This window comes from Dyella sp. RRB7 (assembly GCF_022761115.1).
In the GTDB taxonomy this organism is placed as follows: domain Bacteria; phylum Pseudomonadota; class Gammaproteobacteria; order Xanthomonadales; family Rhodanobacteraceae; genus Dyella.
Window position 1 is genome coordinate 113653 of the sequence record NZ_JAKWJS010000005.1, and the last position, 57086, is coordinate 170738.

Below are 57086 nucleotides of genomic sequence, written 5' to 3' on the forward strand. Positions count from 1 at the left end.
GCCGGGCGGTGGCAGTCGCGACAGGGCGCTGGAGCTGGGCAGGCGCCTGGCCGCGGCGAACGTCGGCGACTATTTCATCGTGAGCAGTGGCGACCAGCCGAATACCATTTCGCTGGGCTTGTTCAAGGACCCGGCCAACGCGCGCCGGCGCCGCGACCAGGTGGTGGCAGCAGGCTTCCCGGCCCAGATGACCGAGCGCACCGAAAGCGTGCCCGAGTACTGGCTGGACGTGGTGCTGGCCGACAACGGTCGAGCGGACTGGCGCAGCCGCCTGCACGGCGTGGGTTCGCACAGCACCGGTTGTTTCTAGCCCGCCACTTTGGCGCCGGGCTACATTGGCCTGCTAAACTCCGCGTTCCATGCCGGCATAGCTCAGTTGGTAGAGCAACTGATTTGTAATCAGTAGGTCGCGGGTTCGATTCCTGCTGCCGGCACCATTCGAGGAATCCCGCATGCGCAAGGCGCCCCTGGCCGTTCTTCTGATGCTGGCGGGGGCGAGTCCGGCGATGGCAACGGACGCTCCTGTGGCGGCTGCGCAATGGGTGCAATGGCAACAGGCCGGGCATGCGCCGCTGCTGCTCGATGTGCGTCACACCGATGAGTTCCATGACGGGCATATGGCCGGCGCGCTGAACATCCCGGTGGGGCAGCTGGCCAGTCGCGTCGGTGTGCTGGGGGTGCCCCGGGGCCACGAGATCGTGGTGTACTGCGCTTCGGGACGTCGCGCCGCGCGTGCGCAGGACACCTTGCAGTCGCTGGGTTATACCCACGTGCGATTGCTCGACGGCAGCCTCAGCGCGTGGCGGCAGTGGAATCTTCCGCTGGTGCGCGAGCGCGCTTCCTGATTCAAGCTTTACCTACTGAAGAGTCGTCATGAGCAACAAGGCACTATCCCTGATCGGCGTTCCCACCGACATTGGCGCGGGTCATCGCGGCGCCTCGATGGGGCCCGAGGCACTGCGCGTGGCCAATCTGCTGGCGCGCTTGACGCGCCGCGGCCTGGATGTGGTCGACCGTGGCAACCTGCACGGGCCGCTCAACCCCTGGCTGCCGCCGCAGGACGGCTATCGTCATTTGCCTGAAGTGGTTGCATGGAACGAGGCGGTGCATGCCGCCATCTACGCCGAACTCAAGGCCGGCCGCGTGCCGCTTATGCTTGGCGGTGATCATTGCCTGGCGATTGGTTCGATCAGTGCGGTGGCGCGCCATTGCCGCGAACAGGGCAAGAAGCTGCGGGTGCTCTGGCTCGACGCGCATGCCGATTTCAACACGGCCGACGTGACGCCATCGGGCAATATCCACGGCATGCCGGTGGCCTGCCTGTGCGGCAATGGCCCGCAGGCGCTGGTGGAATTGGGTGGGCATGTGCCCGCCACCACGCCCGATGTATTCCGCCAGATCGGCATCCGCTCGGTGGACGAGGGCGAGAAGCGCCTTGTGCGTGAAGCCAAGGTGGGCATTTTTGATATGCGCCACATCGACGAAGTGGGCATGAAGCGCACGATGGAAGACGCGCTGGCCGATATCGACGAGAACACGCATCTGCACGTGAGTTTCGACGTGGACTTCCTCGACCCGACCATCGCGCCGGGCGTGGGCACCACCGTGCGCGGCGGCCCGAACTATCGCGAGGCGCAGCTGTGCATGGAGATGATTGCCGACACCGGTCGCATCGGCTCGCTCGATATCGTCGAACTCAATCCCGCCTTCGACAAGAAGAATCAGACGGCCCGCCTGGCGGTGGATCTGGTTGAATCGCTGTTCGGCAAGTCCACACTGATCCGCTGATTCACCGCGACGAACATCACGAACTGAAGAAGAGCCCATGAAGACCCGCGTACTCACCGGCATCACCACCACCGGCACGCCGCATCTTGGTAACTACGTCGGCGCCATCCGCCCGGCCGTGGCGGCCAGCCGGCGCGATGACGTCGATGCGTTCTACTTCATGGCCGACTATCACGCGCTCATCAAGAGCGACGATCCGGCCCGCATCGAACGCTCGCGCCTGGAGATCGCCGCCACCTGGCTGGCCGCCGGCCTCGATCCGCAGAAGGTCACCTTCTATCGCCAGTCGGACATCCCCGAGATTCCCGAGCTGACCTGGTTCCTCACCTGCGTCACCGCCAAGGGCTTGCTCAACCGCGCGCATGCCTACAAGGCCGCCGTGGACAAGAACACCGAGGCGGGCGAGGACGCCGATGCCGGTGTTACCGCGGGCCTGTACATGTACCCCGTGCTGATGGCCGCCGACATCCTGGCCTTCAACGCCAACAAGGTGCCGGTGGGGCGCGACCAGATCCAGCACATCGAGATGGCGCGCGACATCGCGCAGCGTTTCAACCATATCTACGGCCGCGATTTCTTCGTGTTGCCCGAGGTGGTGATCGAGGAGCAGGTGGCCACGCTGCCGGGCCTCGATGGCCGCAAGATGTCCAAGAGCTACGACAACACCATTCCGTTGTTCGCCGGTGGGCAGAAGCATCTGCGCGAGACCATCATGCGCATCGTTACCGACTCGCGCCTGCCGGGCGAGGCCAAGGATCCGGACAGCTCCTCGCTGTTCACCATCTTCCGCGCCTTCGCCAGCGAAGCCGAGTCGGCCGCCTTCCGTCAGGCGCTGGTGGATGGCATCGGCTGGGGCGAAGCCAAGCAGGTGTTGTTCGAGCGCATCGAGGTGGATGTGGCGCCCATGCGCGAGAGCTACGACGCCTTGATCGCACGTCCGGGCGTGATCGAGGAGATCCTGCACGAGGGCGCCAAGAAGGCCCGCGCCATCGCGGCGCCCAAGATCGCCGAGCTTCGCGATGCGATTGGCCTGCGTTCTGGCGTGTCGATCGCGCCGCAGGCAACTGCCAAGGCGGCGCCGAAGTCGGGCAAATCGCCGCGCTTCGCCAGCTTCCGCGATGGCGATGGTAGTTTCCGTTTCCGCCTGTTCTCCGCCGATGGCGAGGAGTTGCTGCTGTCGCGCTCATTTGCCGATCCCAAGGCGGCCGGCGTGCTGCAGAAGCGCATCAAGGAACTGGGTGCCGCCGCGGCGGTGGTGCAGTCGCAGTCCTCGGCGCTGGTGCTGGAACTCGACGGCGAGCCGGTAGCCAGTACGCCGGTGTTCGACGACGAACAGGCTCGCGATGCGGCGCTCACGCGTTTGCGTGGCGCCCTGGATCAACTCGCCGCGCAGGAATAGCGCGGCCCGCCACGGTGCCCTGGAGGGGGTGATTCATGCGTTATCTGGCCATCCTGTTGCTCGCTCCCTGGCTGCTGATCCTGGGCTGGGCCTATTGGTCGTATCCACGCAACCTATGGCGCAGCCGCGCGCGGCGTAGCTTCGACGTGGCGGCACTGCTGCTTGCCGCACTGGCTGCCGTTCAGTGCGCCACGCTGGGCTTTGATGCGGCAAGCGTGCCCGCGGTGGGCCAGTTTGGTCCCTCCAGTGGTGCGATCTGGCGGCAGGTATTGCCCGCGCTCTATGGCTACGGCGCCTGCGTGCTGGTGCTCGCGCTGGCACTGATCGTGCGTCAACTCCTATGGCGCCGCCCGGCGCCCTGACCTTGCAGGACACTCCCGTGAACGACGATACGCTCCAGCGCTACCTGATCCGCCTTTTCGAGCGCCACGACGTCGAGCTGGAGCCCGACGAGGAGTGGCTGATGACCGATGGCGACTTTCCCGCCATTCGCGCCACCTGGCATGAGGGGGCTGCGGGCGAAGCTGGCCGTCTGGACGTCGATATCGTGATCAGCGAAGAGCGCCATATCGAGGAAAGCTTTGCCGGCATCGGCGGTGGCGAGGTTGGCTGCCGCGACGCGCTGGGTGTGTTCGAGCGCAGCGAATTCCACGTGCTGCTGGCGGCGTGCTGGTATGTCACCGACGAACGTCGCATGCAGCTGGAAAGCTGGGAGATGGGGCCGCGCACCTGGGACGCCTTTATCGGTCCGCTGGTATCGACCCGCGAAGGCATTGCTGCGCCAGACGGGCTGGTGTCCGAGCTGCGCGCCGCCTTGCAGGGCGAATCGCTGACGCCGGAACTGCACTGGGTGCGCTTGTTCTATCGTCGCGGCGATGATGGCCAGGCCAGCACCGAGGCGTTGCTGGACAATGCGCCATGGCCCGCTGGCGACAAGCTGCTGACGTCGCTGGCATGGCCGGCGGCCGAGGGTCCTTACAATGCGCGCAGCTTTATCGCGCTCGACATCCGCGATTATTGAGGCCGCTGCATGACCGGCGCATCGTCCGGCCGGGCGGTTTCCTCCCAGCGGTTTACATGGGGGCCAAACCGCTCGCGCTGCTGGCGGATCACGCAGAAGCGGTGACCGCTGGGCGCCTGCATCACCCACCAGCGCTCGCGCACACAGGCCACGCGTTTCGCGCCGAGTTTCTCCAGCCGCTCCACTTCGGCTTCCAGATCATCCGTTTCGATATCCAGGTGCACACGGCTTTTGTGCTCCACGCGCTGCAGAAGAATGATCGGCTCGTCATCCGCGGTGGCCAGTTCGGCATAACGGCCGTCACCATCCTGGTCCAGCGTGACGATGGACTTGCCCAGCGCGTGGCTCCAGAAGGTGGCCGCCTCGGCGAGGTCGCTGGCCTGGCAATCGATGACAATGCTGCTTAGTCGGCTGTGGTGCATGGGAGATCCACCTCGGGACTAGGTAAGGCGTATAGCGTCAGTAATCCAAATGCCGTTATATCGCAGCTTTCGATGGATGGCTCCGCCATGGAACGGTGGCGACGCTTGATGTTAGACGGCGGCAACTGGCACGACATCAAAAGCCATTGTCAGTCGATGCTCTTCTGTTGCGCTGGTGAATGGAACAGTGCCATGCCACATCCATGATGGAAACAGCACAAGCATGCCAGGGACTGGGCGGACAAAGTAATCTGGACTCAGCGCTGGCTGCGTGATCAAACCTGGTTCGCCGAACTTCAGCCAGCCCTGCTTGTCGCCATTGTTGACCGCCTCCGGAACTTCGATATAGCAGGCGGACGAAATCCAGCCCTTGCCGTGAAAGTGATTCACATGATGGCCATGCGGCTGCAGCCGCACGGACCACAAGCCGTTAAGTCGGTAGTTTCCCGTTGCTCGCCTATGCCAGGGCGTGTCCCCGATCCTCAACCTGTTCATGTAGCGGTCTATCGGACCATGGATGGCCTTTGGTAGGGCCCTTATCGCCGGCATAAGGGTTTCAGTAACGCGATGCTCGACCTGCGTGCCTCGGCGTACGCTTTGGTCCACTGGCTCCGCCAGCAATGCATGTTCATGGCGCAGGTCTTCAGCCAGATCGGACAGGTAGTGGTCCAGGTCCGACCAGCCGTCGGGAACGTCCAGCATGCAGGCCTGGACCAGGGACTCATAGTCGTGGAAAGGACGGTAGCGAGGGTCATCGAGCAAGCGCCACGACGCTGTTTGCAGGGCTATGGCATGGTTGTCATGCGGGTTTGCGGTCAGCAAACGTTCGGCGATATTGGCCGCCACCTCGGGGCGGCCGGTTGCCAGCATCGTATCCGCGTATAGCCCTGCTACCCCGGCATGGCTTGGGGCCAGCCGCATCGCATGTTCCGCGTGAAGGGCAGCTCTGGCGGCGTCCATATCTATGGACGTCTGGGCGGCCATGATGCGTAGAGTTAGATGGTTGGGATTAGAAGAAATAAGACGTTCAAGTTCTTCTTTTGCTTCCACATGGCAGTTGGCGATGCGCATGATCCTGGCCCTTACGACCTGCAGATCAAGTGCGCGAGCGTCACGGAATTGACGAACGGCACGGTCGATCTCGGCCAAGGCGGCGCGGATATCACGAGTGCGCATCCAAATAAGTTCCGCCAGCGCCGAATGTGCCGCGGTATCCCAGGGCTTGTGCATCAAGGTGCGGTGAAATTCCGCTTCAGCCTCATCGTATTGGCGCATTTCGAAAAAGGAGCGCGCCAATACCGAGCGGCTCCCAGCATTGTCCAGGCCTTTGGCAATGGCGGCTTGGGCAGACGCATTGGCAGCGTGGCTTTGGCCATCTTGCCCAAGTGCCACGGCGAGTCCAAGGTGCGCCACGCCGTTGCCGGGCGCTGCCGCAATGGCATGGTGAAACGCCGCAATGGCCTCCTTGAGATGGCCCATTTCCAAAAGAATCTGCGCACGCTGGAGCAGAATGGGGGGCGCTGGGGAATCCGTGGCGGCGCAGTAGTTGTCTATCAGGCCAAGGCCATCCTGAGCCCGTTCCTGTGCCAGAAGTACCCGTACCAGTGCCGAGATAATGGCGGGCTCGGAGCGTTTCCGCGCCAGGCATTGCCGAAGAAGTTGCTCGGCCTCTCGTGGCCTTCCCTGGAGAAGGAGCGCTTCACTCTGAGCGATGACACTGGATAGTTCGCTAGCTAGCGCTGCTTTGTCCAATGCGGCATCGGACAAAGGAAAAGGAATGCCATGAGCAGACCGTTGTTCTTCCATGAACACACCACCAAATTCCAAGGGGGCGGCGACTTTTCCAAACTGCATGTCGCGCGTGGCAGCATGCTAGGCCCGTGGATGGATAGGTTTAAATGTGCCTGATGGCATATCTGCACGAACATCCCGCACCCGTGATGTTCTTGATCGTGACGTCGCGACCATGTGCCTCAACGGAGGTGGCGCTTGTGGGTGTTAGCTTCTTTGCGGCTGGAATGGCGGTATTTGCAACGGAGCAAGCATGAGCGAGACGTTCGACGATTTGCAGACCAGCTATGGACGCTGTCTGCGCCATGGCGGTTTCATCGCCCGCTTCTATGAAATCTTCATGGCCAGTCATCCCGATATCCCGGGCATGTTCAAGGACACGGATTTCAGCCGCCAGTATCTGGCGCTGCGTCGTGGCATCACCGCGGCCATCACGCATGCGGGTGGCAGCACCTTGTCCAGGCGCATGATGACGGAGATGGCACAAGTGCATGGCCGCAAAGGGCGGGCACCGGTGTCTCCCGAGATGTATCAGTATTGGGTGGAGAGCTTGCTGCGTGCGCTGGCCGAGTACGATCCGCAATACAACTTTGCCCTTGAGCAGCGCTGGCGAAAAGCGCTGGCGCAGACCACTCAGTATTTCATCGCCCTTTATTGATTGATGGGCGAAAAAAAGCCCCGGCATGGCCGGGGCTTTTCGTGCAACGGTTCGCCTTAGTTCGGCAGGCCCAGGTCGTCCAGCAGGGCCTTGAGGAAGCGCGCCGCTTCGCCGCCGGTGGCGGCGCGGTGATCGAAGGTCAGCGAGATCGGCAGGCGGCGATGCACTTCGATGCCGCCGATCACCGCCACCACGTCATGGCTCAGCTTGCCCGCGCCGATGATGGCGACGGTGGGCGGCACCACCACCGGGGTGGCGTAGCGGCCGGCGAACATGCCGAAGTTCGACAGGCTGATGGTGTAGCCCGAGAGTTCCGAGGCCGGGATGCTGCGGTCTTCCACCTGCGAGCGCAGGCGCTTGATCGCGGCGCGCACGCCGGCGCCGTCGAGCACGTCGGCGTTGCGCAGCGCGGGCACGAACAGGCCATCCTCGGTGTCCACGGCGATGCCGATGTCCACGTGCGGATGCAGCGTGCGGGTGAGGTTCTTGCCGTCGAACCAGGCATTGAGGGCCGGCACGGTTTTGCAGGCCACCACGATGGCGCGGATCAGGCGTGCGGTGATGTCCTGCTTGCCGATCCAGGCGTGCAGGTCGGCGTCGTCCACCAGGGTGGTCGGCACCACGTTGGCGTGAGCCTCGGCCATCACGCGCGCCATGTTGCGGCGAACGCCCTTGAGCTGTTCCGGCTGGCCGCTGGCGTGCACGCTCGGCGGGGCCGTGCGTACCGGCTTGCCGGCGAGCGAGGTCGGGCCGCGGACCGGTTCCGGCTGCGGCAGCTCGGGCGCCAGGTGGCGACCGGCGGAGGCTGGCACGGCGCGGGCGGGTGCGGCGCCCAGCGCAGCGGTGCCGTTGGCGGCGGCGTTCTTCACGTCCTGCAGGGTGACCACGCCATCGGCGCCGCTGGGCTTTACGCGGGTGAGATCGACCTTGAGCTTCTTGGCCAGCGCGCGCACCGCCGGCACGGCCTTCACGCCGCCGATGCTGGCTGCCTGTTCGACGTGCACGTGGCTGCCGCTGACCATGGCGCCGACTACGGTGCCTTCGTCCTCGCGATCGGCGGAACCGTTGCTGTCGATCTCGCCGCCCTCGTCGGAGGCGACGACCTTGTGCGCGTCGGCGGTGGCGCTGCCGGCGCCTTTCTTCGGACCGTGGTGATGGCCGGTGGATTCGGCTTCGGCGCGCTGCTTGGCGTTCGGGTCGGGCTCGAACTCGGCCAGCGCCGAGCCGGTCTCGATGATGTCGCCGGCAGCACCATGCAGCTTGGTCACCTTGCCGGTGTACGGGGAGGGCACGTCCACCACGGCCTTGGCCGTTTCCATCGACACCAGCGGGGCGTCGAGCTTGATGGTGTCGCCTTCCTTCACGTGCCACTCGACGATGGTGGCGTCGGGCAGGCCCTCGCCGAGGTCCGGCAGGTAGAACGTCTTGATGTCGGCCATGATCGGGGTTCCGAAAGTTTTGGGGTATTCGTTGCTTGGCTCCCTTCCCTGCGCGTAGCAGGGGAGGGCTGGAGAGGGGTGAAGCTTCCCCCTCCCAGCCTCCCCCTGCTTGCAGGGGGGAGGCGCTTAAGGGCTTAGCTGGCCGCCAGCGTACGCTTGGCGGCTTCCACCACGCGCTCGGTGCTCGGCAGGTATTTCATTTCCAGGCGGAACAGCGGGATGTGCGTGTCGTAGCCGGTGACGCGCTCGACCGGCGCCAGCAGGTCGTACAGGCATTCCTCGGCGACGCGCGCGGCAATCTCGGCGCCGAAGCCGGCGGTCTTGGGTGCTTCGTGCACGATCACGCAGCGGCCGGTCTTCTGCACCGACTCGGCGATGGTGTCGAAGTCCAGCGGGGTCAGCGTGGCCACGTCGATCACCTCGGCGCTGATGCCATCGGCAGCCAGCTCATCGGCGGCTTCCAGGGCTTCCTTCACCTGCGCGCCCCAGGTCACGATGGTGACGTCGGTGCCGTCGCGCAGCACGAAGCACACGTCCAGCGGCAGCGCCTCGCCGTCATCGGGCACTTCTTCCTTGTACTGGCGGTAGATGCGCTTGGGCTCGAAGAACATCACCGGATCCGGGTCGCGGATGGCGGCGAGCAGCAGGCCGTAGGCACGCGCCGGCGACGACGGCATCACCACGCGCAGGCCCGGGATGTTGGTGAACAGATGCTCGTTCGCTTCCGAATGATGCTCCGGTGCGCGAATGCCGCCGCCCCACGGTGCACGCCACACGGCCGGCACGGTGATGCGACCGCGCGTGCGGTTGCGCATGCGCGCGGCGTGGCAGGCGATCTGCTCCATCATCGGATAGATGAAGCCTTCGAACTGGGCTTCGGCGACCGGCTTCATGCCCTGGGCGGCCAGGCCCACGGTGACGCCGGCGATGGTGGTTTCGTCCAGCGGCGTGTCGAGCACGCGCAGCTCGCCGAATTTTTCCTGCAGGCCCTGGGTGGCGCGGAACACGCCGCCGTTGACGCCAACGTCTTCGCCCAGCACGACGACGCTTTCGTCGTGGGCCATTTCATAGGCGAGGGCCTGGGTGACGGCTTCGATAAGAGTGATCTGTGCCATGGCTTAGTGGGCCTTCTTGTCGAGCGAAAGCGCGAGGTCGCGCTGTTTTGCGAGGTCTGCGGGAACTTCGGCGAAGGTGTAGTCGAACATCGCGGTGACCGGCTGGGTCTTGGTTTCGAGGTAGGCATTCACCTCGTTGTCCATCCACTCGTCGCACTCGGCCTTCCAGGCCTCTTCCTTGGCGTCGTCCCACACGCCCTTGGCCACCAGCCAGTTGCGCAGGCGCTTCATCGGCTCCTTGGCCCAGGCGTCCTTCACTTCCTGCTCGCCACGGTAGCGGCGGGCATCGTCGGCGGTGGTGTGGTCGGACAGGCGATAGGTCACCAGCTCGAGCACACTGCCGCCTTCGCCGTTGCGTGCGCGGTCCAGCGCATCGCCCATGGCCTTGCGCACGGCGATGATGTCGTTGCCGTCCACCTGGATGCAGTACAGGCCGGCCGCAATGCCCTTCTGGGCCAGCGTGGGCGCGCCCGACTGGATCTTGCGCGGCACCGAGATGGCCCACTGGTTGTTCACGATCACCGCCACCAGCGGCAGGTTTTGCGCACCGGCGATGTTGATGGCGCCGTAGAAGTCGCCCTTGGACGAACCGCCGTCGCCGATGGTGCACACGGCCACGCGCTTCTCGTTGCGGATCTTGAACGCCAGCGCGGAGCCGGCGGCATGCAGGCATTGCGTGGCGATCGGCACCGACCAGGCGAAGTCGTGGCGGGCCGGCTCTTTCTGGTAATCGTTGCCGCGCTCGTCGCCGCCCCAGTACATGTACACCTCGCGCGGCTGCACGCCGCGGTACAGCTGGGCGCCGTATTCGCGGTAGCTGGGTGCGAACACGTCTTCGGGCTTCATGGCGCTGCCGATGCCCACGTGCGCGGCCTCGTGGCCCAGGCAGCTGGCATAGGTGCCGAGCTTGCCGGTACGCTGCAAGGCGACCGACTTGGCGTCGAACACGCGGGTGGACAGCATCAGCTTGTACAGCTCGACCATGTGGTCGAGGTCGCTGGCGAAGGCAGGCAGATCGTCACGGACCTGCTTGCCCTCGGCATCGAGATACTGCAGGTATTCGATTTCAAACTTGGCGGCGATGGACACGACTCGCTCCCGGAGTGAGTAATGGTGGAAATAGGGGTGCAGGGAGGTGGCGGCCCATCCAGTGGGGCCAGGCACGCATAACGTCCTGACAAGACCGCATTTGATAACAGGCGGGGATGTTGCGCTGCAAGGTACAGCGCAGCATGCGGGATCGTACGGAAGCCCCCGTGACAGCGGTTACCATGCGCATTCCCCCGCTAACAGAATGGCCATGACCCAGAACCAGCGCGACCTTGAGGCCGGCATCGAACTCGACCTGAACGGGCGACTGACCTACGGCGGCTACCTGCGACTGGATGCCCTGCTTTCGTCGCAGCGCCCCCTGAGTGCCCCGCCGCATCACGACGAAATGCTGTTCATCGTGCAGCACCAGGTGGCCGAGCTGTGGATGAAGCTGATCATCCATGAGCTGAAGGCGGCCGTGGAGCACTTGCAGCGGGACGACCTGGACACCTGCCTGAAGATCCTGGCCCGGGTGAAGCAGGTGCAGCGCCAGCTGTTCGAGCAATGGGCGGTGCTGGAGACACTTACCCCGTCCGAGTACCTGGAATTCCGCGGCGTGCTGGGGGCCTCGTCGGGCTTCCAGTCGCTGCAGTACCGGCAGATCGAATTCCTGCTGGGCAACAAGAACGCCCAGATGCTGCAGGTGTTTGCGTATGACCCGTCCGCGCAGGCCGCGTTGCGTGCGGTGCTGGAGGCCCCGGGCCTGTACGACGAATTCCTGCGTTATCTCGCGCGCCGCGGGCACGACGTGCCGCACGCGCTGGTGGAGCGGGACTGGACGCAGCCCTATCAGCGGCATGAGGCACTGCTGCCGGTGTTCAAGCGCATCTATGAGAACCGCGCGGCGTTCTGGCCGGAATACCACATGTGCGAGCAACTGGTGGATGTGGAGGGCAGTTTCCAGCTTTGGCGTTTCCGCCATATGAAAACCGTCGAGCGCATCATCGGACACCGGCGCGGCACGGGCGGTTCCTCTGGCGTGGCGTTCCTCAAGCAGGCGCTGGACCTGCAGTTTTTCCCGGAGCTGCTGGACGTGCGCACCGAACTGGGCACGTGACCCGACGCCTCTCGCCGCCCGCCATGGACGCAGCGCGGGCGGCCAATGATATTTCTCAACTTTTCACCATGACGGTCGCTGCGCCATGCATCGACCTGTTTGCAGGGGACTTTGCATGAACGATACCGTGACGGCGCCAGCGTCCGCGCCCGATTTTCCGCAGACCCTTGGGCATCCGAGACCCTTGTGGATGCTGTTCATGACCGAGTTCTGGGAGCGCTTTGCGTTCTACAGCGTCAGCTGGGCGCTGGCCTTGTACATCGTGGCGCACTTCTACCACGGCGATCCCGCCGGCGAGGCCTGGGCCAGCAAGATCTACGGCGCCTACACGGCGCTGATCTATGCCACCAGCATTTTTGGCGGCTACGTCGCCGACAAGGTGATCGGCTACCAGCGCTCGATCCTGCTTGGCGCGCTGGTGATGGCGGCGGGGCTGTTCGTGGTGATGCTGCCCAGCAAGGCGTTGTTCCTGCTCGGCCTGGCGATGGTGGTGGTCGGCAATGGCCTGTTCAAGCCGAACATCTCCTCGATGGTTGGCCAGCTCTACGGACCCACGGACGATCGGCGCGATCGCGGCTTCACCCTGTTCTACATGGGCATCAACGGGGGTGCCTTGCTGGCGCCGTTGCTCACCGGCTGGCTGGCCAGCCATTTCACCGACACGCCGATGCAGGAGAACTACCGCATCGTGTTCGGCGCGGCGGGCGTGGGTATGGTGCTGAGCCTGTTCTGGTTCTGGTTCGGCCGCCGTGGCTTGCGTGGCGTCGGTCGGCCGGCGCCGGAAGCGGCCAGCCGCCTGCGCGTGGTGTGGGTGGCGCTGGGCGTGGCGGCGGCGGTGCCGCTGGTGTATCTGCTGCTGGCCTTTATCGGGGCCAATGGGCTGCAGTGGCTGCTGGGCCTGTTGTTTGTCGGCGTGGCCACGATGCTGATCGTGGAGGCGGTGCGGCACGACCGCGTGCAGTTGCACCGGGTGATCGCCATGCTGGTCATTTTTGTCTTCAACATCCTGTTCTGGATGTTCTATTTCCAGCTGGGCACATCCTTCAATTTCCTCGCGGCGAACATGGTCGACCGTGAGATGTTCGGCGGCTGGGTGTTTCCGGTGGGCTGGTTCCAGTCGGTGAGTCCGCTGGCGATCATCGTGCTGGCGCCGCTGGTGACCCAGGTGTGGTCGTTCCTGGCCCGGCACGGCAAAGAGCCCTCGATCCCGCGCAAGTTCGGCCTGGGACTGGTCTTCAACGGCCTGGGCTTCACCGCGCTGATGTTCGCGTTGTCCCGCCTGGTGGATGCCCACGGGCTGATCCCGTTCTGGCCGCTGACGCTTTGCTACGTGCTGCAGACCGCGGGCGAGCTGTGCCTGTCGCCGATCGGCCTGTCGATGGTGACCAAGCTGGCGCCGCCGCGGCTGGTGGGGGTGGCGATGGGGGGCTGGTTCCTGTCGATGGCAGTGGGGGGCAACCTGTCGGGCTTGCTGGCCGGCCAGATCAGCGGCGAAAGCGGTATGACCGCCGCCTCCGCGCTGAGCGGCTTCACCTTCAGTTTCTGGCTGCTGGCCGGCGCTGGCGTGCTGCTGCTGGTGATCTCGCCGTTGATCAACCGGCTGATGCACGGCGTGCGCTGAGCGGGTTGGAGGGAATTCGTAAAATGTTGCGGTGCATTTGACGGCCCAGGCGGCGGCCGGTTACACCTCCATGCTGCCCATAACCCGGTCTGCCCCCCAGGGCCGGCCCGCACCCGACAGGAACGGCATGAATCATCCCTCCGCCCCGGCATCGCCGGCGCCCGCTTACCCGCAGACCCTGGGCCATCCGCGGCCGTTGTGGATGTTGTTCATGACGGAGTTCTGGGAGCGCTTTGCGTTCTACGGCATCCGCTGGGCGCTGGTGCTGTACATCGTGTCCCAGTTCTTCGGGGGCGACGCCACGGGCGAGGCGACCGCCAATCGCACCTATGGGGCCTATCTGGCGCTGGTGTACGCCGCGGCGATCTTCGGCGGCTATATCGCCGACCGGGTGCTGGGCTATCAGCGCTCGATCCTGGTGGGCGCGCTGGTGATGGCGGCCGGCCTGTTCGCCATTGCGGTGCCCGAGAAGCACATCTTCGAGCTGGGCCTGGCCACGATCATCGTCGGCAACGGGCTGTTCAAGCCGAACATCTCCACCATGGTGGGCAAGCTCTATGGCGTTTCCGACGCGCGCCGGGACAGCGGCTTCACCATCTTCTATATGGGCATCAACCTGGGCGCGATGATCTCGCCGGTGCTTACCGAATGGCTGGCCAAGGCGGTGTTCGGCAGCAACGCCATGCCCAGCTACAAGTACGTGTTCATCGCCTCGGGCGTGGGCATGCTGATCAGCCTGGGCTGGTTCTGGGTGGGGCGCCGCGGGCTCAAGGACGTGGGCCTGCCGCCCAAGGGCGGCGAGAGCCCGCTGCGCGTGGTGGCGGTGCTGGTCGGCATGCTGGTGGCGGTGCCGGTGGTGTTTTCGCTGCTGGCGGCCGGCGCGGGCTTCCTGCAGTGGGTGCTGAGCATCCTGTTCCTGGCGCTGTCCGCGCTGCTGCTGGTGGAGGGCATCCGCGAGGGCAAGGTGCAGCGCGACCGGGTGATCGCCATGCTGATCATCTTCGCGTTCAACGTGCTGTTCTGGATGTTCTTCGAGCAGGCGGGCAGCTCGTTCACCTTCCTGGCCGACAAGATCGTCAATCGCCAGCTGGGCGATTTCAACTTTCCCACGGCATGGTTCCAGTCGGTCAACTCCATCGCCATCATCACGCTGGCGCCGCTGATCGCCTGGATCTGGGTGGCCATGAAGCGCCGCAATCCATCGATCCCGCGCAAGTTCGGCCTGGGGCTGATCTTCAACGGCCTGGCTTTCCTGCTGCTGATGTTCGCGCTGTCGAGCCTGGTGAACGAGCACGGCAAGATTCCGTTCTGGACCCTGTTCATGGTCTACGTGATCCAGTCGGTGGGCGAGCTGTGCCTGTCGCCGATCGGCCTGTCGATGGTGACCAAGCTGGCGCCGCTGCGCCTGGTGGGCTTTGGCATGGGCGGCTGGTTTCTCTCTACCGGCATCGGCAACAACCTGTCCGGCATCTTTGCCGGACACGTCAGCGGCGAGCGCGGCATGACGGTGCCGTCTGCGCTGAGCGGCTATACCTTCGGTTTCTGGTCGCTGCTGGGCGCGGGCGCTCTGCTATTCCTGATCGCGCCGCTGATCAATCGCCTGATGCACGGCGTGAAGTAACGCTCCGACCTCGTCATTTCCGCTTTCGCGGGAATGACGAACAAAAAATCGCGACGTTCGATGCTTACTTCTGCTCGATCGCCTGTAGCTTGTCCAGGATGCGCATCAGCCAGACGCGTTCCTCTTCATCCAGCCTGGCCAACAGCTCGCGCTCGTGCGCGCGGGCCATCGGCGCCACCACTTCGTGCACGGCCCAGCCCGCCTCGCTCAAGCCCAGCACCGAGCGGCGCTTGTCGCCGTCGTGGATGGCGCGGGTTACCCAGCCCGATTCCACCAGCTTGGCCAGCGCGCGGCTCACGGCGACCTTGTCCATCAGCGTGCGCTCGGCCACTTCACGCGCCGACAGCCCGTCGAAGCGGGCCAGCACGGCCATCACGCGCCATTCCGTCATGCTCAGGTCGAAACGCCGCTGGTATTCGTCGGCGATGGACTGGCTCACCGCATTGGAGAGGATGGAAAGCCGGTAGGGCAGGAAGTGCTCCAGCTCCAGCGGGGCGTGGTCGGGGTGACGTTCGTCGGGCACTGTTGCGGCGCTCCTTGCAAATGGTTTCATATGTAACTATAACGTCGGGATTATGAGGATGGTCGCACGCTTGGCATGGGGCCATTGAGCATCGATCCATCAGGAGATTCCCATGAGCGCACAGCCCAATCTTGGCATGCAGGTCACCACCTTCGAAAACCCCATGGGCATCAACGGTTTCGAGTTCGTTGAGTTCGCCGCGCCGGCGGGGCGTGCGCACGAGCTGCACACCTTGTTCAAGAACATGGGCTTCACCGCCGTGCTCAAGCACAAGGCGCGTCCCATCACGGTCTATCGCCAGGGCGATGTGAACGTGCTGGTCAACGAAGACCCTGATTCCTTCGCCGCCGACTTCGCCAAGGCCCATGGTCCGTGCGCGGCGGGTTTTGCCATCCGCTTCCAGAAGCCTGCCGCCGAGGTCTACGACACCGTGCTGGGCAACGGCGGCGAGGCGGTGACCGAGAAGGCCGATACCAAGGCGGTGAACGCGCCGGTGGTGAAGGGTATCGGCGACTGCATGCTGTACCTGGTGGACCGCTACGGCGACAAGGGCAGCATCTACGACGGCGACTACGAGCCGATCCCGGGTGTCGAGCAGCATCCGAAGGGCTTTGGCCTCACCTTCATCGACCACCTCACGCACAACCTCTACTTCGGCAACATGCAGAAGTGGTCGGACTACTACGAGCGCCTGTTCAACTTCCGCGAGATCCGCTACTTCGACATCAAGGGCGCCAAGACCGGCCTGGTGTCCAAGGCCATGACCGCGCCGGACGGCATCGTGCGCATTCCGCTCAACGAATCGAGCGACCCGAAGTCGCAGATCAACGAGTACCTCGATGCGTATCACGGCGAGGGCATCCAGCACATCGCCTGCTTCACCGACAACATCTACGACACGGTGGAAGCGATGCGCGCCCATGGCGTGGAGTTCCTCGATACGCCGGATACCTATTTCGACGTGATCGACCTGCGCATCCCCAACCATGGCGAAGACGTGCCCCGCCTGGCCAGGAACAAGATCCTGATCGACGCCGATCCGGAGACCAAGCAGCGCAAGCTGCTGCAGATCTTCACCCAGAACAACATCGGCCCGATCTTCTTCGAGATCATCCAGCGCAAGGGCAACGAAGGTTTCGGCGAAGGCAACTTCCAGGCGCTGTTCGAGTCGATCGAGCGCGACCAGATGAAGCGCGGTTTCCTGTAAGGCTCGAAGCTTCAAAACCCTTCTTCCCTCGGGAGTGGGATTGGGGGGCGGGTGCAGATAGGCGGCACAACGAGCGCGCGGATGCGACGCGCACCCGGCATCTTGAATCCCTTGGCCTCAAGGTTCTGCGTTACCGGGACAGTGAGGTTTTGAAGCAAACGGAGAGGGTGCTCAAGCCATCTTGAGCACCTGCGAAAACCGAACCCTCGCCTTGATCCTTCTGCCGAAGGGAGCGGGGCTTTAGACGCAGAAGGCGGACTTATGTCTGAGATGGTCAGCAAAGGTTACCAATCCGGTTTCGCCAACGAATTCGCCACCGAGGCGCTGCCAGGCGTGCTTCCCGAAGGGCAGAACTCGCCCCAGCGTGTGGCGCATGGCCTGTATGCCGAGCAGATCTCCGGCACCGCCTTCACGGCGCCGCGCCACAGCAACCGCCGCAGCTGGCTCTACCGCATCCGGCCCGCCGCGATGCATCATCCGTTCGAGGCGATGCCGCAAGGGCGTTTCCACAATCGCTTCGGCGAGGTGCCGGCCAGCCCCAACCAGCTGCGCTGGAACCCGTTCCCGCTGCCCACCGAACCCACCGACTTCATCGACGGCATGATCACCATCGCCGGCAATGGCGGTGCGGGCGAGCAGTCCGGCGTGGGCATCCACATTTATGCGGCCAATCGTTCGATGGAAGGCCGCTTCTTCTACAACGCCGACGGTGAGCTGCTGATCGTGCCGCAGCAGGGCCGTCTGCGCCTGGCCACCGAGCTGGGCGTGATCGAGCTGGAGCCGCTGGAGATCGCGGTGATCCCGCGCGGCGTGCGCTTCCGCGTCGAGCTGCTGGACGAGGCCGCACGCGGTTATGTCGCCGAGAATTTCGGCGCGCTGCTGCGCCTGCCGGACCTCGGCCCCATCGGCAGCAATGGCCTGGCCAACCCGCGCGACTTCCTTACGCCCAACGCAGCCTATGAGGACGTGGAGGGCAAGTTCGAGCTGGTCGCCAAGTTCCAGGGCAACCTGTGGCGCGCGGCGATCGACCACTCGCCGCTCGACGTGGTCGGCTGGCACGGCAACTACGCGCCGTACAAGTATGACCTGCGCCGCTTCAACACCATCGGCTCGATCAGCTACGACCATCCGGACCCGAGCATCTTCCTGGTGCTGCACTCGCCCAGCGATACCGCCGGCGTGAGCAACATGGATTTCGTGATCTTCCCGCCGCGCTGGCTGGTGGCGCAGCACACCTTCCGTCCGCCGTGGTTCCATCGCAATATCGCCAGCGAATTCATGGGCCTGATCACCGGCGCCTATGACGCCAAGGCCGAAGGCTTCGTGCCGGGCGGCGCCTCGTTGCACAATTGCATGAGCGGGCATGGGCCGGACGCGGCCACGTTCGAGAAGGCTTCCGCCGCGGATCTGTCCAAGCCTGACGTGATCACCGGCACCATGGCTTTCATGTTCGAGACGCGCCGCGTGATTCACCCCACGCAACAGGCGCTGGACGCTCCGCAGCTGCAGGGCAATTACTATGAGTGCTGGCAGGGCATCGTCAAGCACTTCACCGGCAAGTAAGCACCGCATCCATCAAGCATGAAAGGGCTGCAGCGAAGGCGCAGCCCACGGAGTAGAGGCATGAAACTGGGTTCCCTGAAGGAGGGCGGCCGCGACGGTACGCTCATCGTCGTCAGCCGCGACCTGAAGCAGGCGGTCAAGGCGACCGGCATCGCGGCCACGCTGCAGGCGGCGCTGGACGACTGGTCGAACGTGGCGCCGCGCCTCAACGCACTGTCCGACGAGCTTCATGCCGGCCATGCGGCAGGCGCATTCGCGCTGGACATGACCGCGCTTGCTGCTCCGCTGCCGCGTGCCTATGAGTTTGTCGACGGCAGTGCCTACCTGCCCCACGTCGAGCGCGTGCGCCGCGCCCGTGGCGCCGACGTGCCCGAGTCGTTCTACACCGATCCGCTGATGTACCAGGCCACCAGCGCCGGCTTCCTGGGCCCGCGCGACCCGGTGGTGGTGCCCAGCGAGGACTATGGCATCGACCTGGAAGCCGAGGTGGTGGTGGTGACCGACGATGTGCCGATGGCGGTGACGCCGGCACAGGCCGCCGAGCACATCCAATTGGTGGGCCTGGTCAATGACGTGTCGTTGCGCGGCCTGATTCCGGCCGAGCTGGCCAAGGGCTTCGGCTTCCTGCAATCCAAGCCGCGCTCGGCGTTGTCGCCGGTGCTGGTGACGCCGGACGAACTCGCCGACGCCTGGCAGGACGAGAAGCTGCACCTGCCCATGCGCACCTGGCTCAACGGCAAATGGTTCGGTGAAGCCGAGTGCGGCGTGGACATGCAGTTCAACTTCGCCCAGTTGGTGGCGCATGCGGCCAAGACGCGTCCGCTCACCGCCGGCACCATCGTCGGTTCCGGCACCATCGCCAACGAGGACACCGGCAAGGGTGCCTCCTGCCTGGCCGAGCAGCGCACGGTGGAAACCCTGCGCGACGGCAAGCCGACCACGCCGTTCCTGGCGTTCGGCGACAGCCTGCGCATCGACGTGACCGACAAGCATGGCGCATCGATCTTTGGTGCCATCGAGCAGGTCATCGCGCCCCTGAAGCGCTGATGGCTCGGCACCGGTAGGGTCGCGGCGAGCTACCACAGCGTGGCCGCCACGGACCTACACGAATTGTCGCAGCACCCTGATGGTTGTCAGGGGCTGGGTCATGGCGAGCAGCGATACTGCCGCGCATGCGCACGACCACGACCGTTCCCGAATTCGATCCGGCACTCATTGCCCGTTACGACGTCGCCGGTCCCCGCTACACCAGTTATCCCACGGCGCCGCAATTCCACGCCGGCTTTGACGAGGCGGCGCTGCGCGAGGCAGCCAGAGTGTCGAACGAGGCAGTCGAAGCGCGGCCGCTGTCGCTGTACCTGCACGTGCCGTTCTGCTTCAGCCCCTGCTTCTATTGCGGCTGCAACCGCATCATCACGCGGGACCTGGGCAAGGCCGATCATTACCTGGGTTACCTGCAGCGCGAGCTGGCGATGGCCGGCCAGCTGTTCGATCGCCGGCGGCCGCTGCGCCAGTTGCACCTGGGCGGCGGCACGCCCAATTTTTTCGATGCGTCGCGCATGGCGACGTTGGTGGAAACGCTGGAACGCCACTTCGCCTATCGTCGCGAAGGGGAGCGCGAATACGGCATCGAGATCGATCCGCGCTACGCCGACGGCCAGTACGTGCGCGCACTGGCCGCGCTGGGCTTCAACCGAGTCTCGGTGGGCATCCAGGATTTCGATCCGGCGGTGCAGGCGGCGGTCAATCGCATTCAGAGCGTGGCGCAGACCCGCGGCGTGATCGATGACGCGCGGGAGGCAGGCTACGGCTCGGTCAGCGTGGACCTGATCTATGGCCTTCCGCGCCAGACCATGGAAGGTTTCTCGCGCACCCTGGATGAGGTGATCGCGCTCATGCCCGATCGCGTGGCGGTCTATGGCTATGCGCACCTGCCGCATCTGTTCAAGGCGCAGCGACAGATCGAGGTGGGCGACCTGCCCGACGCATCTTCGCGACTGGCGCTGTTCGGGCTGGCCTTCCAGAAACTGTGCGATGCCGGTTACGTATACGTGGGCATGGATCATTTCGCGCGTGCCGACGACGAGCTGGTGCGGGCCCAGCGCGCCGGCACCCTGCAACGCAATTTCCAGGGTTATTCCACCCATGGCGACTGCGACATCGTCGGCGTGGGCGTCAGCGCCATCAGCCGCATCGGCAACAGCTACAGCCAGAATGCCCGCGATCTCCCTGGCTACCAGACGGCGTTGGATGCCGGTCGCCTGCCGGTGGTTCGAGGCGTCGCACTCCATAAGGACGACCTGGTTCGCCGCAGCCTGATCGGCGAACTGATGTGCCATGGCGAACTGGACATGCCCGGCTTCGGCGCGCGCCACGGGCTGGATTTCAACGAGTACTTCGCTGCCGAACTGAAGCGCGTCGCAGCGCTTGTTGCCGACGACCTGGTCAGGTTCGACGAAGGCACGATCCGGGTGACCTCGCGCGGGCGGTTGCTGTTGCGGAACATTGCCATGTGCTTCGACGCCTACCTCGCCGCGTCCGCGGAAGCGCCACGTTTCTCGCGCACGATTTGACTGCAGGGCGCCGTGGGCATCGGCGCATGAGTGATCCAGGCCAGGGTGCTGCGATCCAGTCATTCGCCGGGTGCCACCAAGTTGCACGAAGCGATCTGAGGCGTCTCGTCACGATGTCAACGGGGATACACAGCGCTTGTCGCGCTGTGCGCCCTTCGCTCAATACTTGATGTCCAGCTTCATCCATAGCGTGCGCCCGGGTTCGTTCACCCGCACCGTGTTGACGTAGCCCACCAGGCCGACGCTCGCCGCGTTGACATGTTCCGCATAGGTTTTGTCGAACAGGTTGTCGATACCCGCGCTGAGGGTCAGTGCGCGGCTGACGCGGTAGCCGCCATTGAGCGAAAACACGCCGAAACCGCCGCTAGGCCCCAGGTCCTGCCCGACGATATTGCCTTGGCCCACCGCGACACGATGCTGGGCGGCGGCGATGCGCCAGAGTCCACCGACCGACCAGGCACCGGTGTCATAGGTGAGTCCCAGCCTCGTTTCCAGGGGCGGCATCTGCGGCAGCGGACGATGCTCGCTCTGGTTCTGGCCCCAGGCCCAGGCGAGGGTGGCGTCGGCTTTCCAGCGCGCACCCAGGCTGTACACCAGGCCGGCCTCGCCTCCCGCGATGCGCGCATTCACGTTGCTGGCCTGGCTGGCAGTCATGCCGGTGCCATAGTCCATCACGATGAAATCATGGACCACGCCGAGATAACCGGAAACCCAGGCCTTGAGCCGCGTGTCGTTGTACTGCAGACCCACGTCGAGCTGGGTGGTCTGCTCCGGCTGCAACCGGAGAAAACTTGGCAGGCTCTTGTCCGCGTGTCGGCCGAACAATTCCCAGTAGTCGGGGAACCGTTGTACATAGCCGATGCCTGCATAGAACGTGACCGGCTGCGCGGCGAGGTCGTGCTCGTAGCGTACGAAGCCGGCGGGCAGGGTGCTCGAACGACTGGCATCGACGCCTGCTGCCACGTTACCCATGCTCATGCCGCCCATGATGGCGTTGGCCGGTAGCGCCAGGTCATAGCCGCGCACTTGCGCGCGATCCATCCGCGCGCCGCTGATCAGGCGATCACGCTCGGCCATGTTCCAGCTGAGTTCGCCGAACAGGCCCAGGCTGCCCATGCGCGCATCGCGTTGCCACGGCTGGTCCCGGTAATCGGGCAGCCTGCCACCCGCAGGGCCGCCCATGCGACTGCGGTTGATGCTGGTGCTGCCATCCATGCCGGTGACCAGGCTCAATGCCTCGGTCCATGCGAAGGTGGCGGCCACGCGTCCACCCACGGTGCGGCGATCCACGTCGCTGGCCATCGCCATCGGCATCATGCTGGACGGGCTTGGATGGCGCAGCGTGTAGTTGTCCATCACGTGGTCGATGTAGTTGTAGTAGAGCTGCGCTTCGATCCGGCTGAAGATCGCACCCGGGCGCTCGTGCTCCAGCTTCAGGCCGGCGCTGTCGTGCAGAAACTGCGCGCCGTCCATGCCGCTGAACGCGTAGGCCGCCTGGCCATTGCCCTTGCCCGCGGATAGCTCGATGCGGGTGTCGTCGTCGGGTGTCCAGCCGAGCGCGGCGTTGGCGTTCCAGCGATCCCAGGACGAATGCACGTGGTTGCCGTCGCCGTCCTTGTAGTCCTGGGCGTGGGTGTGATTGGCATCGACGGCCATATAGACGTCCGGCGTGCCCGCGCGCAGGTCGATCGTCTGGTCGTTGCGTCCGGCCGAGCCGCCGAGCAGGCTGCCGTCCACGCTGATGCCGGGTGAGGCGTAGCGCTTGAAGTCGCGCTCGAACAGCACCGTGCCGGCCGAGTTGCCCGGGCCGTACAACACCGTCTGCGGCCCCTTGATGACGGTGACGCGGTCGTACAGCTGCGGCGAGACATAGGCCGTTGGCGGGTCCATGCGCGAAGGACAGCCGCCGCCGACCTGGCCGCCATCCACCAGGATGTTCAGTCGTGAGCCCGCCATGCCGCGCAGCACCGGGTCACCGTTGCTGCCGCCTTTTCGGATGGTGGAAAAGCCCGGGATGGTCTTGAGGAAATCGGCGCCGTCGCTCGCCGGTACGGGTTGTCGTGGCGCCTTGGGATCGGTGATGACGGTGAGTGGTTTCTCCTGCATCGGCGCCGTGACCACGATGGGAGGAAGGGTCTGCAGCGGCGTGTCCTGGTCGGCGTAAGCAGGTGCCAGGGCGAGCATGAGTGCCAGGGCGAGCGCGCAGCGCCGTGTAGCGGGGCATGGGGGGCAGACACGAAATGACGGCGGCGCAGCGAGGCGCTCGCGAAAGAAGCGATATGACATGGCGAAATCCGAAAATCAGGCAGCAGGAAGCCGCGCGACGAAGCGCCGCGGCGATGACGGGGTCGTGAGTCAGTGGGTGCTGCTAGATGATCGGCGGGCCGCGCGGCGACGCGGCCATCACGCCGGGCTTGGCGTAGATGGGATCGGGCGCGGGAACTACGGAGCGTGACGTCGGTGGCGATGGCAGTCGCAGCGATGCGGCATCACCAAGCAGCGCGGGGCTATGGCCAAGCAGGCCGCAATAGCCGCACTTTTCCATCGACAGCGGATGCGGGCCGGCGGGAGCCGGGTGGTCGCGATGCGGTCCGCACATGGCTGCCATCGACGGCATGCCGCTGTCGATGGCGATTTGCGAAATCACCGGCGACACGACGGCCAGCCAGATGGCCGCCATGGCCAGCCAAGCTATCCAGCGTGGAATCTGTGGGCGCTTCGGATACATCCCAGTCGGTTACAGCGGTCGTCCCAGTCCTGGCAGCCATCTTCCCATGCGCTTGGCCATGCTGCCCTGCGGCGTGCCGTCGCGGCGCTTATCGCTCCGGCATCGGCATGCGCTCACGCCGCGGGTACGCCTGGAATGGCCAGGGCGTTGCCGTCGTCCTGCAACAGACGCTGGTGGATGGCGTCCAGATGTTCCAGCAGCTGCGCGCGCGACTCGGCGGCGTACGGGTTCTCGCGCTGGATGGCCGCGAACAGGTGGCCGGCGTCGCCACGCACGGCGGCGAGCATATGGGCCAGGCCGAGGAACGATGGCGGCGCCATCGACAAATCCTCGCCGATGCCCATCTCCACCAGCGCCTTGGCGATAAAGAACGCCAGCGCATGCGTATCGGCCATGGCGCGGTCGTGATAGGCCGCATCGCGTTCGATCACCTCGCAACCCAAGGCCTCGAACAGGCGGCGCGCGCGCTCCGTGGTTTCGGGATGTCGCACGCTGGCACACAGTACCGTGCGCAAGGGGCGTTCGCCCCGGGCCAGGCTCAGCGGGCCGAACAAGGGATGGCTGCCGATGTGCGGAATGTCATCGCCCAGCCATTCATCCATCAGCTCGCAGGGGTGCTGCTTGACGCTGCCGACATCGATGACCGTATGCCCGCGATGCAGGTATGGACGCAGCTCACGCAAGGCCGTAGCCAGTAGCGGCACCGGCATCGCGAGCACGATCCACTCGGCATCGCGGGTGGCCTCGGCCGCCGATGGGCTTGCCAGGGGCGCGGGTACGTCGGCATGAGGGTCGAATACATGCACCTGATGGCCTGCGTTGAGCAGCATCTGGGCGAAGGCCTGTCCGAAGCGGCCGTAACCTAGCAGGGCGAAGATCATCCGTGAATTCCGTGGGGGCAATGACGGCCACGATACGTGATGCCGGAATCCATCGCCGCCACTTCCGTCAATACGTGCCCTTGGTGTTTACGGCTGGGGCATGTTCTACTTTTGGACGCATTCCAACGAGGTGTCCCATGTCTCAAGTTACCCTCAAGGGCCAGCCAGTCCAGGTCGATGGCCACTTTCCCACCGACGGGGAGCAGGCTCCCGCGTTCTCCCTCGTCGGCAAGGACCTTTCCGACGTCACCTTGGCGAACTTTGCCGGCAAGCGCAAAGTGCTGAATATTTTCCCCAGCGTGGATACGCCGACCTGCGCCACCTCGGTGCGCCGCTTCAACGAGAAAGCCAGCCAGCTCGACGACGCGGTGGTGCTTTGCATCTCCGCCGATCTCCCGTTCGCACAGGCGCGCTTCTGCGGCGCCGAGGGCCTGGACAACGTGGTGACGCTGTCCACGCTGCGTGGCCATGAGTTCCTCAGGAACTATGGCGTGGCCATCGCCTCGGGCCCGCTGGCCGGTCTGGCGGCGCGCGCCGTGGTGGTGCTCGATACCCACGACAAGGTGCTGTACAGCGAGCTGGTCGGCGAGATCGCCCACGAGCCCAACTACGATGCCGCGCTGGCCTCGCTGGGCTGATTCGTTGGATCGTCGGTTGCAGGAGGAAGGCCGGATCCAGTCCGGCCTTTTCTTTGGGGATTGGCCAAAAAAAGCGGCCCGCCGAAGCAGGCCGCTTCCCCTCCCCGTTACTTTGACGCCCGCGATATCGGCGTTTACTTCCCTATGGCCAGCGCGCCCTTCATCAGTGCGGCGTGGCCTGGGAACGTGCAGAAGTAGGCATAGGTTTCGCCGGCCTTGAGCTTGGCCAGCGGGATGGTGACGCTATCGGATTCGCCGCCGCCGACCAGCTTGGTGTGCGCGATGACGCGCGGGTCCTGCGGCTTGATGTAGTCGTGGTCCGCGCCGGCCTTCATGCCATCGGCAATGATGCCGGTTTCGTCCGACGCTTCGCCCAGCACCCAGTTGTGTCCCATCGAAGCCTTGGGCAGCTTGCCGGCGTGCTTGAGCGTTACCGTGAACTGCTTGCAGGTCTTGGGTACCTCGATGCTCTTTTGGTTGAACTGCATGGCATCGCTGCCCTCGATGGTGGTCGAGCAGTCGGCGGCCCATAGGGGCGTGGCGAGCAGGCCGAGCACGGCGAGGGCAAGGGTCTTGCGGATCATCAGGCAATCTCCAGCGTAGTCATCGGAAGCCGACGAACGATGGCGCTGAAGCATGCGCGAGGTGCTGATCTGGATCAGCTTCGTACGATTGATGTCGATGCCGCGACAGTGCACCGCAGTCCCGGGAAAACAAAAGCCGGGCAATGCCCGGCTTCTGTTTCGATGCCTTGGTATCAGGCTTACTTGCTTACTTGGCCGCCATCAGCGCGATCGTCATATCGAGCATGCGGTTGGAGAAACCCCACTCGTTGTCGTACCACGACAGCACCTTCACCAGCGTGCCTTCCATGACGCGCGTCTGGGTGGCGTCGTAGGTGGAGGAAGCCGGGTTGTGATTGAAGTCGACCGACACCAGCGGCTGAGTGTTCACCGCCAGGATGCCCTTCAATGCGCCGTTGGCGGCTTCGTTGATGACCGCGTCGATTTCTTCCTTGGTGGTCGGACGGGCGGCGTCGAAGGTCAGGTCGACCACCGACACGTTGATGGTCGGCACGCGCATGGCGAAACCGTCCAGCTTGCCGTTGAGCTCCGGCAGCACCAGGCCCACCGCGGCGGCGGCGCCGGTCTTGGTCGGGATCTGGCTCATCGTGGCCGAACGCGCGCGACGCAGGTCGGAGTGGTACACATCCGTCAGCACCTGGTCGTTGGTGTAGGCGTGGATGGTGGTCATCAGGCCGCGCACGATGCCGATCTTGTGGTGCAGCACCTTGGCCAGCGGCGCCAGGCAGTTGGTGGTGCACGACGCGTTGGAGATCACTTCCAGCTTGGAGGTGAGCTTGTCCTCGTTCACGCCGATCACGAAGGTGCCGTCCACGTCCTTGTCGCCAGGGGCGGAGATGATCACCTTCTTGGCGCCCGCGGCGATGTGCGCACTGGCCTTGGCCTTGGAGGTGAACAGGCCGGTGCACTCAAGCACCACGTCGACGCCCAGGGCGCCCCACGGCAGCTTGGACGGATCACGCTCGGCGCAGACCTTGATGCGGTCGCCGTTGACGATCAGATCGCCGCCGTCCACCGACACGGTACCCGGGAACTTGCCGTGGGCGGTGTCGTACTGGGTCAGGTGCGCGTTGGTCTCGGCGTTGCCGAGGTCGTTGATCGCAACGATCTGGATCTCGTTGGTGCGACCGGCTTCGTACAGCGCGCGCAGAATGTTGCGGCCGATGCGACCGTAACCGTTGATGGCGACCTTGATGGCCATGGGACAGCGTCCTCCGGAGTGAGGTGACGAAAGTGGCGGCTGTGGGACCGCCGTAAAACCGTCATTTTAGCCTGAACCGAGGGGTAGCCTCATCCGGGGCTGTTCAGGAAGCGTGGAACGCGGTTGAATCGCTGCCTTGGGGCATCCTCACCCCGTCGGAGATCGCCATGAGCGACGCAGAACAGACCATCGAGATCAGCCTCGAACAGACGAGGGACTACGAGTTCAAGGTGCATTTCGACGATACGGCCATTCCCGACCTGGTCACCGACGAAACCTCGCCGCTGGGTCACGATGCCGGCCCCAATCCGTCGCGCCTGCTGGCCACCGGCGTGGCCAACTGCCTGGCGGCCAGCCTGCTGTTTGCACTGCGCAAGTACAAGAACGCGCCAGGCACGCTGGGTGCGCGCGCAAAGGCGACGCTGACGCGCAACGAGCACAACCGCTGGCGCGTCACGCGCATCGCGGTGGAGCTGCAGCTGGCCGATGCGGCCGCCTCGCTGGAGCACATCGATCGGGTGATCGCCCAGTTCGAGGACTTCTGCATCGTCACCCAGAGCGTGCGGCAGGGCATTGCGGTGGATGTCGCCGTGCGCGACGGCGAGGGTCGGTTGTTGCCGGCGCCGGTGGTGGGCTGACACGCGGCTTGCGCCTGGCTGTCATTGGGCTGTGGCAAACTCGGCGGCCCTAACCCTGGAACGTATGCCGCCATGTTCTCTCTGCGTCGATCTGCCCTAGCGCTGTTTACCTGTCTTGCCCTCGCACCTGCGGCCCAGGCGTGGGGACCGCTGGGTCACAGCATCGTGGCCGACCTGGCGCAGCGTCACCTCAGCCCTGCAGCTGAAGCGGAAGTAGAACGCCTGTTGGCGCCGGAGCACACCAAGTCGCTGGCCGACATTGCCAGCTGGCCGGACGAGATCCGCAACGATCCCAAGCAGGATGCGCTGTGGAAGCAGACGCGCGGCCTGCACTACATCGACTTCACCTCGGGCGACTGCAACTACACGCCGCCGCGCGATTGCAAGGACGGCCAGTGCGTGGTCGCCGGCATCGACCATTACGTGACGGTGCTGGGCGACAAGAGCCAGCCCGACGCGGTGCGTCTTGAGGCGCTGAAGTTCGTGGTGCATTTCATTGGCGACGAACACCAGCCGCTGCATGGCGGCTCGCGTGACGACAAGGGTGGCAACGCTTATCAGGTGCAGTTCGAAGGGAAGGGCACCAATCTGCATAGCGTGTGGGACTCGGGCCTGCTCAAGACCCATGGCCTGGAGTGGAAGGCTTACGCCGACGAGCTGGATGCGCGTGGCCCGGTCACGCTGCCGGCACCGATCCCGCCGCTGGACAACGCCTACGCCCAGTGGGCCGAGGAGTCCTGCGCGATCAGCCGCGACATCTACCCCGACAGCCACAAGATCGACCAGGCCTATGTCGACAAGGAACTGCCGGTAGCCGAACTGCGTTTGCGCGAAGCGGGTCGACGCCTCGCTGAAGTGCTGAACCTCACGCTGTCGCAGTAAGCGCCCCGGGTTTCCGCCGAGAGAGAGCCGGCCAGATGCCGGCTCTTTTTTTGTCCCTGAAGGTCAGGGCCGTCTCGTCAGGCAGGGCCATTCGGGTTCGCCAACGATGCTTTTTTGTGCGATGCAAAATCATTCGTGGCGATCGTGGACGCCGCTTCGAACGGCGTCCTGGAGTGTCTTGGCGGGTCCCTGTGCCTGGCTTTGGACTGGCGTTGCGTTTGGTGGCCGATGACACCAGTCGTCGGGCGTATAGATGTCCATGATGCAGACCAGTGCAGTGAGCCCACTACGTTCTTCTTGGTGAGAACGTAATACCAGTGGCTAGGTCTGGTACGCATGCCAGATGCAGTCCACTTGCAGGCGCGGCGAGGTCACGCAAAAGCCTGCCAAAACCCTCTGGCGCAATGCATCAGTTCTGCTAGTTTGGAATGATGACTACTGAAAATCCGCTGCGCCGCACAAAGATTGTCGCCACCCTCGGTCCCGCTACCGATGCGCCTGGCATGCTCGAAAAAATCATCGCCGAAGGGGTCGACGTGGTTCGCCTGAACCTGTCGCATGGCCAGCCCGATGATCACCGTGCGCGCGCCAACGCCGTGCGCGATGCGGCTGCCAGGCTTGGCCGCGAGGTGGGCGTGCTCGCCGACTTGCAGGGTCCGAAGATCCGCGTCGAGCGTTTCGCCAACGGCCCGATCGAACTGAACGTGGGCGACAGCTTCGTGCTGGACTGCACCCCCGGCGCGCCGCTGGGCGACAACACCCGCGTGGGCGTGAGCTACTACGACCTGCCCAAGGACGTGTCCGCCGGTGACGTGCTCCTGCTCGACGACGGCCTCGTCGCGCTCACCGTCGAAGAGGTGGTGGGCCAGGAAATCCGCTGCACGGTGTTGATCGGCGGCAAGCTGTCCGATCGCAAGGGCCTCAACCGCCAGGGCGGCGGCCTCTCCGTCACCGCGCTGTCGGACAAGGACCGGGCCGACATCAAGCTGGCCGCCGAAATTGGCGCCGACTTCCTCGCCGTGTCGTTCGTGCGCTCGGCGGACGACATGAACGAGGCACGCCGCCTGCTTGAGGAAGCCGGCGGCAAGGCGTCCCTGGTGGCGAAGATCGAGCGCGCCGATGCGATTCCCGTGCTGGGCGAGATCATCGACGCCTCCGATGTGGTGATGGTGGCGCGCGGCGACCTGGGCGTGGAAATCGGCGATGCCGAGCTGCCGGGCCTGCAGAAGAAGATCATCCGCGAATCGGTGCAGCGCAATCGCGCGGTGATCACCGCCACGCAGATGCTGCAGTCGATGGTGCGCTCGCCCATCCCAACCCGCGCCGAGGTCATGGACGTGGCCAACGCCGTCATCGACGGTACCGATGCCGTGATGCTGTCCGAGGAGTCGGCCGCCGGCGCGCATCCGGACAAGGCCGTGGCCGCGCTTCGCCGCATTTGCCTCGGTGCCGAGCGGCAGTTCGAACCGAAGGAAGATCCGGCCACGCAGGCCCATCTGCTCGATCGTACCGACCAGGCCATTGCCCTGGCGGCGATGGTGCTGGCGGCGCAGCTGGGCGTGCGTGCCATCGTGGCATTGACCGAATCGGGCGCCACCGCGCAGTGGCTGTCGCGCTACCGCAGTGCGGTGCCCATCTACGCGCTGTCGCCGTTCGACGACGCGCGTCGCCGCATGTCCATCTTCCGCGATGTCACGGCGGTGAAGTTCACCCACGTATCGCAGACGCCGGCCGGCTCGGCCCGCGACGCGGTGCGCCAGTTGTTCGTGCAAGGCCGACTGGCCGAGGGCGATCGCGTGGTGCTGACCCATGGCGATCACATCGGCCAGGGTGGCGGTACCAACACGCTCAAGCTGCTGTCGGTGGGCGCCGAGGGCGTGGTGGAGTGCCTGCGGGATCTGTAAATGTCGCCGGGACGTCGGTCGTGCTTCCATGCGGCTAGAATCCGGATGACCCATCCCCCAATGCAGGCACAGGAGGTTTTCCATGAACACGATGTCACGACGCTGTACCCGGGCCTTGGTGTTGGCGCTGGCCATGACCGGCGCGGCGCCGCTGCTGGCGCAGTCGCAGGCGCGCATGGTGGGGCCGGAACATATCCAGTCGTACTGGATCATGCTCAACACCAAGGTGGACGCCGACGTTCCCAACAGCGGCCGCAACATGGACAAGCCCGGCTGCGTGGCGGTGAGCTACCTGATCGGTTCCGATGGCGTGCCGCAGAACGTCACGGTGCGCAAGGTAGTGCCGCAGAGTGACCTCGACGCGGTGGCCAAGAGCGTGGTGAGCAACTTCCGCTACGGCCCGTCGCTGACCAACCGCTCCAGCGAGCCGGTGTCCACGTACTACATCGTGCCGTTCAACCTGCCGGCCGACCCGGCCCAGCGCCAGTCCATCACCAACGCCTGCAAGCTGTCGGGCTTCGACCAGGCCTGACTGCCAGGCCAGCGCTGGCGCCGTCCAGGGCCTTCTCCGGACCCTGGGCGGCGTTCTGGCCTATAATCGCCGCCTTTGAGCCTAGCTGCCCCCCTGGGGCGGCATCACCTTGTGCGGCCCACACCGCCTAAGTATCCGGAGTTGTCATGAGCATCGAAGATCTCGAAAGCATCGCCCTGGCGATGGTCGCGCCCGGCAAGGGCATCATCGCCATCGACGAGTCGACCAACACCATCAAGAAGCGTTTCGAGGCCGTTGGCATCGAGAACACCGAAGAGAACCGCCGCGCCTACCGTGAGCTGCTGCTCACCGCGCCGGGTCTGTCCGAGTACATCTCCGGCGCCATCCTGTACGACGAGACCATTCGCCAGTCGACCAAGGACGGCGTGCCGTTCACCCAGGTGATGAAGAAGAACGGCATCATCCCGGGCATCAAGGTCGACAAGGGCCCGGTGCCGCTGGCCGGTTTCCCGGGCGACGTGGTCACCGAAGGCCTCGATGGCCTGCGTGAGCGCCTGCAGGAATACGCCAAGCTGGGCGCCCAGTTCGCCAAGTGGCGCGCGGTGATCAACATCAGCGAAGAAAACCCCAGCTCCACCGCCATCGAGGCCAACTGCCACGCGCTGGCCCGCTACGCCGCGCTGTGCCAGGAAGCCGGCCTGGTGCCGATGGTCGAGCCGGAAGTGATCATGGACGGCGACCACGGCATCGAAGTCAGCTACGAAGTGCACGAAGCCGTGCTGCGCAGCCTGTTCAACGCGCTGTACGAGCAGAACGTGATGCTGGAAGGCACCATCCTGAAGGTCAGCATGGTCATCCCGGGCAAGGATGCGGACGAGCAGGCCGAGGTCGAGGAAGTCGCCGAAGCCACCGTGCGCGTGCTCAAGACCACCGTGCCGGCCACCCTGCCGGGCATCGTGTTCCTCTCCGGCGGCCAGACCGACGAGCAGTCCACCGCGCACCTCAATGCGATGAACCGCATGGGCCCGCACCCGTGGCCGTTGAGCTTCTCCTACGGTCGCGCCATGCAGCAGGCCGCGCTCAAGCTGTGGGCCAAGGACATGAAGGCCAACTACGCCGAGGCGCAGAAGACCGTGCTGGCCCGCGCCAAGGACAATGGCCTGGCCGCGCTGGGCCAGTGGAACGCCAAGTAAGCCGGCTTTTCATTTAGCTCTTGCCGCAAAAGAAACGGGCGCCTCGCGGCGCCCGTTTTTTGTTGCCTGGTACAGCTCGATCAGAAGCGGTATTCCGCGCTGACGGTGTACAGGTTGGTCGGCATGCTGATGTTCTTGCTGCTCTGGCTGCCGTCGTAGTAGTCCCAGTTCAGGCCCACGCTGATGTTATTGGTGATGTTGTAGCCAGCGCCCACGCCAGCGTAGTAGCGGGTGCTGTTGAAGTTGACGGACTGCGGGTTGAACCGGTCGTTGGTGAGGCCAGAACCCTTGGCGAAGAAAGCACCGCCGCGCACTTCACCGTACCAGCGCGGGCTGAAGTTGTAGCGCAGGTTCAGACCAGCGGTAGCGCCCTGCAGCTTGGACTGGCCGTTGCTGCCGGTGTAGTTCGCGTAGTTCTGGGTGTAGGCACCACGAGCGTCAGCGCGACCCAGGTACACGTAGCCAACTTCCGCGCCCAGCGAGGTCGAGGGGTTGATGGCGAAACGGTAACCGCCCTTGAGGCCGCCAGCGAAGCTGCCGTTGTCGTAGGGCCCCTTGTCGATCTGGCCGTAGCCGGCGTTGGCGCCGACGTACCAGCCCTGCTGTGCGGTCGGGTTGGCGGCGTCCTGAGCAAAAGCGGCCGGAACGGCCACGAAACCGGCGGTGGCCAGAGCAAGAGCAATAATGGTCTTTTTCATGGGGGTACTTCCTCTTCGTCTTATTGGGCCAGTCCGCACGGCCGGGGGTTCGGTCGTCTGCGGCTGGGGCACCTGCTTGGTAGCGGTGGTGCTGGCTATTAGATGCGGTGGCACCTGAAGAGTTTCAATACCCGTTAGTACAGGATTAAGGGCGGGTTAATTCTTCGCAGGGTTCAGCCGGGACTGGCGCGCGACATCGGGCGCGGGGATCAGCGACAATAGGCGTTTTTAGCCGCCGCCTTCCCCGGAGAACCTTTTGATGACTACCCGCCGCGAACTAGCCAACGCCGTGCGCGCCCTTGCGATGGACGCCGTGGAGCAGGCCAACTCGGGCCACCCGGGCATGCCCATGGGCATGGCGGACCTCGCCGAGGTGCTGTGGAACGACTTCCTGCAGTACAACCCGGCCAATCCCAAGTGGTTCAATCGCGATCGTTTCGTGCTCTCCAATGGCCACGGCTCGATGCTGCAGTACGCCCTGCTGCACCTGACCGGCTTCGACCTGCCGCTGGAGCAGCTCAAGCGCTTCCGCCAGCTGCACTCGAAGACGGCCGGCCATCCGGAAGCCAGCGAAACCCCAGGCGTGGAAACCACCACCGGCCCGCTGGGTCAGGGCCTGGCCAATGCCGTTGGTTTTGCGCTGGCCGAGAAGGTGCTGGCCGCGCACTTCAACCGTCCGGGCCACGAGATCATCGATCACCACACTTACGTGTTCCTTGGCGATGGCTGCCTGATGGAAGGCATCTCGCACGAGGTGGCCTCGCTGGCCGGTACCTGGAAGCTGGGCAAGCTGGTGGCGGTTTATGACGACAACGGCATTTCGATCGACGGCGAAGTGCATGGCTGGTTCACCGACAACACGCCGGAGCGTTTCGAGGCCTATGGCTGGAACGTGATCCGCGGGGTCGACGGGCATGATGCGGCAGCCATTGCCGAAGCGTTCAAGACGGCAACCAGCCAGAGCGAGAAGCCCACGCTGATTTGCGCCAAGACCATTATTGGTTTCGGCGCGCCGCACAAGCAGGGCAAGGAAGAGAGCCACGGCGCCGCGCTGGGCAAGGACGAGGTGGCCGCCGCCCGTGACGAGCTGGACTGGCGCTACGCACCGTTCGAGATTCCGGCCGAGATCTACGCCGGCTGGGATCATCGCAAGGCGGGTGCCGAGCTTGAGCAGGCCTGGCACGACGCGCTGGCCAAGTACACGGCGGCCTTCCCGGAACTGGCGGCCGAGCTCAATCGCCGCATCAGTGGCGAGCTGCCGGCCGACTGGGCGGCCAAGTCGCAGGCGTTCATCGACAAGCTGCAGGCGGAGGGCCCTGTGGTGGCCTCGCGCAAGGCTTCGCAGATGACCATCGAGGCGTTCGCACCGCTGCTGCCGGAACTGATCGGCGGTTCGGCCGACCTGGCCGGTTCCAACCTCACCAAGTGGAAGGGCAGCGTCGACGCCGGCAACGGCCATAACCCCAACGGCAACTATGTCTACTACGGCGTGCGCGAGTTCGGCATGACCGCGATTGCCAACGGCCTGGCCCTGCATGGCGGCTTCATCCCGTACGACGCCACCTTCCTGGTGTTCTCCGATTACGCCCGCAATGCCGTGCGCATGAGCGCGCTGATTCCGGCGCACGCCATCCACGTGTACACGCACGATTCGATCGGCCTGGGCGAAGACGGCCCGACCCATCAGCCGGTGGAGCACCTGGCCTCGCTGCGCTATATCCCGAACAACCAGGTGTGGCGCCCGTGCGATGCGGTGGAATCGGCGGTGTCGTGGAAGCTTGCCATCGAGCGCAAGGGCAACCCGGCCTGCCTGGTGTTCTCGCGCCAGAACCTCAAGCACCAGCAGCGCACCGCGCAGCAGGTCGCCGACATCTCGCGTGGCGCCTATGTGCTGTCCGACCCGCAGGACACCCGGTTCAAGGCCATCCTGATCGCCACCGGCTCGGAAGTGGAGCTGGCCATGGAAGCGGCCCGCACGCTGGCGCAGCAGAACGTGCCGGTGCGCGTGGTGTCGATGCCGTGCACGGAAGTGTTCGACGCGCAGCCGCTGGAATACCGTGAAGCGATCCTGCCGGGCTGGTGCCGCGCCCGCGTGGCGGTGGAAGCGGCGAGCGCCGACTTCTGGCGCAAGTACGTGGGCCTGGACGGCGACGTGGTCGGCATGACCACCTTCGGTGCCTCGGCGCCGGCACCGCAGCTGTTCGAGCACTTCGGTTTCACCGTGGCCCATGTGGTCGATGCGGCGAAGCGCGTGATCGGCTGATCTCAAGGTTCCGCCGAAGTCGAAAAAGCCGCGGCGTGCCGCGGCTTTTTCTTTGGGAGAAAGCCTGTGCCGTCAAGGTGTTGGGGCGGCTGTTGCACGCAGGCTAACAGCCCTTGAGGAAATGGAAATTCCGTGTGTGGAAGTCGGTTTCTAGAGTGCGCATCAAGCCGACGGCAGGTGCCGCCAGCTACCCACCACTCAAGGGAAATCGCCATGAAAACGTTCAAGACCTTGTTCGCCACCGCTGCCATGGCCGTCGCCGCGCAAGCCAGTGCCGGCCAGTTGGAACCCTCCACCCAGGCCTTTATCGATGCCCTGGCCGCCAAGGGCGGCGAGCCGATCTACAAGCTGCCGGTGCCGCAGGCCCGCCAGGTGCTGGAAGATGCGCAGTCGGGCAACGTCGCCAAGCTGCCGGTCGACAAGCAGGACCTCACTTTCAACGACGCCAAGGCCGGACCGGTCTCCATCACCATCATCCGTCCCAAGGGCGTGACCGGCGAACTGCCGGCGGTGCTGTACATCCACGGCGCGGGCTGGGTGCTGGGCAGCGAGAACACCCATGATCGCCTGGTGCGCCAGCTGGCGACCGGCGCCCGCGCCGCGGTGGTCTTCGTGAACTACTCACGCGCGCCGGAGGCGAAGTTCCCGGTGCAGGACGAGCAGTCCTACGCGGCCGCCAAGTGGGTGGTCGAGCACGGCAAGGAACATGGCATCGACGGCCACACCATGGCCATCGCGGGCGACAGCGTGGGCGGCAACATGACCGCCGCGGTGACCTTGATGGCCAAGCAGCGCGGCGGTCCGGCGTTCGTCTACCAGGTGCTGTTCTATCCCGTCACCGACGCCAACTTCGCGAACGGCTCCTACCGCGAATTCGCCAACGGTCCGTGGCTGACCCTGCCGGCGATGCAGTGGTTCTGGAACGCCTATGTGCCGAACGAGGCCGAGCGCCAGAATCCGCTGGTGACGCCGCTGAACGCCACGCTGGAGCAGTTGAAGGATCTGCCGCCGGCGCTGGTGATCACCGACGAGAACGACGTGCTGCGTGACGAAGGCGAAGCCTATGCGCACAAGCTGATGGCGGCCGGCGTCAACGTGACGGCGACCCGTTACCTGGGCACCATCCACGACTTCGTGATGCTCGATGCGCTGGCCGATACGCCGGCCGCCAAGGCGGCGGTGGCCCAGGCCAACCAGAAGCTGCGCGCGGCGCTTTATCCCGCGCAGAAGTAAGCGCCGGGTGGCTTGACGGCTTGACCATGACGCCCCCGCCTTGGGGGCGTCAGTTCCAGTGCCACTCGCTGGCGAATTGCACGAACTCCGTGGCGCTTGGATTCAACGAGCGGTCGGCGGCCTGGACCAGGCTCACTTCACGCTCGATGGTGCGATCACTGAACGGGCGCAGGTTGATGCCGGGCATCAACGGCGAATATTCCGGCACGAACGAAATGCCGAAGCCACCCGCCACCATGGTCTGGATCCAGTCCTCGCGCTCGCTGCGGAACGCCACCGGAAGCTCCATGCCCAGTTGCCGGACCTCGTTGAGCCAATACCCCTGGTACTCGCAGCTTTCGCGCAGCAGGTGAGGTTCCTGGGCGGCCTCGGCGAGGGGAATGCTCTCGCGCTCGGTAAACGGATGTCCCGCCGGCACGGCGATGCGGAAGGGCTCGCGATACAACGGCTGGGTCTTGAAGCGTGCATCCACCTGGTCGGGAAACGCCATGACGGCGAGATCGAGAGCGCCGCTGAGCAACTGCTCGTTGAGATCATCCACGCCGCTGTCGGCCAGCTGGATCTGGCAATGGGGATGCGCCAGGCGGAATTCGCCCAGGAAGCCGAGGAAGCGCGCCGGCCCGATGGTGCACATGACGCCGATGCGCACCGGCGCCTCGTCGGTATCCAGGAATTGCTTGCCCGCTGCCCGCGCGGCCGCCATGCCATTGGCGATCTGTTCCAGATGCGGGCGCATCAGCATGCCGAAGGAGGTGACCTGTACGCCATGCGTGTCGCGGGTGAACAGGGGCGCACCCAGCTCGTCCTCCAGCTTGCGCAGGCCGCGCGACAACGCCGGCGTGGTCACGAAGCAATGCGCCGCCGCGCGGGTGAAGTTGAGATTGCGATACACCGCCAGGGCGTAGCGGATTTCGTGGGCTTCCATGGTCGTTCCCGGGCCTGGACAGGCGATTGTAGCGGCCCTGCCGCCCGCGACGGGAACGCGTCAGGCGGCCAGCAGTCCGGCCAGTTCGGCAGGTGTTTCGATCAACGCGTGGGCGCCCGCGCGTTCCAGTTCCGCACGGCTGCCGAACCCCCACAGTACGCCCACGCCGCGCACGCGATTGGCCACCGCGCCATCGATATCGAAGTGGCGGTCGCCGATCATCGTGGCCTGCTCGGGGGTAGCACTGAAATCGGCCAGTGCGGCAGCGATCATGCTGGCCTTCTCGCTGTGCGGGCTGGATGGGTCCGGACCGTATAGACGGCTGAAGGCCTTGCCGAACGGCAGGTGTTCAATGATAGGACGCGCGTGCCGCTCGGGCTTGCTGGTCACCACCGCCAATTCGTGACCGGCGGCCTGCAGCCGCTCGATCATCGCCTCGATGCCCGGGTATACCGTGTGCTCGCGCCAGCCGATGGTGTGGAAGCGCTGGTGGTAATGCTCCACCGCCTGCTCGATGCGCTCGTGGTCGTGGTCCAGCAGCGGCGCGAAGCTGTGCCGCAGCGGCGGGCCGATCCAGTGCCGCATCTTTTCAGGATGCGGCACGCCCAGCTGCGTCAGCGCATGGCGGACGCAGCCCAGGATGCCGGCTTCCGAATCGATCAGCGTGCCATCGAGGTCGAATAGGCAGAGCATCAGTGGCCTGCGCGGGCCTTGAGTGCGGCCACGGCCGGCAGCTCCTTGCCCTCGAGGAATTCGAGGAAGGCGCCGCCACCGGTGGAGATGTAGGAGATGTCGTCGGCGATGCCGTACTTGTCCACCGCGGCCAGGGTGTCGCCACCACCGGCGATGGAGAACGCCGGCGAGGCGGCGATGGCACGGGCCAGCGTCTCGGTACCAGCGCCAAAGGCATCGAACTCGAACACGCCGACCGGGCCGTTCCACACCACGGTGCCGGCCTTGGCGATCATCTCGGCATAGCGGCGGGCGGTCTCGGGGCCGATGTCCAGGATCAGCTCGCCTTCCTTCACCTCATCCACCGCCTTGACCGTGGCCGGCGCATGGGCGGAGAACTCCGGCGCCACCACCACGTCCACCGGCACCGGCACATCGGCGTGGCGGCGCTTGGCATCGGCGATGACCTTCTTGGCGGCCGGGATCAGGTCGGGTTCGTACAGCGAATTGCCCACCGAATGGCCCATGGCGGCGATAAAGGTGTTGGCGATGCCGCCACCGACGATCAGCTGGTCCACCTTGCCGATCAGGTTTTCCAGCAGGGTCAGCTTGGTGGACACCTTGGAGCCGGCCACGATGGCCAGCAGCGGGCGGGCCGGGTGCTCCAGCGCCTTGCCCAGCGCGTCCAGCTCGGCCGACAGCAGCGGGCCGGCGGCGGCGATGGGGGCGAACTTGATCACGCCATGGGTGGAGGCCTGGGCGCGGTGCGCGGTGCCGAAGGCGTCCATGACGAAGATGTCGCACAGCGCGGCGTACTTCTTCGACAGGGTTTCGTCGTCCTTGCCTTCGCCCACGTTCATGCGGCAGTTCTCCAGCACCACCACCTCGCCGTCGGCGACGTCGACGCCGTCAAGGTAGTCGGCCACCAGGCGCACCGGCTGGCCGAGCTTGTCGCCCAGCCATGCGGCGACCGGCGCCAGCGAGGATTCGGCGTCGAACTGGCCTTCCTTCGGGCGGCCCAGGTGCGACAGCACCATCACCTTGGCGCCGGCATCGCGGGCGGCCTTGAGCGTGGGCAGGGCGGCATCCAGGCGCTGGGTGGAAGTGATCCGGCCGTTCTCGATCGGTACGTTCAGGTCTTCGCGGATCAGCACGCGCTTGCCGCGCAGATCAAGATCGCTCATGCGGGTGACGGACACGGCGGAACTCCTGGCTTCAATTCATGGATGCGGACGCCCGAGGGCGCGAACCGCCTATTGTCCTGCCCGCCCGGCGGCGATGCAAACCGCACCACGGGTATCCTAGGCCGCCGACCCTTCCCGTTTTCCAGCAAAGGACACCTCATGACCCCGGATCTGGTCCTGTATGGCTATTGGCGTTCGAGCGCGGCCTATCGCGTGCGTATCGCCTTGAACCTCAAGGGCTTGGCCTACGAAACGCAGCCGGTGCACCTGGTCCGTGACGGGGGCGAGCAGCATGCGCCGGAGTTCCAGGCGCTCAATCCGCAAGCGCTGGTGCCGTGCCTGGTGGACCAGGGGCAGGTGTTCACCCAGTCGCTGGCGATCATAGAATACCTGGACGAAACCCGGCCCACACCGCCGCTGCTGCCTGCCGACCCGGCCGGCCGGGCTCGTGCCCGTGCGCTGGCGCAAGTGGTGGCTTGTGACCTGCATCCGCTGGGCAACCTGCGCGTGCTGCAGCATCTGGCGAGCCAGTTTGGCGCCGACGAAGCGGCCAAGGGCGTGTGGTCGCGGCACTGGATCAGCGAAGGGCTGCGTGCGCTGGAAGCGATGCTGGCCGGCCATGTGGCCACCGGCCGCTTCTGCCACGGCGATACGCCGACCATCGCCGATGCCTGCCTGGTGCCGCAGGTCTACAACGCCGTGCGCTGGAAAGTGCCGCTGGACGAGTACCCGACGATCAGGCGCATCCACGAGGCTTGCGAGGGGTTGGCGGCGTTCCGGCTTGCCGCGCCCGAGGCGCAGCCCGACGCGCCCGTCGCCTAGCGCGTCATCCCGGCGTTCGCCGGGACGGCGGCGAGGCAGCGAGCGCTGTCTGTCAGAAACCCAGCCCGTAGGGATCGTTGCCGACCAACTCGGCATTTTCCGCGTTGCCGCCGCTGTCGGACAGGCGGATCTTCAGTGCCAGGCCATCGCGGGAGTCGGCCTTGTTGAGCGCCTCGTCCAGTTCGATGCGGCCTTCCTTGTACAGGCGGTACAGCGACTGGTCGAAGGTCTGCATGCCTTCCTGCAGGCTGCGGTCCATCGCTTCCTTGACGTCGTGCACCTGGCCGCGGCGGATCATGTCGCGGATCAGCGGCGTATTGAGCAGTACCTCGGTGGCCGGCAGGCGGCGGCCGTCCTTGCCCACCACCAGGCGTTGGCTGATCACCGCGCGCAGGTTGAGCGCCAGGTTCATCAGCACGTTCTTGTGCGCCGATTCGGGGAAGAAGTTGAGGATGCGCTCCAGCGTCTGGTCGGCGTTGTTCGAATGCAGCGTCGCCAGGCACAGGTGGCCGGTCTCTGAGAACGCGATGGCCGCTTCCATGGTGTCGGTGTCGCGGATCTCGCCGATCATGATCACGTCCGGCGCCTCGCGCATCGCGTTGCGCAGGGCCTCGTGGTAGCTGTGCGTGTCCAGGCCGACTTCGCGCTGGTTGACGATCGACTTCTTGTGGCGGTGCAGGTACTCGATCGGGTCCTCGATGGTGAGGATATGGCCCGAGGAGTTCTGGTTGCGGTGATCGATCATCGCCGCCAGCGTGGTCGACTTGCCCGAGCCGGTGGCGCCCACCACCAGGATCAGTCCGCGCGGCTCCATGATCAGCTCGCGAAAGATGCTCGGCAACTGCAGCTGGTCGATGCTGGGGATCTCGCTCTTGATGGCGCGGATCACCATGCCCACTTCGCCGCGCTGCTTGAACACGTTGATGCGGAAACGGCCGGCTTCCTTCACCGCCAGCGCCATGTTCAGCTCCAGATCGCGCTCGAACTGGGGCACCTGGCCCTCGTCCATCAGCGAATAGGCGATTTTCTTGACCATGCCGCTGGGCAGGCCCGTATTGCCCAGCGGATAGAGCTTGCCTTCCACCTTGATGTTCACAGGAGCGCCGGTCGTCAGGAACATATCCGACGCGCCCTTGTCAACCATTAGCTTGAGGAAGTAACCAATGTCCACTCGAATCCCCTAATTTCGCGCGCATTGCTAAAGTCGATTATGCCCGCCCACAATACGCTGTGACACTCCGAGAGGACTGAGTGATGGTGCACATCTTTTCCCCGCTGTCCGGGCGCCCCAAGGGTGTCCGTGTGGCGGTTTCGACCCTGACGCTGGCATTTACGCTGGCGCTAGCCGGCTGCGCCACCACGCCGCCGCCGGACGGGGTGATGAATCAGGCCCAGGTGCAGCTGCAGGCTGCCCGCGACGCCGACGCGGCCGATTACGACCCAGTGGACCTGGGCTTTGCCCAGAGCAAGTTCCAGCAGGCGCAGAACGCCATGGCCAACCGCAAGTACGACGAGGCGGCCGTGCTGGCCGACGAGGCGCGTGCGGATGCCGAGCTGGCCCGTACCAAGGCCCGCCTGGCGGCCGCGCGGGCCCAGATCCAGAGCAAGACTGCCGCCAACCAGCAGTTGCGCGACCAGATCGACCAGGCGCTGGCCAACGAGCAGCAACAGGACCAGACCCAGAACCCGGCGCTGCCCGCCCAGCAACCGCCGCCGACCGATATGCCGGCACCGCCCAGTTCCTCGGTGACCGAGCCCGTCCCCCAGGGACAGGGCTTCCAGACCATCCCCCAGCCCACCACGGACCAGGGCGTGCCCCAGTCGACCACTGACGGAGGTCACCCATGAAATCCTCGACCTTTCGTTTCCCGGCGCTGATCCTGGCGCTGGCCGCGGCGAGCGTGGCCCATGCCTCCAAGGACGACATGGACGTGGCGCGCCTCAACAGCAGCCTCGATCAGCTGGCCAGCGACCCGGTGCTGGGCGGCTACGCCCAGGCCGAGCAGGCCCGCGCACACGATGCGGTGAACCAGCTGGCGCAGGCCCGCTCGCGTGATCGCGCCCATGCGCTCTATCTGGCCGAGCGCCGCGTCGACCTGGCGCGCGCCACCGCGCAGTTGCAGGACGCCCAGCTGAAGATCAACCAGCTCGACCGCGAACACGACCAGATCCAGCTCGATGGCAGCCGCCGCGAGGCGGAACAGGCCCGTCGCGAGCTGGAGCGCCAGCGCCTGCAGTACCAGCTGGCGCAGGAGGAGGCCGCACGCCAGCAGGCGGAAGGCGCCGAGGCCACCGCCCAGGCCCAGGCCGAGGCGGAGCAGGCCAAGAAGCTGGCCGCTGCCCAGGCCAAGCTGGCCAATGCCGCCAAGAAGCAGGCCGACCTGGCTGCCCAGGCGGCGCGTGCCATGCGCGCCCAGATGCAGCAGGGCGATAGCGGCTCGTCGGACGACAGCGCAAAGAAGGACCAGGGCAAGTAATCCGCCCGGTGCTTAGGTAACCCTCGTGAGGGCCGGCCGGTAGATTCCGCCGGCCTTCGCTTTTTCGCTGGGCTGGACAACCGCATGCGAGCTGCCAGGGTATGCCGTTCAAGACCCGGAAAGCGTTTGTTGAATTCACGCAAAAGGCTGTTCTGGCAGCTTTTTTTGTTTGCATCGTGACGGATGGCCAAGCCCGATGGTTACGCTTGCATGACCCCGGCACGGAGAGTAGGGTCAAGTTCCCAGGGGCACCTTCGCCACCTGGGTCACTGACCTGAATCATGCGCTCACCTTCCCCCTTCATCGTTCTCCATGCACCGGTCATCCGGCATGGATCGCGGGTGTGTGCATGCCATTCATCGTCTGCGGGCGTGCCTATGGGGCGCCCGTCGTTCTCTCCAGAGGAGGTCGGATCATGTTTGAAAACCAGCAGCGTGATGATGTCGAAGCTTTGATGAAGGCCGATGCGGAGTTTCGTCGGCTGTACCAGCACCATCAGGAGCTCGACAGCAAGGTGCACGACGCCGAGATTGGCGTGCTTCCCATCGATGACGTGACGTTATCGGGCATGAAGAAGGAGAAACTCCACGCGAAGGAGCGGCTCCAGCGCATGTGGGACAGTCGCACGCACCGCATCAACTGAACCTGCGAGGTTTCGCATGAACGCGGCCCCGGTGCCTCCCGCAAGGGAACGGTTACCGGGGCCGCCGTCTTTTCGCCTTACGGAAGGCGTCATTCCGGCTCGGTTATCATCAGCGTCCCATCCGGTCACCCTGACGCGGCCGGAACCTACAGCCAGGAGTCCCCATGACGGTCCACCAGAGTGTCCTCGAACTGATCGGACGTACCCCGATGGTACGCGCGCAGCGCCTGGACGTCGGACCGTGTGAGCTGTTCCTCAAGCTGGAAAGCACCAACCCCGGCGGCTCCATCAAGGACCGCATCGGCCTGTCGATGATCGAGGGCGCCGAGCGCGCCGGGAAGATCCGCTCAGGCGACACCCTGGTCGAGGGCACCGCCGGCAATACCGGCCTGGGCCTGGCCCTGGTGGCGCAGCAAAAGGGCTATCACCTGATCCTGGTGGTGCCCGACAAGATGAGCCGCGAGAAGATCTTCAACCTCAAGGCGATGGGCGCCGAGGTAGTGCTCACCCGCTCGGACGTCGCCAAGGGGCATCCGGAGTACTACCAGGACATGGCCGAGCGCATTGCGCGCGAGACGCCCGGCGCCTACTTCATCAACCAGTTCGGCAACCCGGACAACCCGGCCGCGCATATCGCGACCACCGGGCCGGAGATCCTGGAGCAACTGGACGGCAAGGTCGACGCCATCGTGGTCGGCTGCGGCTCGTCGGGCACGCTGAGCGGCCTGTCCAAGTTTTTCGCCGAGCACTCGCCGCAGACCGAGTTCGTATTGGCCGACCCGGTGGGCTCGATCCTGGCGCAGTACATCAACGAAGGCGTGCTTTCGACCAAGTCCGGCAGCTGGATGGTCGAGGGCATCGGCGAGGATTTCCTGCCCACCATCAGCGACTTCACCCGCGTGAAGAAGGCTTACGCGATTCCCGACAAGGAAAGCTTCCTGGCCGCGCGCGAGCTGCTGGCGAAGGAAGGCATTCTCGGCGGTTCGTCCACCGGCACGCTGTTGGCCGCCGCGCTGCGTTACTGCCGTGAGCAGACCAGCCCCAAGCGCGTGGTGACGCTGGTGTGCGACACCGGCAACAAGTACCTGTCGAAGATGTACAACGACTACTGGATGCTCGACAACGGCTTTATCGAGCGCGAGCGGCACGGTGATCTTCGCGATTTGCTGATGCGCCCGTTCGCGCAGCGCGACACCGTGGTGGTGGGCCCGAACGAACTGCTGATGACGGCCTACACGCGCATGAAGCTGTATGACGTTTCGCAGCTGCCGGTGATGGATGGCAGCCGCCTGGTCGGCATCCTCGACGAATCCGACGTGCTGATGCACGTGCATGCCGACGAATCGAAGTTCCGCGATCCGGTGTCCACCGCCATGATCACCAACCTGCAGATGCTCGATGTGCGCTCGCCCATCGAATCGCTGCTGCCGGTGTTCGAGCGCGGTCACGTGGCGATCGTGGTCGATGGCGAGCAGTTCCTGGGCCTGATCACCCGGATCGACCTGCTGAATTATCTACGCCGCAAGGTGCATTGAACCGGCCCTGCCTGGCGTCCAAGATGCGCCATCGGCCCACCCGTCGATGGCCATGAAAGTTTGTTGAAATAGGGTGTCGACAAAGTCGCGCTTTGCGGTCGGACGGATCGCACCTGTTTCGAAGGAGTAACAAGTCATGTGTGGAATCGTTGCCGCTGCCGCCCAGCGTGATGTGGCGCCGCTGCTGATCGCTGGCCTGAAGGCGCTGGAATACCGCGGCTACGACTCGGCCGGCCTGGCCGTGCTCGATCACGGCGAGATCCGTCGCGTGCGCGCCAAGGGCAAGGTGCGCGAGATGGAGTCGCTGTACCTGGCCGACCCGTTCCCTGGTGGCATCGGCATCGCGCATACCCGCTGGGCTACGCATGGCGTGCCGAACGAGGCGAACGCCCATCCGCACATGGCCGGCAGCGTGGCGTTGGTGCACAACGGCATCATCGAGAATTACGCCAGCCTGCGCAGCGACCTGCAGGCACGCGGCCACGTGTTTACCTCCGAAACCGACACGGAGGTGATGGCCGCCTTGATCAATGAGCAGGTGGAGTCGGGCCTGAGCTTGCGCGAAGCAGTGCTGGCCACGGTGCGCGAACTGGAAGGCGCCTACGCCATTGCTGTCATCAGCCGCAAGGAGCCCGGTCGCGTGGTCGGCGCACGCCACGGTGCGCCGCTGCTGGTCGGCGTGGGTATTGGCGAGCATTTCCTGGGCTCGGATGCACAGGCACTCATCCAGGTCACCAACAAGATCATCTATCTCGACGAGGATGACGTCGCCGAGATCACGCGCGACAGCGTGGCGATCTACGGCCTCGATGGCCGTCGCGTCGAGCGCTCGATGCACGAAAGTGAACTGTCCGCCGATGCGGTGGAGCGTGGCGAATACCGTCACTATATGCAGAAGGAAATCTTCGAGCAGCCCAATGCGGTGGCAGCGACGCTGGAAGCGCGCATCGGCCCGCATGGCGTGCTGCCGAATATCTTCGGCGTGGATGGCGACGAGCTGCTGGCCAAGGTGCGCGGCCTGCACATCATCGCCTGCGGCACCAGCTATCACGCCGGCCTGGTGGCCAAGTACTGGATCGAAGAGCACGCCCGCCTGCCGGTGAGCGTGGAAGTGGCCAGCGAGTACCGCTATCGGGAAGCCGTGGTGCCGGATGACACGCTGTTCGTCGCCATCTCGCAGTCGGGCGAAACGGCCGACACGCTGGCGGCCATGCGCGAATCGCGCCGTCGCGGTTATCTGGGTACGCTGGCCATCTGCAACGTGCCCGAGTCATCCGTGGTGCGTGAAGCCGACCTCAAGCTGATGACGCGCGCCGGTCCGGAAATCGGCGTGGCGTCCACCAAGGCATTCACTACGCAGCTCGCCGCGCTCGCCCTGCTGACCCTGCACCTGTCGCATCAGCGTGGCCTGGAAAAGTCGCGCTATCTGGACCTGTGCACCCAATTGCAGCATCTGCCGCGTGCACTTGAGGATGCGCTCAAGCTCGAACCGGAGATCATTGAGCTGTCCGCCCATCTGATCCACCGTCAGCACGCGCTGTTCCTCGGCCGCGGTGCGCAGTATCCAGTGGCATTGGAGGGTTCGCTCAAGCTCAAGGAAATCTCCTATATCCACGCCGAAGCGTATCCGGCCGGCGAACTCAAGCACGGCCCGCTGGCGCTAGTGGACGAAGACATGCCGGTGATCGCGGTCGCCCCCAACGGCCCGCTGCTCGACAAGCTCAAATCCAACCTGCAGGAAGTGCGCGCACGCGGTGGCGAGCTGCTGGTGTTCGCCGATGGTGAAGCCTGCCTGGAGGGCAACACCGCACGTGGTGTCACATTGCGCATCAATGGTGGCGGCGATTTCATCGCACCGGCGGTGTTTACCGTGCCACTGCAACTGCTCGCCTACCACGTGGCTGTGCTGCGCGGGACTGACGTGGACCAACCGCGTAACCTGGCGAAGTCGGTGACGGTGGAATAACCAAGTGATTGGTTTGACTAAGCGATGCGGCACTGCATCGTTGGCGATAGGTGACCTGTATGTGCGCCGAAGGCTTTGCCTTGATTGCTGGGCACATCGCCCATGACTTGGAGCCGAGGGCGAATCTCCGATTACGCTGAGCCTATGTTGCGCGCTGACGAGTTGGGGGATTGCGCATTAATGCTGCAACGCAGCACTGGATATGCAATCTTCCAACTTGTTTGAAACGCAGCGGGGTATGACTATTCAGTGCCAAACGTGCGCAGTAAATCACCGCAATTCCAGCGACCTAGCGGGCTTTCAATCGCGCTTGCTTTGAGGTCAAATGAGTTGAGGCAGCGCGAATTTATGGCCAATTTCTTGCCGGGATGAGCGCTGAAGGAGAGTCGCGTGCAATTGTGGGATGCTTCCTGGTCCGACCAGGTGCGGCACGAGAAACATGCGATAGCTGGCAGCGATTCATGGACAACCTTGATGACGCGTGAGCATCGAGGCGGGAATTCAGCGGGTCATGAAATTTCTTGTACACGCGCAAGTCGATCAAGGCAGCATAGAAAAGCGCCTGGGATCGGCTGACTACAGTTACTACTTTCTGCTTCGCGCATTTTCCAATGTGTTATCGGATCTGGGTGAAGTCATTCCTCTGTCGGATCCCGCGCAGGCGTCCGACATTTACGCGCGTTGCGAAGAAGAGGGAGAGCCCTGCGTGTTGTTGTCCTTTGCACCGCCCCACAAGACGCCCTTGGGACTTGCCTGTCCGACTGTGCCGGTGTTTGCTTGGGAATATCCTAATATTCCAGAGCGCATCCAGGAGGCGTCCTGGATGCACGATCCCAGGAATGACTGGCGCTATGTCTTCCATCGGACGGGCAGGGCCATTGCCCTGTCCACGCACACGGTGGATGCCGTGCAGAAGAGTATGGGATCACAATACCCGGTGGTTGCCATTCCTTCGCCAATGAGGGCAAGGCAGCGATTGACGGCTGGGCGGCGGCCACCCGACTTGATAAGTACGAGGACGTTGCGCGTACATGGGCGGGTCGTCGACAGCGCCTGCATGGGCTTGAGTCCGGAGGCGCTAGTCAATCCGGCGGACGAAGACGGCACACTCTTCCGATCCGACGATTTCCGCTACCTGTCCAGTGACCCGAACGATTTTCCTGCTTGCCGTATCACGGACGGTACGAAAGTCTACGCCCACAGTGCGAAGAGCGACGAGGTGTTGCTGGAGCCAGGTGAGCAATGGCCCGTTGACAGCGGCTGGGATCTGCCACCGTTAGCCACGACGCGTCTGGATTTGCAGGGCATAATCTACACTGCGGTATTGACGCCAGAGGCTGGGCGAAAGAATTGGTTGGACCTTCTTACCGCATTTTGTTGGACATTCCGCGATATGCCGGAAGCCACCTTGGTTCTCAAGATGGCAGGAACTGATCTCTCTCTCTATCATCGCCAGTTGGTCATGTTGCTGACCAAGTTGTCGCCAATGAAGTGCCGGGTTATTGCCATCCATGGTTACATCTCCGATGAGGACTATCAGTCCCTCATATTGGCGACTACCTACTATGTGAACACCTCGTTATGCGAAGGCCTATGTCTTCCGCTTGTGGAGTTCCTCAGTGCAGGTATCCCGGCGATTGCACCCAATAACACAGCGATGGCTGATTACATCAGCGATAGCATCGCTTTCGTTGTGGCCAGTTATCCTGGGGTGCCGACTGTCTGGCCTCATGGTGATCTAGAGATCAATTGCACGTTCACCCACCAGCTTGACTGGCAATCACTATCATCGGCTTATCAGTGCAGCTTTGCTGTGGCGTGCAAGGAGCCACAGCGATATACCGACATGTCCATGCGTGCTCACGAGGCGATGTATAGCTATTGCGGCGTCGAGACGGTGAAGCGTCAATTGCAACGATTCCTTTGTCCCGACATCACTCCGCATACAGTGAGTGATGGTGAAACGTCGTCCCTGGCCGAAACTGCCACCTCATGAAGTTGCTTACCTACACCAGCACGCCGGCACGTGACTTGCAGTCTCAGCTAGGTCGGCCGGAATACAGCTACCGTTTTGTCGTCCAGGAGTTCAGGCCGCTGCTTCGGAGTCTGGGTGACGTGATCGAAGTAGAGCATCCGGAGTGGGAAGTCGATGCCATATATGAGGCATGCCGTCGCCATGGCGAGGAATGTGTGTTCCTTTGCTTCATGCCTCCTAACAAGACGCCGGTAGGCCTTGCCTGCCCGACTATTCCGGTTTTTGCTTGGGAGTACGAGGCGCTTCCCTTCGAGGCCTTCGGAGGCAAACCTCGCAATGACTGGCGACGAGTTTTGGCTAGTGTTGGCTCTGCATTGACGCACTCGACCTACACAGTCGAGTGCACGCGGGCTGCCATGGGCAACCAATTTCCCATTGCCTCGGTACCAGCACCCTTATGGGACAGGATGCAATCGCCGCGTGAGCCGCTATCCGCGCCGGCGATCCTGTCGATCGATGCCATTGTGATCGACAGCCACTTGATAGATCTGTTTGCTTACCGGCGCAGCGCCATTAATGCGGCATTGCCAAAAGTGTTGCCAGTGCCGCCCGGTTGCGAGTTCGGGCGGCACAACATCGTGCTGGATGGCATTCTGTATACGGCAATCTTCAACCCATTTGATGGAAGAAAGAACTGGCTGATGATGGTGAGCGCTTTCTGCGAGGCGCTCCGTGACAGATCGGATGCTACTCTTCTGATCAAGCTGACCCATCATGATCCGGCTGAGATCATTCCCGAGATCATTGAGGCAATCTACAAGATGGGGCCGATGCAGTGTCGGGTCGTGCTGGTGCATGCTTACCTGCATCAGTCAGCCTATGATCTGCTGCTGGCAGCAACGACCTTCGCGGTGAATGCCTCACACGGTGAGGGGCAATGCCTGCCGCTGATGGAATACATGGCGGCAGGCAAGGTCGCCGTTGCACCCCGTCATACCTCCATGCGGGACTATATCGATCACGATTGCGCCTTTGTGGTCGATTCAACGGAGGAAATCGGGACTTGGCCGCATGATCCCCGGCAGATCTTCCGGACACTAAGGCAGCGGATCCATTATCACTCGTTGGTTGCCGCCTTTAGGCAAAGCTATTACGTGGCGACCAAGGAGCCTGCTGTCTACGAGGCCATGTCGCGGGCCGCAATCGACTCCTTGCGGCGATACTGCTCGATGGAGGTCGTACGCCCGCGCTTGGAACAGAGCATTCGCGAACGGTTGGATGCACATGCAGCCAATCCCGTGAGCAAGGTTTCCAATGTCTGCGCTTGACCTTACCCGTCAATCAGGCCAGAGGAACCTCGAGATTGAAGTCCTGCGTGCCCTGGCAGTGATCGGTGTTGCAGTACATCACTTGCAGGGTGTGTTGTTTCAGCCTGGCTTGCAGTCCCTGACTGCATTGTTTCACTACGCTGACTTTTGGTGGGGCGTAGACCTGTTTTTTGCTATTTCCGGCTTTGTGATTGCGCGAGGGTTGCTCCCGCAGCTAGGAGGGGAAAGGGGGGCGGGGCGCTACTGGCCTAGCTGGATAGGGGCATTTTGGATTCGTCGTTTCTTGCGGTTACTTCCTTCTGCATGGCTTTGGTTGACGCTGACGTTGCTAGCAGTTTTCCTGTTCAACAAGACCGGCGTATTCGGGAGCGTTGAGGCTAATCTCAAGGCAACGCTTGCGGGCGTACTGAACATTGCCAACTTTCGCCTGGCGGACGCTATGTTCCGGTATGAGTACGGTGCCAGTTTCGTCTATTGGAGCCTGTCGCTGGAAGAGCAGTTTTATCTGGTACTCCCAGTCTTGTTGCTAGTCCTTCGGCGTCACGTTGCATGGTTGCTGGTGGCCGTCTTTGTGGCGCAGGCGCTGATCTTTCGCTCGGTGTTCTGGATGACCATGCGTACGGACGCCTTGGCTCTGGGGGTGCTGATCGCGATGCTGGAGCAGGGGAGGATCTGGATCGTGGTCGATCCGCGCTGGGTGGCGAGGTTCCCGGTATCGCGCACGATGGCGGTGCTGCTCCCGTTGGCGGGAATGTGCGTATTCGCATCGGGATGGATGGAGAAATGGCCCTACCGGGTGAGCTCCATCGCCATGCTAGCCGCGTGGCTTGTGTGGATGGCCTCGTATGCCAGCGGCTATGTCATGGGAGATGGCTACCCAAGGCGTTGGCTGGCTTGGATCGGAGCACGATCCTATGCGATCTACCTGATCCACGTGCCGGTTTATTTCGGCATGAGGGAGGCCACACAGCGTTTGATCGATGCAGGTGTCATCCATCGCTGGCCACCGTCGTGGCTATCGTTGCTAATCGCGCTGGTGCTGATCGGCTTGCTTGCGGAGCTTAACTATCAATGGGTTGAGCAGCCCCTCAGGGCGTATGGCAGGCGGTTGGCCGATGCCTTTGAGTGCTGGTGCAAGGGGCACGACGGGCGGGCGCGCGATGAACAGGCGTCTCGCTTGGGTTCGGTGGCCTCTTCGCCATGAGTGCGCCGGAAGCAGCATCCCGACTGTGGCGTCGATGGATTTCGCGGCTCGAACGTGAGGTCACTAGCATGTACAGCCTTTCCAAGACGCTGGAGCGTGATAGAAACAACTTTGACCTGATTCGTCTGGGCGCTGCACTGATGGTCATGGTCGGCCATGCGTTCGGCATCACGGGGAGCCACGAGATGGAGGTCATGCTGCGGTTTACGCACAGGGAGACCTTTGGCAGCTTGGCGGTCTACAGTTTTTTTCTGATCAGTGGATTGTTGGTCTCGGCCAGCTATGTGAAGCAAGATTCCCCCGGACGCTTTGCAGTGCTGCGACTCCTGCGTATCTACCCCGGTGCGCTGACCTGTGCAGCGGTCATTGGTTTGGTGGTGGCACCCACGTTTACCAGTACGCCGCTGGCGTCTTATTTTTCGAGCGACGAGGTGCGGCGCTGGCTGATGCACAACATGTCGCTGATAGGGCGCCTCGGTAGTCCGTTACCCCACGTGTTCAGCAGCAACCCCCTTCCCGGATTTGTCCATCCGAATGTCTGGACCTTGCCCATCGAGTTGGAGTGCTATGCGGTAGTGCTGGTGGTCGGTCTGTCCGGCCTGATCCGTACTCGGGTGGGCATGACGCTGGCCGTAGCAGTGGCCGGGCTGATCTTTGCCTACTTCGCCGCGCATCCGCCGCAGCATTTTAACCTTGGCAACATCTTCATCGTCCCCCTGGGGTATTCGTTCTACCCGGTTCCCTTTTTCCTGTTGGGCATGCTGCTTTATGCTTTTCGGGATCATGTGAAGTTGCATTGGCTACCTGCGGCTGTCTTGCTGATTGCCTATGTAATGTTTCGTGAAGGGCGTTGGGGCGTCATCCTGCTTTATCCAGCTCTTGTCTATGGCGTGCTTTGGCTTGCGTCGGCGCCCTTCCTGCGGCGTTTCAAGCCGCACCATGACTATTCTTATGGCATCTACCTTTACGGTTGGGTTGTGCAGCAGGCGGTGACCAATTTGTGTCCAGGCTTGGATCACAACACGAGTCTTGTAGTGGCCATTCCCGTGACGGTGATTGTGGCGTCGCTGTCCTGGCACTTCGTGGAGCGCCCATGCCTGCTCGCCATTCGAAGCAAATCTCCCGCGCATCACCATGCCGTCGGCGTCCCTATGGGATGACGCGCCGTGCCGGTTCATCGCGCTCCTACCACTGAACATAGAATGACAGCACATAGCCATGTTTGAACTGACCAAGAAGCTGTTGGGCCTGGGTTCGAAGGACCGCAACCAAGCGGACCCGGTGCACTTGGCGCCTTCGGATGAGGGGCAGCCGAAGGACGAACTCGCTGGAGTCACTGGCCTGGGGCTTCGCGACATGGTCATGAGCGGATGGTTCTCGGCCGATAAGGGCGAACTGTTCCGGGGATTCTCTGTCGGACCGGACGATACGGTCGTGGACGTGGGTTGTGGTGACGGTGGTTACGGCGTGTTTTGTGCTCGCCTTGGGGCGCATGTCATCGCAATTGACGTCGATGAGGAAGTCGTGGCGGCGATGGCCAAGCGTCTTGAGGCGGCGAATCCTGGCCGCAATACCGCCTATGTCAGCGACGCTTGCCCATTGCCGCTGAGCAGTGGATTGGCCTCGCGCGTTCTCTGTATGGAAGTGCTGGAGCACGTCCCTAACCCTGACGCAGTCCTCGCCGAATTGTTTCGTGTTGGTAAGCCCGGTGCGCTTTATCTACTGACCGTGCCTGATGCCTTGCAGGAGGGGCTGCAGAAGCTTGTGGCGCCGCCCAGCTATTTCCAGGTTCCTCATCACATACGGATCATTGGCCGAGAAGAGTTCGAGCAGATGGTGACGCGCGCGGGCTTCGAGGTCCTCGAGCATACCCAGCATGGTTTCTTCTGGGCGGTGTGGTGGGGGCTTGTGTGGGCCTGCGATGTCGACCTCGCGGAGCCTGACCATCCGGCGTTGGATCATTGGGCCGCCGCCTGGAAGGCCATTCTCGACCAGCCAAATGGCAAGGAATACAAGCAGAAACTGGACGTCTTTCTGCCGAAGCATCGGGTGATCGTGGCACGCAAGCCTTTCACCGGGGCATGAATCAAATGTTTGAAGTGGGTTTGTTATGAGTGTGAATCTGGCCATTGCGATATGGCGTTATCGGGGCTTCATCCTGGGTAGCGTCAAGCGGGATTTTCAATCGCGCTATCAGAACTCCCTGCTGGGTGCGGCCTGGGCCGTTGTCCAGCCGCTAGCAATGATCGTTGTCTACACAGTGATCTTTGCGGAAATGATGCGTACCCGGCTTCCAGGTACCAGTGGAACTTTTTCCTACAGCATTTACCTTTGCTCGGGATTGCTCACATGGGGCCTGTTTTCGGAGATTGTGATGCGCGGGCAGGGTGTGTTCCTGGACAACGGCAACATGATCAAGAAGCTCAATTTCCCGCGCATTTGCCTACCCGCGATCTCCGTGCTTAACGCGTTGGTAAATTTCTCGATCACTTTCGCCATCTTCATCGCGTTCCTGTTATTGACTCGAAGCTTTCCCGGGTTGGTGGTATTGAGTGCGCTCCCTGTGTTGATCGTACAGATCGGCTTTGCCACGGGCCTAGGTATCATCGCTGGCGTACTGAACGTGTTCTTCCGGGATGTCGGACAGTTCATCGGCATCCTTTTGCAGTTCTGGTTCTGGTTCACGCCGATCGTCTATTCCACGGCGTCGCTAGCGCCGGCGGCCCGCAATCTCATTGGCTTCAACCCCATGGAGCCCATCGCGCAGGCGTACCAAGGCATCTTTGTGTATGGACGGGCACCCGACTGGTCGCGAATCTTTCCTGTTGCGGTGATGGCGTTGATCCTATGTGTGGGCGGGCTCTGGCTTTTTCGCCGCCGCGCCGGCGAGATGGTGGACGAACTCTGATGGGCGATATACATGTCAATGGCCTGGGTAAGGCTTACAAGCGTTATCCCAATCAGTGGTCAAGGCTCCTTGAGTGGGTCCTTCCGTTCGGGTTGCGTCGGCACGAATTAACTTGGGTGCTTGAGGACATCGACTTTCACCTGCGAGCGGGTGAAGCTGTTGGCATCGTTGGTTGCAATGGCGCGGGCAAGAGCACCTTGTTGAAGATGCTTGCCGGCACCGTTAGACCCACTTGCGGTGAGATTGCGATCGGTGGGCGGGTAGCGGCCATGCTTGAGCTTGGCATGGGTTTTCACCCGGATTTCACCGGCAGGCAGAACGCGGTGATGAATGGCCAGTTGCTGGGCTTGTCGGTGGAAGAGATCAACGAACTGATGCCCGATATAGAGGAATTCGCGGAGATCGGTGAGTACATTGACCTACCGGTGCGGACTTACTCCAGTGGTATGCAGATGCGACTGGCCTTCAGCGTGGCGACCGCCAAGCGGCCAGATATCCTAATCGTGGATGAAGCGCTATCGGTCGGCGATTCGTACTTTCAGCACAAAAGTTTCGAGCGAATTAGAGCGTTCCGCAAAGCAGGGACGACACTGCTTATTGTTTCCCACGATCGTTATGCCATCCAAACGGTATGCGACCGTGCCATCCTGTTGGATCAGGGGCGTATCTGCATGCAGGGCGAACCGGTCGATGTGCTGGACTACTACAACGCGCTGATGGCTGAGCGTGATTTTAAGACCGTGCGGCAGACCGTGCTTGTGGACGGCCGGGTGGCAACGGTTTCAGGTACCGGTGAGGCCACCATTACCGACGTTCAGCTACTGGATGCCAAAGGCAGCGCGGCGGATGCTGTTGCGGTCGGTGAGAAACTCTGCCTAAAAATCAGCGTTCGCACGGCTAGTGTGGTGCCCAGGCTGGTGCTTGGCTTCATGATCAAGGATCGACTGGGCCAGTGCATTTACGGCATCAACACGCACCGGCTTGATCGCCCTCTGCTTGACATGGCGGATGGTGACGTAGCTACCTATGAGTTCCGCTTCGAAGCGGCGCTCGGCAAAGGGAGCTATTCGGTTTCTTTGTCGCTATCGCGAGAGGATTCGCATATCGACAAGAACTACGAATGGCGGGACAACGCGTTGATCTTCCATGTGTACAACAATGGCAAGGAAGACTTCGTTGGCTGCAATTGGCTGGATGCGAAGGTTGATGTTCGTCGCAATGGCTGTCAGGTGCTCCGCGCTGGTGCGAACCATAACGCGCCCGGCTGACAAGATGAGATGGCCAAGTAGGCCGGGCGGAAAAGTCTTCGGTTGCGGCATGAGCGGTACACCAGCCCTTTCGCAGCACAAACGCCGTCGAGGAGGGCTTGGGCCGCGTCCGACGTGTCATTGGCGCTATTTTTGTCGTGAACGGCCGCGCCTCAGCAGTACGGATAGTGCGCGCAGCGGGGCGGTAACGCGCCACGAGGTGCTGCTCAGGAAATCGGACTGTATAGCCTCGAGCCGCTGCTGCATTGTGGTTTCGATATTTTCCAGTTTTGCCTCAAGCTGCTCCAGTTCTACTACGAGGGCGTGGCGCTGCGCATGGGCGCGCCGCAGGTCTTCTGCATGCCGCGCTTCCCATTCGTGCCGCTCCGCTTGCAGCGCGCTCAGTTGAGCCCGAGCTACCGAGCATTCATGCTCGAGTTCGATGAGCTTGGCCAGTCGGTCGTTAGCGACGGCATGCCAATCCAGTACTGCGGATGATTTGCCGTCGGTCAGAAGCTGGCTAGAGTCTTTCATCTGCGATGTTCTCTCGATGCAGGAAAACGCGACCGGAAGGTGCTGTGATGGAGTGGCGCAACGTACCTTCCTGGGCAGCCCGCCGATTTGATGGTTGGGTCAGGTTGATGCGTCAGGCATCGGTTGTCGTCCCCTTGGGAGTTCCGGTTAGTATGTTGGGGTGACGCAAGGGCCGCCGGTTTGCAGCACCTTGCATCCGAGATCCATCACGAACGACCGTAGACGTCTTCCAGGCGCACAATGTCATCTTCGCCCAGATAGCTACCCGACTGCACCTCGATCAGTTCCAGCGGCACCTTGCCTGGGTTGCGTAGGCGATGAACGCTGCCGAGCGGGATGAAGGTGCTCTGGTTCTCGGCGAGCAGAAACACGCGTTCGTCACAGGTGACTTCGGCAGTGCCCGACACCACGATCCAATGTTCAGCGCGGTGATGGTGCTTTTGCAGACTGAGAGCCGCACCTGGCTTGACGACGATGCGCTTGACCTGGAAGCGGTCGCCGGCCTCGATCGAGTCGTAGCTACCCCAGGGGCGACGAACGGCGCGATGTAGCGAATGTTCGCTGCGTCCCGATGCCTTGAGCTGGTCCACGACGCGTTTCACGTCCTGGGCCGAGTCTCGATGCGCTACCAAGGTGGCATCCGGCGTGGTGACCACGATTACGTCGTCGAGGCCGACAGTGGCGACCAGATGGCGATCATGCGAGCGCACCAGCGTATTGCGCGTATCGATGGCGATGGTGTCGCCTTCGCGCAGATTGCCCTGGGTATCCTTGTTGCCGGCGAGCCAGAGTGCCGACCAGGAGCCGATGTCGCTCCATTCACAGCTGACCGGAACCACCGCGGCACGCTTGGTCTTCTCCATCACGGCGTAGTCGATCGAGTCGTCAGGTACCTTCGTGAACGCTTCTTTATCCAGGCGGATGAAGTCGAGATCGCTTTTGGCAGATTCGAAGACCGGGCGCACCGCTTCCAGCATCTGGGGCGCGTGAATGGCGAGCTCTTCGAGATAGCGCGCGGCCTTGAATAGGAACATGCCCGAATTCCAGTCATAGCCCCCATCGGTCACATAGGACTCGGCGGTTTCAAGGTTGGGCTTCTCGACAAAACATTCGACGCGGTAGGCGGAATCGTTGATGGACTCCGCGCGACGGATGTAGCCAAAGCCAGTTTCAGGGCGGCTGGGTCGAATGCCGAAGGTAACCAGCCAGCCATCGCGGGCCGCCGGTAGCGCGCTCTGCACGGCGGAGACAAAGCTCTCTGTATCACCGATCAAATGGTCGGCAGGCAGCACAAGCAGGATAGCTTCGGGATCGCGGGACATGGCCTGCATGGCACCCAGCGCGATGGCGGGCGCGGTATTGCGTGCCACTGGCTCCAAAATGATGGTCGCGCCGTCCACCAAGGACTCAAGCAACTGGTCCGCGACCAGAAAGCGATGA

Annotated in this window: 53 protein-coding genes and 1 tRNA gene (2 of these 54 only partly in view); 36 read left to right on the forward strand and 18 right to left on the reverse strand. The window is 63.7% G+C overall.

The genetic code is table 11. The features are described 5' to 3' along the window. The 7 genes from MJ606_RS13025 to MJ606_RS13055 form a co-directional block, all read left to right on the forward strand. Positions 1–310, forward strand: the 3' portion of a protein-coding gene (locus MJ606_RS13025) for an SPOR domain-containing protein (protein ID WP_243049960.1). Its footprint begins 413 nt before the window's first position; only the last 310 of its 723 coding nucleotides appear in the window; its start codon lies off the left edge, out of view; it ends in the stop codon at positions 308–310. A gap of 51 nt (positions 311–361) precedes the next feature. Next, a tRNA-Thr gene (locus tag MJ606_RS13030) sits at positions 362–437 on the forward strand. A 15-nt stretch (positions 438–452) separates the two neighbouring features. Next, complete coding sequence (locus tag MJ606_RS13035) at positions 453–845, forward strand: rhodanese-like domain-containing protein (protein ID WP_243049961.1); 393 nt, start codon at positions 453–455, stop codon at positions 843–845. Positions 846–873: 28 nt separating this feature from the next. Next, on the forward strand, positions 874–1788 hold the full coding sequence (rocF, locus tag MJ606_RS13040) for an arginase (protein ID WP_243049962.1): 915 nt from the start codon (positions 874–876) through the stop codon (positions 1786–1788). A 37-nt stretch (positions 1789–1825) separates the two neighbouring features. After that, positions 1826–3187, forward strand: a complete 1362-nt coding sequence (locus MJ606_RS13045) for a tryptophan--tRNA ligase (protein WP_243049963.1) — start codon at positions 1826–1828, stop codon at positions 3185–3187. 35 nt (positions 3188–3222) lie between these two features. Then, entirely contained in the window at positions 3223–3549 is a 327-nt protein-coding gene (locus tag MJ606_RS13050; RefSeq protein WP_243049964.1) for a hypothetical protein, read from the forward strand. 17 nt (positions 3550–3566) lie between these two features. Continuing rightward, complete coding sequence (locus MJ606_RS13055; protein WP_243049965.1) at positions 3567–4208, forward strand: DUF6348 family protein; 642 nt, start codon at positions 3567–3569, stop codon at positions 4206–4208. Here MJ606_RS13055 and MJ606_RS13060 read toward each other — a convergent pair. Then, positions 4202–4630 carry a VOC family protein gene (locus tag MJ606_RS13060; protein WP_243049966.1) on the reverse strand — a complete coding sequence of 143 codons (429 nt, stop codon included), beginning with the start codon at positions 4628–4630 and terminating at the stop codon, positions 4202–4204. The two genes, MJ606_RS13055 and MJ606_RS13060, sit on opposite strands and share 7 nt — an antisense overlap. Before the next feature lie 111 nt (positions 4631–4741). Further along, positions 4742–6484 (reverse strand): putative 2OG-Fe(II) oxygenase, encoded by a 1743-nt coding sequence (locus MJ606_RS13065; RefSeq protein ID WP_243049967.1) that lies wholly within the window; start codon positions 6482–6484, stop codon positions 4742–4744. 190 nt (positions 6485–6674) lie between these two features. Between MJ606_RS13065 and MJ606_RS13070 the strand changes: the two genes are divergently transcribed. Further along, positions 6675–7079 carry a globin gene (locus MJ606_RS13070; protein ID WP_243049968.1) on the forward strand — a complete coding sequence of 135 codons (405 nt, stop codon included), beginning with the start codon at positions 6675–6677 and terminating at the stop codon, positions 7077–7079. A 56-nt stretch (positions 7080–7135) separates the two neighbouring features. Here the strand turns inward: MJ606_RS13070 and MJ606_RS13075 are convergent, their stop codons facing one another. The 3 genes from MJ606_RS13075 to pdhA all read right to left on the reverse strand — a co-directional run bounded on the left by MJ606_RS13075 (position 7136) and on the right by pdhA (position 10722). Beyond that, positions 7136–8518: a dihydrolipoamide acetyltransferase family protein gene (locus MJ606_RS13075; RefSeq protein ID WP_243049969.1), complete on the reverse strand. Its 1383-nt coding sequence runs from the start codon at positions 8516–8518 to the stop codon at positions 7136–7138. Between the two features lie 134 nt (positions 8519–8652). Next, positions 8653–9633, reverse strand: a complete 981-nt coding sequence (locus tag MJ606_RS13080; RefSeq protein ID WP_243049970.1) for an alpha-ketoacid dehydrogenase subunit beta — start codon at positions 9631–9633, stop codon at positions 8653–8655. 3 nt (positions 9634–9636) lie between these two features. Next, entirely contained in the window at positions 9637–10722 is a 1086-nt protein-coding gene (pdhA, locus tag MJ606_RS13085) for a pyruvate dehydrogenase (acetyl-transferring) E1 component subunit alpha (protein WP_243049971.1), read from the reverse strand. Positions 10723–10927: 205 nt separating this feature from the next. On the opposite strand from pdhA, the gene MJ606_RS13090 reads away from it, so the two are divergent. The 3 genes from MJ606_RS13090 to MJ606_RS13100 all read left to right on the forward strand — a co-directional run bounded on the left by MJ606_RS13090 (position 10928) and on the right by MJ606_RS13100 (position 15024). Beyond that, positions 10928–11782 (forward strand): tryptophan 2,3-dioxygenase family protein, encoded by an 855-nt coding sequence (locus MJ606_RS13090; protein ID WP_243049972.1) that lies wholly within the window; start codon positions 10928–10930, stop codon positions 11780–11782. 115 nt (positions 11783–11897) lie between these two features. After that, on the forward strand, positions 11898–13403 hold the full coding sequence (locus tag MJ606_RS13095; protein WP_243049973.1) for an oligopeptide:H+ symporter: 1506 nt from the start codon (positions 11898–11900) through the stop codon (positions 13401–13403). Positions 13404–13530: 127 nt separating this feature from the next. Next, positions 13531–15024, forward strand: coding sequence for an oligopeptide:H+ symporter (locus MJ606_RS13100; protein WP_243049974.1), 1494 nt, complete (start codon positions 13531–13533; stop codon positions 15022–15024). 64 nt (positions 15025–15088) lie between these two features. On the opposite strand, the gene MJ606_RS13105 is transcribed toward MJ606_RS13100, so the two are convergent. Continuing rightward, the gene (locus tag MJ606_RS13105; protein ID WP_243049975.1) at positions 15089–15547 is read right to left on the reverse strand and encodes a MarR family transcriptional regulator; all 459 of its coding nucleotides are present in this window, start codon (positions 15545–15547) and stop codon (positions 15089–15091) included. Between the two features lie 112 nt (positions 15548–15659). Here MJ606_RS13105 and hppD point away from each other — a divergent pair, with 112 nt between their 5' ends. The 4 genes from hppD to hemN all read left to right on the forward strand — a co-directional run bounded on the left by hppD (position 15660) and on the right by hemN (position 20890). After that, on the forward strand, positions 15660–16754 hold the full coding sequence (gene hppD, locus MJ606_RS13110) for a 4-hydroxyphenylpyruvate dioxygenase (RefSeq protein ID WP_243049976.1): 1095 nt from the start codon (positions 15660–15662) through the stop codon (positions 16752–16754). Between the two features lie 261 nt (positions 16755–17015). After that, entirely contained in the window at positions 17016–18317 is a 1302-nt protein-coding gene (gene hmgA / locus MJ606_RS13115) for a homogentisate 1,2-dioxygenase (RefSeq protein ID WP_243049977.1), read from the forward strand. A 60-nt stretch (positions 18318–18377) separates the two neighbouring features. Further along, positions 18378–19364, forward strand: coding sequence for a fumarylacetoacetate hydrolase family protein (locus MJ606_RS13120; RefSeq protein ID WP_243049978.1), 987 nt, complete (start codon positions 18378–18380; stop codon positions 19362–19364). Between the two features lie 125 nt (positions 19365–19489). Next, positions 19490–20890, forward strand: coding sequence for an oxygen-independent coproporphyrinogen III oxidase (gene hemN, locus MJ606_RS13125; protein ID WP_243049979.1), 1401 nt, complete (start codon positions 19490–19492; stop codon positions 20888–20890). Positions 20891–21049: 159 nt separating this feature from the next. On the opposite strand, the gene MJ606_RS13130 is transcribed toward hemN, so the two are convergent. The 3 genes from MJ606_RS13130 to MJ606_RS13140 all read right to left on the reverse strand — a co-directional run bounded on the left by MJ606_RS13130 (position 21050) and on the right by MJ606_RS13140 (position 24499). After that, a complete protein-coding gene (locus MJ606_RS13130; protein WP_243049980.1) occupies positions 21050–23074 on the reverse strand; it encodes a TonB-dependent copper receptor in 2025 nt (674 codons plus the stop codon). A 184-nt stretch (positions 23075–23258) separates the two neighbouring features. Then, positions 23259–23570 carry a DUF2946 family protein gene (locus tag MJ606_RS13135; protein WP_243049981.1) on the reverse strand — a complete coding sequence of 104 codons (312 nt, stop codon included), beginning with the start codon at positions 23568–23570 and terminating at the stop codon, positions 23259–23261. Between the two features lie 161 nt (positions 23571–23731). Next, entirely contained in the window at positions 23732–24499 is a 768-nt protein-coding gene (locus MJ606_RS13140; protein WP_243049982.1) for a prephenate dehydrogenase, read from the reverse strand. 137 nt (positions 24500–24636) lie between these two features. Here MJ606_RS13140 and tpx point away from each other — a divergent pair, with 137 nt between their 5' ends. Beyond that, complete coding sequence (gene tpx / locus MJ606_RS13145) at positions 24637–25137, forward strand: thiol peroxidase (RefSeq protein WP_243049983.1); 501 nt, start codon at positions 24637–24639, stop codon at positions 25135–25137. A 134-nt stretch (positions 25138–25271) separates the two neighbouring features. Here the strand turns inward: tpx and azu are convergent, their stop codons facing one another. After that, the gene (azu, locus tag MJ606_RS13150) at positions 25272–25721 is read right to left on the reverse strand and encodes an azurin (RefSeq protein WP_243049984.1); all 450 of its coding nucleotides are present in this window, start codon (positions 25719–25721) and stop codon (positions 25272–25274) included. Positions 25722–25908: 187 nt separating this feature from the next. After that, positions 25909–26922, reverse strand: coding sequence for a type I glyceraldehyde-3-phosphate dehydrogenase (gene gap / locus MJ606_RS13155; RefSeq protein WP_243049985.1), 1014 nt, complete (start codon positions 26920–26922; stop codon positions 25909–25911). Positions 26923–27089: 167 nt separating this feature from the next. Between gap and MJ606_RS13160 the strand changes: the two genes are divergently transcribed. From MJ606_RS13160 to MJ606_RS13180, 5 genes are all read left to right on the forward strand, one after another. Beyond that, complete coding sequence (locus MJ606_RS13160; RefSeq protein WP_243049986.1) at positions 27090–27560, forward strand: OsmC family protein; 471 nt, start codon at positions 27090–27092, stop codon at positions 27558–27560. A gap of 72 nt (positions 27561–27632) precedes the next feature. Next, positions 27633–28442, forward strand: coding sequence for a S1/P1 nuclease (locus MJ606_RS13165; protein ID WP_243049987.1), 810 nt, complete (start codon positions 27633–27635; stop codon positions 28440–28442). Between the two features lie 431 nt (positions 28443–28873). Next, positions 28874–30346 (forward strand): pyruvate kinase, encoded by a 1473-nt coding sequence (gene pyk, locus MJ606_RS13170; protein WP_243049988.1) that lies wholly within the window; start codon positions 28874–28876, stop codon positions 30344–30346. A gap of 82 nt (positions 30347–30428) precedes the next feature. Next, the gene (locus tag MJ606_RS13175) at positions 30429–30878 is read left to right on the forward strand and encodes an energy transducer TonB (RefSeq protein WP_243049989.1); all 450 of its coding nucleotides are present in this window, start codon (positions 30429–30431) and stop codon (positions 30876–30878) included. A 146-nt stretch (positions 30879–31024) separates the two neighbouring features. Next, complete coding sequence (locus MJ606_RS13180) at positions 31025–32032, forward strand: class I fructose-bisphosphate aldolase (RefSeq protein WP_243049990.1); 1008 nt, start codon at positions 31025–31027, stop codon at positions 32030–32032. A gap of 80 nt (positions 32033–32112) precedes the next feature. Here the strand turns inward: MJ606_RS13180 and MJ606_RS13185 are convergent, their stop codons facing one another. Beyond that, the gene (locus MJ606_RS13185; RefSeq protein WP_243049991.1) at positions 32113–32730 is read right to left on the reverse strand and encodes an outer membrane beta-barrel protein; all 618 of its coding nucleotides are present in this window, start codon (positions 32728–32730) and stop codon (positions 32113–32115) included. A 259-nt stretch (positions 32731–32989) separates the two neighbouring features. On the opposite strand from MJ606_RS13185, the gene tkt reads away from it, so the two are divergent. Next, positions 32990–34993 carry a transketolase gene (gene tkt / locus MJ606_RS13190; RefSeq protein WP_243049992.1) on the forward strand — a complete coding sequence of 668 codons (2004 nt, stop codon included), beginning with the start codon at positions 32990–32992 and terminating at the stop codon, positions 34991–34993. A gap of 213 nt (positions 34994–35206) precedes the next feature. Next, a complete protein-coding gene (locus MJ606_RS13195) occupies positions 35207–36226 on the forward strand; it encodes an alpha/beta hydrolase (RefSeq protein WP_243049993.1) in 1020 nt (339 codons plus the stop codon). 49 nt (positions 36227–36275) lie between these two features. Here MJ606_RS13195 and MJ606_RS13200 read toward each other — a convergent pair whose 3' ends face one another. From MJ606_RS13200 to MJ606_RS13210, 3 genes are read right to left on the reverse strand one after another with little or no spacing between them, the layout of a single operon-like run. Next, positions 36276–37151 carry a LysR family transcriptional regulator gene (locus MJ606_RS13200; RefSeq protein WP_243049994.1) on the reverse strand — a complete coding sequence of 292 codons (876 nt, stop codon included), beginning with the start codon at positions 37149–37151 and terminating at the stop codon, positions 36276–36278. Positions 37152–37211: 60 nt separating this feature from the next. After that, positions 37212–37844, reverse strand: coding sequence for an HAD hydrolase-like protein (locus MJ606_RS13205; RefSeq protein WP_243049995.1), 633 nt, complete (start codon positions 37842–37844; stop codon positions 37212–37214). Then, complete coding sequence (locus MJ606_RS13210) at positions 37844–39022, reverse strand: phosphoglycerate kinase (RefSeq protein WP_243049996.1); 1179 nt, start codon at positions 39020–39022, stop codon at positions 37844–37846. The genes MJ606_RS13205 and MJ606_RS13210 overlap by 1 nt, the downstream gene beginning before the upstream one ends. Positions 39023–39166: 144 nt before the next feature. On the opposite strand from MJ606_RS13210, the gene maiA reads away from it, so the two are divergent. Then, entirely contained in the window at positions 39167–39829 is a 663-nt protein-coding gene (gene maiA, locus MJ606_RS13215) for a maleylacetoacetate isomerase (protein WP_243049997.1), read from the forward strand. A 52-nt stretch (positions 39830–39881) separates the two neighbouring features. Here the strand turns inward: maiA and MJ606_RS13220 are convergent, their stop codons facing one another. Next, positions 39882–41000: a PilT/PilU family type 4a pilus ATPase gene (locus tag MJ606_RS13220; protein ID WP_243049998.1), complete on the reverse strand. Its 1119-nt coding sequence runs from the start codon at positions 40998–41000 to the stop codon at positions 39882–39884. 83 nt (positions 41001–41083) lie between these two features. Here MJ606_RS13220 and MJ606_RS13225 point away from each other — a divergent pair, with 83 nt between their 5' ends. From MJ606_RS13225 to MJ606_RS13280, 12 genes are all read left to right on the forward strand, one after another. Then, the gene (locus MJ606_RS13225) at positions 41084–41677 is read left to right on the forward strand and encodes a DUF4398 domain-containing protein (protein ID WP_243049999.1); all 594 of its coding nucleotides are present in this window, start codon (positions 41084–41086) and stop codon (positions 41675–41677) included. Beyond that, positions 41674–42306 carry a hypothetical protein gene (locus tag MJ606_RS13230; protein ID WP_243050000.1) on the forward strand — a complete coding sequence of 211 codons (633 nt, stop codon included), beginning with the start codon at positions 41674–41676 and terminating at the stop codon, positions 42304–42306. The genes MJ606_RS13225 and MJ606_RS13230 overlap by 4 nt, the downstream gene beginning before the upstream one ends. A 415-nt stretch (positions 42307–42721) precedes the next feature. Then, positions 42722–42949, forward strand: coding sequence for a YdcH family protein (locus tag MJ606_RS13235; protein WP_243050001.1), 228 nt, complete (start codon positions 42722–42724; stop codon positions 42947–42949). 164 nt (positions 42950–43113) lie between these two features. Beyond that, on the forward strand, positions 43114–44484 hold the full coding sequence (locus MJ606_RS13240; protein WP_243050002.1) for a pyridoxal-phosphate dependent enzyme: 1371 nt from the start codon (positions 43114–43116) through the stop codon (positions 44482–44484). 136 nt (positions 44485–44620) lie between these two features. After that, positions 44621–46450: a glutamine--fructose-6-phosphate transaminase (isomerizing) gene (glmS, locus tag MJ606_RS13245; RefSeq protein ID WP_243050003.1), complete on the forward strand. Its 1830-nt coding sequence runs from the start codon at positions 44621–44623 to the stop codon at positions 46448–46450. Between the two features lie 481 nt (positions 46451–46931). Next, positions 46932–48446, forward strand: coding sequence for a glycosyltransferase (locus MJ606_RS13250; RefSeq protein ID WP_243050004.1), 1515 nt, complete (start codon positions 46932–46934; stop codon positions 48444–48446). Then, positions 48443–49753: a glycosyltransferase gene (locus tag MJ606_RS13255; RefSeq protein WP_243050005.1), complete on the forward strand. Its 1311-nt coding sequence runs from the start codon at positions 48443–48445 to the stop codon at positions 49751–49753. The genes MJ606_RS13250 and MJ606_RS13255 overlap by 4 nt, the downstream gene beginning before the upstream one ends. Continuing rightward, complete coding sequence (locus tag MJ606_RS13260) at positions 49740–50957, forward strand: acyltransferase (RefSeq protein ID WP_243050006.1); 1218 nt, start codon at positions 49740–49742, stop codon at positions 50955–50957. Before MJ606_RS13255 ends, MJ606_RS13260 begins: the two co-directional genes overlap by 14 nt. 68 nt (positions 50958–51025) lie before the next feature. Further along, positions 51026–52117, forward strand: coding sequence for an acyltransferase (locus MJ606_RS13265; RefSeq protein ID WP_243050007.1), 1092 nt, complete (start codon positions 51026–51028; stop codon positions 52115–52117). A 58-nt stretch (positions 52118–52175) separates the two neighbouring features. Beyond that, positions 52176–53042 (forward strand): class I SAM-dependent methyltransferase, encoded by an 867-nt coding sequence (locus MJ606_RS13270; RefSeq protein ID WP_243050008.1) that lies wholly within the window; start codon positions 52176–52178, stop codon positions 53040–53042. Positions 53043–53067: 25 nt separating this feature from the next. Further along, on the forward strand, positions 53068–53865 hold the full coding sequence (locus MJ606_RS13275) for an ABC transporter permease (protein ID WP_243050009.1): 798 nt from the start codon (positions 53068–53070) through the stop codon (positions 53863–53865). Continuing rightward, positions 53865–55133 (forward strand): ABC transporter ATP-binding protein, encoded by a 1269-nt coding sequence (locus tag MJ606_RS13280; protein ID WP_243050010.1) that lies wholly within the window; start codon positions 53865–53867, stop codon positions 55131–55133. Before MJ606_RS13275 ends, MJ606_RS13280 begins: the two co-directional genes overlap by 1 nt. 126 nt (positions 55134–55259) lie before the next feature. On the opposite strand, the gene MJ606_RS13285 is transcribed toward MJ606_RS13280, so the two are convergent. Then, on the reverse strand, positions 55260–55646 hold the full coding sequence (locus MJ606_RS13285; RefSeq protein ID WP_243050011.1) for a hypothetical protein: 387 nt from the start codon (positions 55644–55646) through the stop codon (positions 55260–55262). Positions 55647–55852: 206 nt separating this feature from the next. Then, a protein-coding gene (locus tag MJ606_RS13290) for a mannose-1-phosphate guanylyltransferase/mannose-6-phosphate isomerase (RefSeq protein ID WP_243050012.1) crosses the window boundary here: on the reverse strand, positions 55853–57086 show its 3' portion. It continues 179 nt past the right edge of the window; only the last 1234 of its 1413 coding nucleotides appear in the window; its start codon lies beyond the right edge, outside the window; it ends in the stop codon at positions 55853–55855.

Coding starts and splice junctions, on each gene's coding strand:
- hemN (WP_243049979.1), top strand. CDS start 19,490: ATGCGCACGACCACGACCGTTCCCGAATTCGATCCGGCACTCATTGCC.
- MJ606_RS13225 (WP_243049999.1), top strand. CDS start 41,084: ATGGTGCACATCTTTTCCCCGCTGTCCGGGCGCCCCAAGGGTGTCCGT.
- MJ606_RS13270 (WP_243050008.1), top strand. CDS start 52,176: ATGTTTGAACTGACCAAGAAGCTGTTGGGCCTGGGTTCGAAGGACCGC.
- hppD (WP_243049976.1), top strand. CDS start 15,660: ATGAGCGCACAGCCCAATCTTGGCATGCAGGTCACCACCTTCGAAAAC.
- pyk (WP_243049988.1), top strand. CDS start 28,874: ATGACTACTGAAAATCCGCTGCGCCGCACAAAGATTGTCGCCACCCTC.
- MJ606_RS13045 (WP_243049963.1), top strand. CDS start 1,826: ATGAAGACCCGCGTACTCACCGGCATCACCACCACCGGCACGCCGCAT.
- MJ606_RS13090 (WP_243049972.1), top strand. CDS start 10,928: ATGGCCATGACCCAGAACCAGCGCGACCTTGAGGCCGGCATCGAACTC.
- MJ606_RS13205 (WP_243049995.1), bottom strand. CDS start 37,844: ATGCTCTGCCTATTCGACCTCGATGGCACGCTGATCGATTCGGAAGCC.
- MJ606_RS13255 (WP_243050005.1), top strand. CDS start 48,443: ATGAAGTTGCTTACCTACACCAGCACGCCGGCACGTGACTTGCAGTCT.
- MJ606_RS13280 (WP_243050010.1), top strand. CDS start 53,865: ATGGGCGATATACATGTCAATGGCCTGGGTAAGGCTTACAAGCGTTAT.
- MJ606_RS13185 (WP_243049991.1), bottom strand. CDS start 32,730: ATGAAAAAGACCATTATTGCTCTTGCTCTGGCCACCGCCGGTTTCGTG.
- MJ606_RS13050 (WP_243049964.1), top strand. CDS start 3,223: ATGCGTTATCTGGCCATCCTGTTGCTCGCTCCCTGGCTGCTGATCCTG.
- MJ606_RS13130 (WP_243049980.1), bottom strand. CDS start 23,074: ATGCTCGCCCTGGCACCTGCTTACGCCGACCAGGACACGCCGCTGCAG.
- MJ606_RS13080 (WP_243049970.1), bottom strand. CDS start 9,633: ATGGCACAGATCACTCTTATCGAAGCCGTCACCCAGGCCCTCGCCTAT.
- MJ606_RS13100 (WP_243049974.1), top strand. CDS start 13,531: ATGAATCATCCCTCCGCCCCGGCATCGCCGGCGCCCGCTTACCCGCAG.
- MJ606_RS13035 (WP_243049961.1), top strand. CDS start 453: ATGCGCAAGGCGCCCCTGGCCGTTCTTCTGATGCTGGCGGGGGCGAGT.
- MJ606_RS13200 (WP_243049994.1), bottom strand. CDS start 37,151: ATGGAAGCCCACGAAATCCGCTACGCCCTGGCGGTGTATCGCAATCTC.
- MJ606_RS13275 (WP_243050009.1), top strand. CDS start 53,068: ATGAGTGTGAATCTGGCCATTGCGATATGGCGTTATCGGGGCTTCATC.
- MJ606_RS13070 (WP_243049968.1), top strand. CDS start 6,675: ATGAGCGAGACGTTCGACGATTTGCAGACCAGCTATGGACGCTGTCTG.
- MJ606_RS13075 (WP_243049969.1), bottom strand. CDS start 8,518: ATGGCCGACATCAAGACGTTCTACCTGCCGGACCTCGGCGAGGGCCTG.
- azu (WP_243049984.1), bottom strand. CDS start 25,721: ATGATCCGCAAGACCCTTGCCCTCGCCGTGCTCGGCCTGCTCGCCACG.
- tkt (WP_243049992.1), top strand. CDS start 32,990: ATGACTACCCGCCGCGAACTAGCCAACGCCGTGCGCGCCCTTGCGATG.
- MJ606_RS13060 (WP_243049966.1), bottom strand. CDS start 4,630: ATGCACCACAGCCGACTAAGCAGCATTGTCATCGATTGCCAGGCCAGC.
- MJ606_RS13165 (WP_243049987.1), top strand. CDS start 27,633: ATGTTCTCTCTGCGTCGATCTGCCCTAGCGCTGTTTACCTGTCTTGCC.
- MJ606_RS13235 (WP_243050001.1), top strand. CDS start 42,722: ATGTTTGAAAACCAGCAGCGTGATGATGTCGAAGCTTTGATGAAGGCC.
- MJ606_RS13265 (WP_243050007.1), top strand. CDS start 51,026: ATGTACAGCCTTTCCAAGACGCTGGAGCGTGATAGAAACAACTTTGAC.
- MJ606_RS13120 (WP_243049978.1), top strand. CDS start 18,378: ATGAAACTGGGTTCCCTGAAGGAGGGCGGCCGCGACGGTACGCTCATC.
- MJ606_RS13065 (WP_243049967.1), bottom strand. CDS start 6,484: ATGCAGTTTGGAAAAGTCGCCGCCCCCTTGGAATTTGGTGGTGTGTTC.
- hmgA (WP_243049977.1), top strand. CDS start 17,016: ATGTCTGAGATGGTCAGCAAAGGTTACCAATCCGGTTTCGCCAACGAA.
- MJ606_RS13140 (WP_243049982.1), bottom strand. CDS start 24,499: ATGATCTTCGCCCTGCTAGGTTACGGCCGCTTCGGACAGGCCTTCGCC.
- MJ606_RS13195 (WP_243049993.1), top strand. CDS start 35,207: ATGAAAACGTTCAAGACCTTGTTCGCCACCGCTGCCATGGCCGTCGCC.
- MJ606_RS13285 (WP_243050011.1), bottom strand. CDS start 55,646: ATGAAAGACTCTAGCCAGCTTCTGACCGACGGCAAATCATCCGCAGTA.
- MJ606_RS13175 (WP_243049989.1), top strand. CDS start 30,429: ATGAACACGATGTCACGACGCTGTACCCGGGCCTTGGTGTTGGCGCTG.
- rocF (WP_243049962.1), top strand. CDS start 874: ATGAGCAACAAGGCACTATCCCTGATCGGCGTTCCCACCGACATTGGC.
- maiA (WP_243049997.1), top strand. CDS start 39,167: ATGACCCCGGATCTGGTCCTGTATGGCTATTGGCGTTCGAGCGCGGCC.
- MJ606_RS13160 (WP_243049986.1), top strand. CDS start 27,090: ATGAGCGACGCAGAACAGACCATCGAGATCAGCCTCGAACAGACGAGG.
- MJ606_RS13180 (WP_243049990.1), top strand. CDS start 31,025: ATGAGCATCGAAGATCTCGAAAGCATCGCCCTGGCGATGGTCGCGCCC.
- MJ606_RS13230 (WP_243050000.1), top strand. CDS start 41,674: ATGAAATCCTCGACCTTTCGTTTCCCGGCGCTGATCCTGGCGCTGGCC.
- glmS (WP_243050003.1), top strand. CDS start 44,621: ATGTGTGGAATCGTTGCCGCTGCCGCCCAGCGTGATGTGGCGCCGCTG.
- MJ606_RS13240 (WP_243050002.1), top strand. CDS start 43,114: ATGACGGTCCACCAGAGTGTCCTCGAACTGATCGGACGTACCCCGATG.
- tpx (WP_243049983.1), top strand. CDS start 24,637: ATGTCTCAAGTTACCCTCAAGGGCCAGCCAGTCCAGGTCGATGGCCAC.
- MJ606_RS13095 (WP_243049973.1), top strand. CDS start 11,898: ATGAACGATACCGTGACGGCGCCAGCGTCCGCGCCCGATTTTCCGCAG.
- gap (WP_243049985.1), bottom strand. CDS start 26,922: ATGGCCATCAAGGTCGCCATCAACGGTTACGGTCGCATCGGCCGCAAC.
- MJ606_RS13260 (WP_243050006.1), top strand. CDS start 49,740: ATGTCTGCGCTTGACCTTACCCGTCAATCAGGCCAGAGGAACCTCGAG.
- MJ606_RS13135 (WP_243049981.1), bottom strand. CDS start 23,570: ATGGCGGCCATCTGGCTGGCCGTCGTGTCGCCGGTGATTTCGCAAATC.